Raw genomic sequence first — 56,855 nt, forward strand, 5'->3', positions numbered from 1 at the left:
AAAGAAGCAGGAGCTGTTTCTGGATTTGTTTTTTGTAGGGGCGAACCGGTGTGTTCGCCCTCCACGGTCTCCCTCCAGCCCTCCAGCGATCCTCACACCGCAAGCTTTTTCTTGAGGCGCAGCACCTCATCACGAATCTTGGCCGCCTCCTCAAACTCCAGCGCTTCGGCCAGTCGGTGCATTTCGGTTTCCAGCTTCGCAATATGCTCGCGCAGCTGATACGGCGCCATCTCTTCGGCCACCTGAAAGCGGATTTTTTCCTGCCGTTCTTCCATCTGTTCCGGTGCCAGTTTTTCGCCAACGGCCTTAGTGACGCTCTGCGGCGTAATGCCATGCGCCGCGTTCCACGCCTGTTGCAGCTCGCGCCGTGCGGTCGTTGTTTCGATCACTTTACGCATACTTTCCGTCATTTTATCGGCGTAGAAAATCACGTAGCCATCCACGTTGCGTGCTGCCCGTCCGGCGGTCTGCATCAAACTGCGTTCACTGCGCAAAAAACCTTCCTTGTCGGCATCCAAAATCGCTACCAGTTGCACTTCCGGGATATCCAGCCCTTCGCGCAGGAGGTTAATCCCAATCACCACATCGTAGATACCAAGCCGTAAATCACGGACAATTTCGCTCCGTTCCAGCGTGTCAATTTTAGAATGCAAGTATTTTACTTTGATCCCTAATTCACTCAGGTAAGAGCTGAGATGTTCACTCAGGCGAATCGTCAGCGTTGTTACCAACACCCGGCCACCAAGCGCGGTCACTTTTTTGATTTCAAAGAGCAGATTATCGACCTGCCCCGTGGAAGGTCGCACTTCGATCAGCGGATCAAGCAGACCGGTCGGGCGGATGATCAATTCAGCAATGCCATTTGCACCCGCTAAGGCCATTTCATAGTCGGCAGGAGTGGCGGAGACGTAAACAATCTGCGGGGCGAACTGATTGAATTCATCAAAGTTCAGCGGGCGGTTATCGAGCGCGGCAGGCAGGCGAAAACCATATTCGACCAACGTTTGTTTGCGACTACGGTCGCCGTTATACATCCCGCGCACTTGCGGCAGGGTGACATGCGATTCGTCGATAAACACGAGTGCATCTTCTGGGAGATAGCTCAGAAGTGTCCACGGTGGCTCGCCAGTGGCGCGTCCATCAATGTAGCGCGAATAGTTTTCGATCCCATTGCAGTAGCCAAATTCTTCCATCATTTCGATGTCGAACTTCACCCGCTCGGCAATGCGCTGCGCTTCAATCAGCTTCCCTTCCTGTTGAAAGCGGTACACGCGCGCCTTGAGATCATTTTTGATCTGGGCGAGGGCGCCCTGAATCACGCTTTTATCAGCCACGTAGTGAGAGTTTGGGTAGATGCGAATAGATGGCATGTCGCCGCGCTGGTTCCCCGTTAGCGGATCAATTGCCAGAATGCGGTCGATAGTATCGCCGAAAAACTCGATGCGAATCGCGCTGTCGGCTTCGTAAGAAGGGAAGATTTCCAGAATATCGCCACGCCGCCGAAACGTACCGCGCCGAAAATCAAGATCGTTGCGGTCGTACTGAATTTCAATCAGATTATCGGCCAGATCTTCCATATCAATATCTTGTCCAACTTCCAGTCGGATCACCATTTGCTGGTAAAAGTCGCGTGAGCCAAGACCGTAAATGCAGCTCACCGAAGCGACGATCAGGATATCGCGCCGTTCAAACAGCGAGCGCGTGGCGCTGTGGCGCATGCGGTCGATTCGTTCGTTGATACTGGAATCTTTCTCAATAAACGTATCTGACGAGGGGATATACGCTTCTGGCTGATAGTAGTCATAATAGCTGACAAAATATTCCACCGCGTTGTGCGGCAGAAATTCTTTGAACTCCTGATAAAGCTGCGCAGCAAGGGTTTTATTATGCGCGATGACGAGAGTCGGACATTGCAGCGCTTCGACCACCTTGGCCATGGTGTAAGTTTTCCCCGAACCGGTCACGCCGAGCAACACCTGATGGCGATGTTTCTGGCGTATGCGTGCCACAAGCGTAGCGATCGCCTCCGGCTGCGAACCAGACGGTTCGTACGGAGCTACCACCTGAAAAGGGATTGTGGTTGTATCCATTCATGTATCCTTTTTGTAAAAAATCCCGCTGGGCGAACACGCTGTAGGGGCAGACCTATGTGTCTGCCCACATCAACCAGAACGAACACGCAGGTTCGCCCCTACAAGAAAACCAAAAACATCGCGTAAAAATCAAATCCACCGTAGGGGCAGACCTATGTGTCTGCCCACATCAATCAGAACGAACACGCAGGTTCACCCCCACAAGAAAACCAAAAACATCGCGCGCAAATCAAATCCGCTGTAGGGGCAGACCTATGTGTCTGCCCACATCAATCAGAACGAACACGCAGGTTCACCCCCACATTTATTCGCACACGAACAATGTATCTTCTTTCCATCGCGCAGGATTATTTTCGATATATTCACCGATTTTCACGTATTCGGCTTCGTCGCGGATAATCCGTTCCCAATAATTTCGTTGCCATAATTTACGACGAAACGGTTCCCATCCGCCATATTTTACTTGGCGTATGTATTCATTGGTGGTCATGGTCTTATACCATTGGACAACCGTCGATAGGCTCAACGGTTTCTCGCCTTTTAACGGAACCCGCTGATTTACGACTATAAAATGGATATGATTGGGCATACAGACAAATTGTTCTGCCATAAGGTCAGGAAACTTCTTCTCCATTTCATAAAACCATCGTTCTGTCATACATCCAGCCTCGCTCAGGTGCATGGTGCCCTCTGCAATTTTGCCGAACAGACACGCTCGTTCTTGGACGCAAATGGTTACGAAATAAGCTCCCGTCTGATTGTAATCGTATCCTTGCAAACGGAGAGAAACACGCCGATTGCCCTCCATGCTCACCGCTCCAACGTGAATGTCAGCGGAACAAGCATCCGCACGGCGACGGTATTGCCATCTTTCGTTGCTGCTGCAAACTTCCATTGCATCAATGCGGCCACTACGGCAGCTTCAAAAATGTTTGGCGGATTGGCTTTTATAATTCGAAGATCACGTACACTGCCATCCACGTCAAGGGTAAATGTTGCGAGCACTTCCCCTTCAATCCTATTTTCAAAGGCATAACGCGGATATTCCGGCACCACCCGCGAGAGTAAGCGCGGTTTACCGTCAACATCCTTCAAATCAAACACGGTACTTTCCACAGCTACGGGCGGCGATGCGGGCACATTGATTGGCACTGGCACGGTTGACGGCACAACATCCCCTTGCGGCTCATGCACTGGCAGAGCATTGTGTGCAGAGAGTGTTGGCGCTTGCACAGGCAGAGGTTCCGCGGTGCGTCCCGATTTGGGCGGAGCCGCTTTCTGCCATGTCGGCAACTGGGGTGCAACCGGAAGTTCAGGGACAGTAAAGGCAGGTGGAAGCGGCTCTGCGGGTTGCAAAGGCAGCAGAACCATCGCCACGCCCTTCTCAACCGGAGAGGCTATTTCCGTGCGTTGGTTAAAATGGAGAAACAAGCAAAAGAGCAGTGTGGTGAGCAACAGTGCGAGACAAGCCTTCGCTGCCATATACGGTAACTGGCGTACCGTTCCCTTCACTGTTCAGCCTTGGCGGCGATACTCACCTGCTGTACTCCAGCTAAACGGCATTGATCCATCAGCGCCACCACCTGTTCGACGGTAGCATGTTTATCGGCAATCACGACCGCCGATGCCTGAGGGTGCTCCGCTAATTTGAGAACAATTCGACCACGCATCGTGCGAATATCCACCCGTTCGCGATCCAGAAAAATCTGCCCTTCGGCATCCACTGCCAATAGAATCGTTGTCGGTTCCTGCTGTTCTGCGGTCGCTGCCATTGGACGTGCGATCTCCAACCCCGTCTCACGGGTAAAGCTGGTTGTCACGAGAAAAAAAATCAGCAAGAGGAAAACAAGATCAATCATCGGCGTCATGGTGACTTCCGCATTGGCGCTGCTTTTACGCCGAGCTAATCGTTCCATGTCGAACTCCGCATCTGGAGGAAAGTGACGTCGCGCACTTCCGCCATAATCCGTTGTTTGCAGCGGACTAACAGCGGAATGGCGACCATCCCCGGCACCGCCACAATCAATCCCCACATTGTGGTTGTCAGCGCATACGAAATCCCGTCTGCCATCAGAGCCGGCTGTCCGGTTCCACTCTGAGCAATCGCCTCAAACGTCATCAACATGCCCCAAACCGTACCGAGCAAACCCAGTAGCGGCGCAGCGGCAGTGGCAATTTTTATCACCGCAAAACCTTTTTCCAATTCACGTTCCCATGTGCGCACACAACAGATACTGACAGGAGCACCACCAGATATGGTATTTCTTGCCAAATCAGCTTCGATACGTTGCACAATGCGCCGTTTACCGGCAGATTTTTCGCGACTGAGCAGCCAACCAAAGCAAAATACACGATCAACCAATACATACCAGATGCAAAAGCTCAGCCCAAAAAGTGCCGCTGTCACCCAATGGTCAGTTATCGCATGCAGCAGTGCCGCCACCATCATGGTGCTCTCTGCACAGCAACAGCATTCGCCATACTCATACCAGCTTCCTGAAGCTCATCGATAAGCCGTTCTGAACGGCGCGCCAGCAAGGTATGCACTAACATGACAGGGATCGCCACCCCTAATCCATACATAGTTGTAATCAAGGCTTGCGAAATGCCACCCGCCATCAGGCGCGGGTCGCCAGAGCCATGCAGGGTAATCACTTGAAAGGTTTCAATCATTCCCATCACCGTGCCAAGCAGCCCCAGCAAAGGAGCAACCGCCGCACAAGCCGCAAGGAGAGCAATGTTGCGCTCCAACGCAGGGACTTCGCGCAAGAGCGCTTCGTTCATCACCTGTTCACGGAGTGCGGCATCGTGTTCTGCCACAGCAACAACTTCTAGCGCAACGCGGCCAACAGCCGTTTGCTGCAACAATGACTGTTGCGCGTGTATCGCTGCCGCTCCACCATCACGCCACCACCGTATGACTTGCTCGGCGATCACGCCACTCTGCGGTCGGTGCATATACAGACTGTAGAGCCGCTCAAGAATGAGCACGAAAGCAAAACATGCGACCGCCGCAATCGGATACATCAATATTCCGCCACGCGCCACGTGTGCGATGGGATCTTTGGGCTGCTGCCATTGTGCGGCAAAAGTACCATGCGTAAAATCGAGTAGCGCCACATCGCTTACGCCACGAAAATAGGCGGCTATTTGTTTGTTTTCATGCGCCGGAAGCCACGCAATCTGCTGCAAACGGCCATCGTCATTCCGCTGCACAATGCCGAAATCCTCGCCCTGTCGCGAATACGTGGCTAAGGTTCCGAGTGTCAAAATATCAACCTCCGCCTCCAGCCCTTCCGAGGTAAAGATCGGCAGACGGTGACGGCGCACATGCGACGCAAAATCGATCAACCCACGATAGTCCGCTGTCAATCGCACAAGTGGATGAGCATGATCAGAAAAGGTATGTGTTGCCCGAAATACCGGATACTCGCTGATAATTCGACTAAAATCGCTCTGTGCTACGGCAATACTTTGCTCAGCAAGCTGGAGTTGACGAAATGATTCACTAACGTTGGATTCGTCTGCCAGCATACGACGGTATTCTTCTCCGTGCTGGCGCAAGGCTTTTTCCTCCTGCTCGAATGTAAGCAGAGATTTCTCCAACGCTTGCACCGCGCGGCGCAGGGCGTGCGGGTCAGAGCGGAGGGCTTCCAGCTCCACTTCAAATGCACGCGAACCAACTGACGCTTCCTGCGCGAGTGGTCGCAAATCCTGAGCAAGGAGCGGCGTCAGCAAAACACTCAGCCACAGCAAAACCAACAAGAGGTGCTTCATGGCGGGGTAATCCTTCCTATCGGTAGCGCCGTAAGCGCTGGCAGTTTGCGCCGTTCTATCTGTTCGCCAGCATCACGTATGGCCGCGTTGTACGATGCATCAATCCGCATGTATGCGGTTTTGTCAGCAACGGCGCGAGCGACCACCGCACCATCAGGCGTACTGAAAAAGTGCGCCAGCCCACCAACACGGAGTATCGATCCGCGATACCGTTCACCATCGATAACAACCGACCCTTGCTCACTTTCAGCAAAGCGCGCGCTGTCGGCCACGGCGCGATACGCTTCAAGCGTGCGCGTTATTTTTTCCGGCAGTGGGGTGGCGGCTACCACAAATTCTTGCTGCAACTCGCGAATCCAACCGTAGCGTTCCGCTTCGAGAGCCGTCATCTCTGTTCCAGCCACGTGATGGAGTAATTGTTCCAAAGCGGCATCAACACTCTGTTCCATCGCCTGCAGTTCGGCCAGCGCCGTAGTTTTTCGGGCACGCTTGTGCTCTACGTCAGTCGCGAGCGTTTCGACCACCGCTCGCAATGTCTGCATATATGGTTCTTTGATCTGCATAACAGTCGACAGCTCGCGGTAGCGCTGTTCGAGTTGTGCCTGTTCGTCGCTCGCCACACTGTGGCCAACCAACATCATCGCCAGCGCCGTAGCACCAACCAAAAAACGGTTCATATTTCACCTCGTCGTATTGCGGGTAACGCTAGCAGGGGGATAAAAGCATAGAGGCCACAACACACGATAAGCAACATTTCGCCATAGAGGTATCGCTCTTTGCATTGAGCACGGCGCAACACAAGAAAGCCAAGCGCCAGCACCATTCCGACACCCAAGGCGCGCGGCACGGTTTCGCTGAGACTCACGGCGGGAAGTTGGCCGAAACGGCGGAGCGGGTCGGTGTGCGTCACAAACGGGAACAGTGCCCCATACAACCAACTGGCAGAGCCGCGAATTGCTGGTTCATAGGGATGAAAATAGCTCATCAACTGCGCGTAATGATTATCTGAAACGACAGTAGTTTCGCCATAGCGGTCAGAAACTTTCGCCACCATATTTTGTGGATCGCGTAAATAGTGCAACATATGGCGATTGGGGTCATACGGTACGGACGGCACTTCGCGTAACGTATACTTCTCCTTCATCAAATGGAACATTTTCCCCTGACGGGTAACAATCAATCCGTAATACGGCAAGTGTCGATTCTCTTTTTGCGTCATATAGATAATATCCATCCCAATGGAAATCGGCACGCTCACCACGGTTGGCGTACCGTTGACCTGCACCAGATGGAAAAGGCTTCCATTGGCATCAATCAAAAAATACCCCGCGTCATACGGCTTGCGGACTGTCGGATTTCCCGCAATCAGCCGTGCCGGAAATCGGAAACCGGCATCGTGCAGTGCTGCCGTAAAGAGCGCGCTTTTTGCCCGATTGACCAGATTCGTTCTGGCATCGATAAATTCCAGTTGATCAGTACTCCGGAAAAGCTCGTCGGGCATATCGATACGGGCAAATTCGCCTTGCGATTCAAACAGGGGATAGAGCGGAATGCGTGCTTGTTGACGGGCAAAAAAACCATGGGGAATACCAACAAAATCGCGCTGCGTCAGCGCCAATTCTATTGTCACCGGCTCACCAGCCACCTGCTGGGGATAGATTTCCCATTTTTCCAGATCACGAAAGTTGATAAAAGGGATAAGCTGCGAGTACTCATGCGCGGAGTACTCTTTCCCTGTTGCGTCAAAATAGCGCCGATGCCCGCTGATATCTTCTACGCTGTACACAACATCTTCCAGAATCTGTGAGTAATAGACCATTGGGCGATAGACTTTTTGCCCAAACGTCAAATGAAACAGGTGCGGTAACGTAATACTCAATCCGACGAGGGCGATAAGCACGGTAATATAGCGGATTCCCATCGCTATCATTGTACCCCCTTACGAAAACGGAGAGCCGAATAGAGCACCGCGAAGCTGTAGAGCACAGCCACCGCCAGCGCCAGCAGTACGGCAGAGAGGCTCGGATTATACACGGTAACATAAAAAAAACTCAGCGATGGCAGCAGCAGAATCAGCAGTTTTGCTCGCTGTCGCCAACGTGGCTCCAGCGTTATCGCCGCCACCATGCAGTAAGTAGCGACACTGCCGCCATACCAAAATACCATCACCACCAAGGCTTCCTGATACACCTGCACGGGGTAGTAATAGGCACCGACGGCAAAAACAATCAGCGCATCGAAGCACCACACAAGGGTAATCACCGCGATACCAAATCCAACCAGAGCACCCGTCATGCGGTATTCACTCACGGGCAAATGGCAGGAAAGGCGAAACCGCTTTTTATCAATTTCGGGGAGATATTGAAAAAGTCCGAGTGCCACGGCAAAGAGGTACAACGCCGGTTCGAACCAGTGAAAGTAGAACGTGTGCTTTTCAACCAGGTCATGCCACAACAACACGGGGCGTATCTGAGAGAACTGTTTTGCCAAAGTCAGATAGGTATAGATGGCGACAGCCAGATGCAATACGGCTCCAGCCATGAGAAATCGCTTTGTTTTTATCGACTCTTTCACCCAGACGTGCCTATACATACCCCCTCCAATCGCGTGAGATAATAGCACTCATTGACGTGAAAGCGTCAGTAGAAATGTATTCGCAACAGCAAAAATATGGGCAGCCATCGCCTTCTGTGATACTCTCCTTACTGAAAAATTCACGCATCGCCTTGGTAAACAGGAGTAGAGAATGTCCATCGACCCCACCGTTATTGCCCACATCGCCCGCGAAATGCACCTGCCGCAACATCACGTTGCCAACTGCCTCAACCTCCATCAGGAAGGATGCACCGTCCCGTTCATCACCCGCTACCGCAAAGAACAAACCGGCGAAATGGACGAAGTCGTCGTCCGTGCCGTTATCGACCGCTTTACCTATCTCGAAAACCTTGCCAAGCGGAAGCAGGAAATTCTTGCCTCTATCGAAGAGCAAGGGAAGCTCACACCAGAACTCCAACTGGCAGTGGAGCGTTGCGAAAAAATGGTGGAGCTTGAAGACCTTTACCTTCCGTACAAACAAAAGCGCAAAACACGTGCCTCTGTTGCGCGTGATCGTGGACTGGAGCCGCTGGCACAGACAATACTGGCAGGAGGCAATGTCGACCCCACTCCGTTTGTCAATCCCGATAACGAACTGCTTGACACCGAAGCGGTACTGGCGGGAGCGATGGATATCATCTCCGAAATGGTGGCCGAAGATCCACTGGTACGCAACACCGTGCGGCGCGAACTACAACACAACGGGGTTATCGAATGCCGCAAACGGCGCATTGCTCCCGACGACTCTCCGTACACCATGTACTACGAATACGAAGAAAAACTCGGTGATATGCCACCACACCGCACTTTGGCCATTAACCGCGCCGAACGCGAAGACGCCATCCGCATAAAGCTCCTGTATGACCGTGAGCAAATGGAAACCATGATCGGGCATATTGTGGCGGAAAAATACCCTACACACCACCCCACGTATGTCGAACTGGCGATAGCCGATGGACTCAAGCGGCTCGTTGTCCCTTCTATCGAAACGGAACTGCGCAATATGAAAACCGAAGAAGCTGAAGCGCATGCCGTTGCCGTGTTTGGCGAAAACTTACGTCACCTGCTGCTGACACCGCCGGTGCAAGTCGGCAACATTCTGGGCATCGACCCCGCATTTCGCACCGGTTGCAAAATAGTTGTTGTGAGCGTACAGGGCGATTTGCTCGACACGACCACTATTTACCCTGTTCCACCGCATAACGACGTCGTAAAAGCGAGCGCAGTGATCTGCGAACTGGTGCGCAAACATCAGGTCAAACTGATTGCTATCGGGAATGGAACGGCTTCGGCAGAGACAGAAGAATTTATCAGCGAACTGATCACCAAGGCTCTGCCGGACGTTAAATACATGATCGTCAACGAAGCGGGAGCCAGCGTGTACAGTGTATCGGAAGTCGCGCGCGAAGAATTCCCCGATCACGACGCCACAGTACGCGGTGCGGTTTCTATCGCCCGCCGTGTCCTTGACCCGCTGGCCGAACTGGTGAAAATCGATCCTAAAAGCATCGGCGTTGGGCAATATCAACACGATCTGACACAGAGCTTTCTTTCCACGAAACTTCAAGAAGTCGTGGAAAGCGTCGTCAACTATGTCGGCGTCAACCTTAATACCGCCAGCGCATCGCTCTTACAATTCGTTTCCGGTGTCAATAGTGCCATTGCGCGCAATATCGTCGCGTATCGTCGCCAGATTGGCGGATTTTCAACACGCGAAGAGCTACTTGCTGTCCCTAAAATCGGCAAAGTCACATTTGAACAATGCGCCGGATTCTTGCGCGTCCCCGACGGGAAAAACCTGCTCGACAACACCAGCGTTCACCCCGAATCGTATCGCATCGCCCAGCAACTGCTGGAGCAGGTGCAAAACGATACGGCCAAACTCAAAACATTGGTAAATAAAAGCAAGGGAGGGATCGACAAACTGGCCGCAGAGCTTGGCTGCGGCGTACCAACCCTGCGCGATATGATCGATCAACTTGCCCGCCCAGGACGCGACCCGCGGAGCGATCTGGAAAAACCGATTTTGCGCAGTTCAAAAGTTTCGCTCGAAGATATGCAAGAGGGGATGATTCTAGAAGGGGTGGTGCGCAACGTGGTTGATTTTGGCGCGTTTGTCGATGTCGGGCTGAAAAACGACGGGCTGGTGCATGTCAGTGAGCTGGCGGATCGCTTCGTCAAAAATCCGCACGACGTCATTGCGGTCGGCGCGCGGGTCAAAGTTAAAATCCTTGGAATTGATCGCGAGCGCAAGCGGCTGGCGTTGAGCATTAAACAGGCGTTGTAAGTATTTTCGGTTGTCAGCAAAAAGGGCGATCACACAGGATCGCCCCTACACAAAACATACAATTACCAACCACACAAAACTACCAATCCCCCGTAGGGGCAGACCTACGTGTCTGCCCTTATCAACCACACAAAACCACCAATCCCCTGTAGGGGCAGACCTCTGTGTCTGCCCTTATCAACCACACAAAACTACCAATCCCCCGTAGGGGCAGACCTACGTGTCTGCCCTTGCAGGCTACTCTTCGTCCAACAACTCAATATCTTTCCCTTTCACTGCAATGATCCCTTCCAGCGAAAGCTTCTTGAGAATACGCGAAAACGTTTCTGGTGTCGTCCCCAACAGCACCGCAATATCACCTTTGGGCACCGGCAGCGTCACCACATTGCGCTTGCCCTCTTTTTTGCGAAGCAATTTCAGGTAGTTGATGAATTTTGTACTGACGTCACCCGTCGTCAGGTTTTCCACCAGTCCGACGAAATATTTGAGCCGCATGGAAAGGTTGCCGATGTAGCGCAAAGCAAAATCGGGCTGTGTTTTGACGAGCTCATGTAAACCACGCGCACTGATACCAAGAGCAATAATTGGCTCTAAGGCCTGTGAATTGACGGGATAATTCGTCCCTTTGAGGAGCAAAATTTCGGCGAACATTTCACCAGCATAAACGAAATGAACGATGACTTCTTTCCCTTCGGCAGTGGTGCGAAACAGCTTGATGGTTCCTTTTAATAAAAACCAAACGTACTCGCCTTCGTCACCTTCTAAAAAGAGCAGTTCTTTTTTTCCTTTTTCAACAAGGGTGCAAATAGGGAAAAGGAATTTCGTGATTTCTGGGTCAGCACTACCAAGGTACTTGGTCTGAAATTTCAGTAAAGCCTCTTTTTTTTCCATCTTTTGACCTGCATCAATTTTTTGGTGTACAAGGTGAGTTATAACGGTGTTATCAAAAATTTCCAATAGGAGGCTCTTTATGAGCATGCATTGCTATCAGTGTTCTATGTCAACCCCAGATGGTTGCGGTTCTAAAGGTCAACCAGCCGGCAGCTGCGGTAAAGATGAAAACCTTTCTCGTATACAAGATATCATCATTTTCGGACTGAAAGGGATTGCAGCGTACCGCGTTCAGGCAAACCATTATGGTGCTGATCTTAAAGAAGTTGACGACATTGTCAACGAAGCCCTCTACTTTACCCTCACGAACGTCAACTTTAATTTCCAACAACACATTGATATGTTAATGAAAGTCGGTTCTGCTACCGCTAAAATCATGACCATTCTTGACAAAGCGCACACCGATGCTTTTGGCAGCCCAAGCCCTGTTAACGTAACTCAGAATAAGGTTCAGGGGAAAGCTATTCTTGTCAGCGGACACGATCACCACTCGCTGAAGAAAATTCTTGAGCAATCAGCTGGCAAAGGAGTCAACGTCTACACGCACTCCGAAATGCTCCCATCGCACTCCTATCCAGAATTGGCCAAGTACGACCACCTGAAAGGGAACGTTGGCAAGTCTTGGTTTGATCAAAAAGATCTGTTCGCCAAGTTCCAAGGCGCCATTTTCATGAATACCAACTGTATCGTGCCAACCAAAGGAAAGCCATACGTTGACCGTCTCTTTACCTACGCTCAAGTGGGCGCTGAAGGGACAACCATCATTGAGAACGACGACTTCACGCCACTGATTAACAAAGCACTTGAATTACCAGAAACCAACTGGGATTCAAACGAAACCGTGGCGACGGGTCACCACCACTCGGTTATCCTTTCGCTTGCCCCGCAAATTATTGACGCGGTCAAAACCGGCAAACTTCGCCGTTTCTTTGTTATCGCTGGTTGCGACACTCCGGGTGTAGGTGGCGATTACTACCGTCAACTTGCCAGCATTATCCCGCAAGATTGCGTGATTTTGACCTCTTCATGCGGCAAATTCCGCTTTAACGATCTGGAATTCGGCACCGTTCCCGGCACTGACATCCCACGCTACCTCGACCTTGGCCAGTGTAACGACTCCGTTGGTGGCGTGATCATCGCGTCACAACTTGCTCAAGTTTTTGGCTGTGGCATTAACGATTTGCCACTTTCAATTGTCCTGAGCTGGATGGAACAAAAAGCCGTTGCGATCCTGCTGGCGCTCTTTAACATCGGAGTCAAAGACATCCGACTTGGCTTCCGCGCCCCACAGTTTGTCAACGAAGATATCCTGAACTTCCTCGTCGATACATTTGACTTTAAACTGATTTCGACTCCAGAAAAAGACCTCGCGGATATGCTTGCCGGTCACTAAGAAAACAACATAACGGGCGATCAGACAAGATCGCCCTTGCAAAACCACAAAGAGGCAGACCATGCGTCTGCCTCTTTGCTGTCGTTTCGCTCGAAATGACAACTCCTCCCGTCATCTCGAACGCAGTGAGAGATCTCTCCCCAATTCCAAATTAAAAATTCAACATTCAAAATTACCATTTCCCTGAGCTAACATCCCCACACATCAATACTATCAACCTGTTTATGCCAAATCTTCTGCTCCCAGTCGCTACTCTTTCTATCAAAAATAATCAAGTGCATCTCGCCAGCACCAACCGTCCGTGCGTACTCCGAAACCTGCGCAACACCCTCTTCTACCGTCTTTTCCAAATTCGTGCGCAAAAGCTTTGTTTCCAGCACTACCCGTTGTACCGGCCCAAAAAAACCTTTATCAGTCGTTGGCCATTCCACAAAAAGATCAGTCCGCTTCCGCCCCAAAGCATATTCACGGTTAATCCGCCCGCCACCGTTGATAAGACGCTGCAGAAACGCTTGCAACAGCAACTGCGGCCCGGCTTCTTTGTAATCAAATCTCTCAATCCAAGAATCGCTATTTTCACGGAAAAACTGCTGAAACGCCGTCATCAGTTTCGCAAAGTTGATCGTATTATCGCTGTTCAAGTACCAGGCAAGATCCTGTTCTACAATCGACTGCTGTTTCGCAATCGTAAGCTCGCGCGGAATAACTTCTTGATAAATATCGTTTGATATATGCACAAACGGCTTGCGAACAATCAGCCCTAAATCCTGAACATACTCCAAATCCCTATCATCAAAATGAGCATCGCTAGCATCAACCTGCGAAAGAATCGCCGAAATAACATTATACACCCGCTTTTCACGCAACTTATCCGTCAACTGATCCAGATGCGTCGCCCGCGACTGAATCAACTCCTCGCGCGCTTGCATATAATGTTCAAATTCAATCTGTATCGAACGGTCGCGCAGCTCACGATTCTTCGAAGTCATTTGATACGCCAGTGCATTCACCAACCACGGCTGACCCTTCGTGTCGCTCCAAAGCTTGGGAAAGATCGCTTCGTCAAACACCTGCCCCGTCTCTTTAGTATGTTCCAAATAGAGCTGTTTGCACTCTTCAAACGAAAAACTCCCCATACGTAGCGACTCGGCTTTAATATTAAAAGCACTCCCGCCAGTGATGATTTCCTGATCTTTAGTATGAATACGGTAATCTTTAATATCGCGCACACCGCAGAGAATCATCGCTTGCGGGAACGCTTCTGGACGTTGCGCATAGCCCGCGCGAATTTGACGTAACAGCGAAATCAGCGTATCGCCAACAAGCGCATCAACTTCATCAAGCAGCAAGATGGTGGGTTTGCTGGAAGCAGCACTCCAGTAACTGAGCATCCGAAAAAGCTTATCTTCAGCCGATGTTTCTTTTCCGGCGCTATATAGCCACTCAGTTAGTAAATTCTGCTTTAAATATAAATCAATTTGACTGGCAACAGAGCTGCAAATCACCTCTACGCCACGCTCAACATTGCCCCGTGCCGCTTGTGCCGCCTCGATATTGGCATACGCACAAACGTAATTTTCCTCTTGATTTAAACGATGCATCATCGCCAAAAGTGTAGAAGTTTTGCCAGTCTGGCGTGGGGCATGAAGAAGAAAGTAGCGTTTTTGGTCAATTAAAAGACGAATCTCTTCCCAATCTAACCGAGTAAGCGGGTCAATATGATAGTGATCTTCTCTAATCGTTGGCCCAGCCGTATTGAAGAATTTTTGCATAAACACCCCCTTTCCCTACATCTCATCCCATTCCCCAACATCCATCCCCAACCATTAAACGTGGTACGTCCCCTATTTTTCCAACATAGGAAACTCTATCTTTTCATCTATCCTTTTTTTAGATATGTCAATTATTCGCCACTATCAAATATCTTTTTTATGGATACAGCCTCTTTGCTGAAAGCTACTCCCCCCATCATTTCCTCCACAACTCCCTCCGTCATCTCGAACGCAGTGAGAGATCAAAATTCAACCCAAGAAAAACTATTCCGTGAAAAACACCTGCCATGTAACGTCAATCCACAAGTAGCCCTTCAAGTTCCCTATAAAGTTTAAATTTCGAGTCAGCAGAAAGGAGTTTGGCATTATGATTAAGTGCCGTAGCTATAATAAGCCGATCCTGTGGATCAGTATGATGTTCTGGCAGACCCACAGCAGATTCTGCTATTGCAGGTGTAATAGGGAGTAAAACAACTCCAGAACCTTCGAGCGCTTGTCCAAACCACCAATCAACAGCGCAGCCAAGTTGAATACGCTGACGCTACCTCAAACAAGCTAATCGCACTCACCCCTACTTGAACGTCCGACGAAATAGCATCACGCCAAATTGGCCTGAGCTCAATGCTATTCGACATCCACCACAGCCATACATGCGTATCTAATACTAACACTAAGTTAAGTCCCAATCAGAAGTTGTTGCCGTATTTATTACATCGCCGCAAAACGCAATAGGCGGCACCTTTGCTGGTCGACGCTGAGAATGTATCTCATAGGTTTCATTAACGCTATCAGACAAAACAATAACTTTTACATGACGATTTTTCAGTTTTTCAAAGTGTGGCACGCGGATGAACTCGCTTTTCAACTCAGCTTCAAATTCTATTGCGAACATAACACACCTCCTATGAAACCTTCAAAAAACTATGGTAAACTACCGTGCATATACATCAGCATAATATTACTCCCTTTTTTCCAAAAATTCGAAATTAAAACAACCACCCCGTCAGGCTACGCCTGCCACCCCTCCACTGAGGGGAATTATTTTGAACCCAATTCCCCAACATCCATCCCTTATCGTAAAACGTGGTACGTCCCCTATTTTCCCTTTCACATCAATTCCTTTTTCTCTATCTCTAACATTGCACAGACCCTCTCAAAAATCATTAATGCAAAGTTATAAAAATTTTTCGCATTTTCTGGCGTTGGTTTTCCATTTGGTAACAACCCCATTTCGCCTGGGTATCTTGACTCTATATAAAGCTCATTAAGATCTTCTAGCATATCTTCATTTTCTATCTGTAAAAAATCTGCTACTTGGCTTTTTAATAGCAATAAATCATGCTTTTTGGGTGTCTGTTTATTGTGATACTCTAAGACCGCTTTTAATGATTTTTCTATTACTTGTTGTGAATGAAAGGCAACCATATGTGTCAAAAAGTTATTATCAATAATTTCACTAATTACCAACAAGTCTGCATATGAAGCTTTCATCCACTCTATTGCGATTTCTTTTTTCATAATAATACTTTACCTTTTTTCATTACCTCATATGAAAATGAACTTCCAAGCTCTATAAATTTTTCATTCATTTTTTTTGTATGCACTATAATATCTATCGCAACACTAGCTCTTAAATCTCTCAGTTTTTTCGAAAATTTTCGTGATATCTTACTTTTTTCTTCCCAACTTGTTGGGATAAAGTCATCTTTTGTAACTACATACAAATCTATATCACTATCCTCATTGGGTGTGCCGTAAGCATAGCTTCCAAAAAGGATAATCTTATCAGGATTAAGAGGCTTAAGCCTTTCTATGATAAGTGGTTTTAACTCTTCTATATCTATCATCCCACACCCCTTTCCCTTTATTAGCTCTATTTCTTAGCATTTTGCCTAAAATTAAAGTTAATTATATTAAAAACAAAACTATTCCCAATTCCCTAACCCCCATCACCTAAATAGTGGCACGTCCCCTATTTTCCATCCCCTATTTTCAAGCTACAGCTTTTCAATCTCATCTATACTCAAACCGGTAGCTTCTGCAATCATTCCCATTGAAACGCCAAGCTCTTTAAGTCGTGCAGCTGTTTCTATCTTGCCTTCAATCTTGCCTTCATCATAAGCGGTATCTAGGGAGTTCTTTAAATCGCGATATACCTTTAAACTCTCTTCATACTCCATAACCTCTTTGTCATCCATCTGGGCAATCTCTGCGGCATCGAAAAGTTGGTTAAATACCAGTTCCTGGAGTTTTAGCGGGCGATTCGTTAATTTATGCAGGTTTTTTAGGATATAAAGCCATTTATCAAAATGGGTTTCAAGCTCATCTTCTGTTTTAGTAAACTTCGGCATCTCTAAATAGATATAAGTGAGTTTATCGTAAAATACCTTACCCGTTTTGGTGTCAATCATCTTCACTTCGTGATGAAAAACATTTTTATCGTCTTTACCTTCGTCAAATACAAAATCAAGAATGCCTATAGTGTAAATAGCGTTTAATCTAAAATCCCAATCGCCCCTTTCGGCTTGTTGTTGAATTGGAAAGGTTGAATAGTAAATACTACGATCTTTAAAATAATTCTGTTTAGCCTTTTGCAGCTCAACAATGAATTTTTCACCCTTTTCATTTTCACAATAAATATCGTAAATAGCCTTGCGATCAGCACGACTACGCCCCAGCTGCTCCGTTGAAAGAAATGAAAGTTCTTTAATAACTCCCGTTTCGCGCCCTATAAGTTCGTTTAGAAAATCAAGTAACAGATGTTTATTGAACTCTGAACCAAAGAGTTTTTTAAACCCAAAATCGGTAAAGATGTTAATATATTTTTCTTTAAGTGTAAGCATAATTAGTCCTTTACGATAAATCTTCATTACCTAATTAAAAGAACCACCCCGTCAGGTTACGCCTATCAGCCATCACCTAACATCTAACCACCATCACCTAAATAGTGGTACGTCCGATATTTTCCTCACTACGCAAATCTCACCCGCTCAGCAAGCTGCATGAAATAATTGTTCGACCAGATATCCAGTGCTTTTACGTCACCAACAAAGCGCTCAGCATCCTGCCTAGCAAGTTCAATGCTAACCGATTCAATCCGTCTTCGCACCAATTCAATAAAGCCAACTGCATCAACAACATGCTCTAAATCGCCACTTTGTATCGCCCGCTCATTGAAGTGAGCTAAATGCAGTTCCACACCGCGCCGAATATACCACTCAAAATCAAACCAGTCGCGTCCCTTTACGCGATTCTTCCACTTACGAAACAACAAGGCATGCATTTTGCCTGCATATAAGTCAGGCAAGCTAAAGCACTTCACATAAAATGAAAACGGTTCGATCAAAAGGCGCTCTTCCGTGTTAAATCCCAAAGGAGGATGCGTATCAACCTCGAACTTAATCTTTACTTTCACATCCCGAAAGGCCAGTTCGGCAACCTGGGTATCATTCTTCAAAAAGGCCGACTCTATCCCAGCTGCTGCTAACTTGCGCTTCTGCGTTATGGTCACCCCAATCCCCAAAGCCGCAAACTCCGCTTCAAGGGCAGAAAAATAGGGAGCCAACGAAAAATCATTCTTGGAGCGAAGGAGCGAAAAATCCAGATCTTCCGAGTAGCGAGGCAAACCATGAAAGATTCGCAAGCAAGTCCCGCCATAAAACGCCGCCTGCTCAAAAAAACCACCGCGATACAAGCCCGCCAGAGCAACCTCCTGCATCACTTCCCGCAGAGCCTGATGCCTTTGCTGCTCCGTCTCCAGCACATAATGGCTCAACATTTGCTCCAGCATCACACACCCTCCGACAATAAGCGACCAAGCCACATCAAGCGTTCAGACCGAAAACCCGTCTCAGCGAATTCCAGCACCTTCTTGCTATCCAGCTCAGCCAGGATGGCCTCATCCATACGCATATCCTCAACTAAAAGCACACGCAAACCCTTGGTAGAATAAACCTTTACATTTGGCGTTAAAGCCAGCCAATCACACAGCGCTTTCTCGCGACTGGCCACCATAAATCCCACGCGCTCACCCGCTTTCACATACTCAATACCCAAGGCATAGTAAACGGATGGCACCGACTGATAGGAAAAGCGCCCAAGACAGTTTTCAAAACGCTTGCCACGTCGCGTAGTGACACTCGTCACCTGCACCACACCCTCTGGAATTATCCCATAGTGGGACAACATAAATTCCATCGACACATATGAAGGCCCATGAAGATGGTTTGCGATCAGCGGCAAAGACAAGGCAGCCTTGGATGACACACCGGGAACCGCGTACAACCCGCGCTTAAGAGGAATGAGCTTACCCTCATTCAACCAGCAATGAATTTTAAAATTGGGCGCCTGATAGTCCGACAACACCGACGAAAGTGTTGAATGCCGGATCACCAAACCCTCATAAGGTTGCAGCAACACATCCACAAAAACCTCACGATTTGACAGGATAATTAGATGATATCTAATTATCCTGTCAAATTTCAAGCCTTAATCGTTGGCTATTCACCCATGCTTCATGTTCTTATCATGTGATTTGGTTAACTCAATAAAAGACCTTAGCGTATCATTTTGACTAGGCTTAACTTGCAAGTACAGCCAGCAAGACCATTGCCACAATCCCCAGCAATGTCAGCCCTGCATTGATAATAAATCTCTTATTGTCTCTTCTGCTTTTATCGTTGTTTTCTTCTATCTTTTTATTAATTAGCGGGATAGCAGTTTGGAATGACAGATAGACATCTTTAAGCGCCTGATAATAGGGTGCTGTATCTTGATAGTATTCTTCGCGATCTTTTTCATGATCTTTGATTGACTGGAGCTGATCTGAAGCATTTTGTGCTTTTGTGAGATGATCGATATAGTTCGGTAGCACCTCCAGTGTCTCTTGTATAGGTGCTGTAATCTTCCTGAAAGATTTTGATCTTTTCCAGATAATACACAATCCCTATTTCGACAGCATCAAACCGAGCTCTTTGGGCGTGGTTTATGGCTTTTTCAAGCTCTTCTTCAACCTTTTTGCTACTGCCTGAGTCAAGAGACTCTATCAGATGAAACGCAACATAACGAAGCTGATTGATAGACGGAATGGAAAGTTCGTTGGTATCGTGCTCAGAGTGCTTAAGCTACTTTTCCGCAGCCCTGAATACCTAGATAAGCTTTGTGATTTTGGCCTTGTGCACTTCAGTAAATAGCAAAACAGGAGCCTACACAAATCTGTGAGCAAAGATACCTTGCTCTTTTTTGGCCAACTCCGTTTGTGTAATAAAATTTCCGCGTTGCAAACTAACATTACCATTGCAATAGCGCGCAACCAGATCGACTTTTAGTTGTTCCTGCTTTTCGATGCTTGAAGGGATCTCTTTTTTCTTCTTAAGTATAGAACCAAGCTTCTCAAACATGCATACTCCTTTTGAAGACACAGAATAATTATTTATACATCAAGAACTGCATGCAATTTTTGGGGTCTCACTTCAATTTACGCTACAGTACGGCACTGCCCTACTCTCTCGTAGGACTATTATTGCATCACAAACGGCTGAAGGGAACCAAAAAACTGCCCGATTTTTTTCAGCTTATTATAATTTTCGATGCGCAAACACCATCAAGTGGTTGAACTCCCTTGATGGCTCTGCTGCACCGCTATTGCACATACCAACCGTTATCTCACTCACAACTCCTTAGCCATCTCGAACGCAGTGAGAGAGCTCTGCCTTTTTCATGAGATTTCTCGCTTCGCTCGAAATGACAAAAAGACCACCAAGCACGCGACTGTCATCTCGAACTCTACTAACCCGTCATCTCGAACACCACCCGTCATCTCGAACTCTACTCACCCGTCATCTCGAACGCAGTGAGAGATCTCTGCCTTTTATTCAACATTACCCAACCAACACACCATTTTCATTACAAATATCCAGCGTGCAACGGCCAGCACCCACAGCCTTATCACCCAAAACACGCATCAGCTCAAACCCAAACTGACCATTCGCGCCAATACAAAATAATCTATCCCTATTCCGTGAAAAACACCTGACTCCGGTCATGCTCCTCTAAAAACTCATAACTCACCGTCCGCTGTAAACCTTCAGACAACGGAACCGGAGCAATAAAGCCAGTCTGGGCTAAAGACGTTTCAAACTGAGTAGTAGCACAGAATTTTTTTACCCGAATACTACTCACCGGAAACGACTTTCCCGTAACACTTGCCAACGCATCAAACACATAGCCCGCGCACAAACCAGCCCAATATGGAAGGCGCGTGCCAACCCCACCACCTTTGCCAAGCTTATTGCGCACAATACCAACAAGGGTATTCATATCAAAATCAGGCTTATCAATGTAATTATACACATGCACGCCTGGCACAAAACTCAGGCTATGCTCTAAAAAAGCCGCTACATTTTCGACATACGCCATCGATTTACAATTCGTTCCATCGCCAATCATGATAAATTTTCCACTAGCAATCTGCCGCAGTAAATTAAACACATTGCCACGGTTTTGCTCACCAAAAACCACCGTCGGGCGCACAATAACTAAAGTCCTGTTCTGTGGATCTTCAGCATGCCATTCGCGGAAAATACCTTCTGCCAACCACTTTGTACGACCATAGTCATTAAAATAATTTATAGCACCAGACTCATCCGTGCCAGCAGGGGCAAAGCCATACACCGCCACACTACTGGTAAATACAATATGCTGAATTCCCTTCTGCCGCGCCAACGCACAAATATTGCGGGCACCATCCACATTTACTTCGTCATATAGGCTTTTGGGTCGCACATCAATACGTCAAGCTCTATTCTCTTACGGCTGGATCACAGTATTCGTCTGGCGCAATCTATGCATTTTAACGTGGCCGTCCTGTTGTTGCTTCTACTGTCTTGCTTCCAAAAGGGAAGTATACCAGGCAGCATGTAACCTGCATTCACGGGTAACTGTAACGAGAATTGCTATAAGCTATTTCTTATCAACAGATTAGGGATTTTCGTTGTAAGATCGCCGTAACGATGCCAGTAGCTCAAGTTGCTAATTTTAAATACTTTAACTTCGCCACGTTGCGCACGGGCGGAAATGCGGGATGTTAGTATGTTGACAGGCTCCTAGTCGCGGAGGATGTTATATATTTTACGAACCAAGACCTTAGGTAGTATTCTCGACACGAATCTTAAAATCGCTCCCCGTAAGAAAAGTATGTTAGATAAATACCCCATATTTCGAAGTTCCCAAAGGAATATTAATTCAGCAATGGCGTACTCAAGGCCGCTTCTACGCTCAAGTTGGCCTAGACCAGCTCTCATGTGCACTAACGGCTCTTGGATGTTATATAGTTTTGCATCAATCATTATGCATCTTGCCCAAAGATAATAGTCCTCAAACCACATCATTTTTTTATAGCTGCCTGCCTGCTCAATGATAGATTTTCTATACATCACAGCAGGGTGATTGAGTGGGCAGCGAGATTTGGCAAAAACAACAATATCACTATGTAGCTCAGGAACTTTCCTGACAGAATCAACCGCCAATTCATTGGTGCTAAATTCGCTAACCCATGAGCTGCAAACATCAATATCCATTTTTTCGAATACTTCTAGCTGCTTTTGAAATCTATCTGGCATTGATATGTCATCAGTGTCCATTCTTGCGATAAGGTCAAAACTGCAATTTTTAATTCCAATGTTAAGCGCGTCACCTAAACCAACATTTTCTTGTAGCGGAACGCATTTTAGGACTCCTCCAAGCTTCTCTTTCCAAGTATTAATTGCATCATATAAATCTTGCGTAAGTGGGCCATCTTGAACTAATACAATTTCATTTGGTTTGACGCTCTGCTCATCCCAAATGCTCCGCATTGCGCGGTTAAAGAAATCTGGAGCCTCTTTATGGTAAATAGATAGTAATACAGAAAATTTCATTTCAGAATCTTAATGAGATTTCTTTTAAAACAAGACATGCCATCATCAAAATTGACTAAAGGCTGATATTTAAGCTGTTCCTTAGCTTTTGAGCTCTCAATTTCAAAATCACAATCATGTACTTTTTTAGTAATAGCCAAAGGCTCAAGTATATTTTCACTCACTTCACTTTGTAAAAATTCTTTCAACTCTTCTTTACTATTAGTATTTGAATAACTTTTAGCTCTAAGTTTTTTAAGTACTCCAATCATCAGATCAAATACATTACCAAATGGTGTTTTAAACCATAGTTGAAATACCACATCAACCAACTTCTTTTTATGAAATTCATTTTCATTTGTACTATTTTGTATATCGCAATTTGATGGTAAGTTGAGTTCTCTTAACAATTCACAATGTCTTGAATAAAATTCTTTCCATGTAATTGTGCCCTTTCCACTTATCAAGAATTTTTCAAACTTCACATTACTTAGACATGATTGATATATAGCATTTGCTACATCATCTACATGTACTGCATTGCAAACCGTATTTCCGCTGTCTGATAGTCGTACTTCTTTAGCTTTACATACATGAAGAGCATATTTAGTCCAGTTTCCACCTAATCCATATACAATCGTTGGTTGGAGAATGATTATATCAAAAGCTCTGTTTTTATACTTTTCTATCTCTTGCTCGATTTTTCTTTTTTCTTTTGAATATGGGTCGTTGAGTTTTGAGTAAGGCGAGTTTTCATTAAGTACTCCTTTAGCATCTGGTTCATAGACAGAAACTGTACTTATATGTATCAGTTTTTTAATACCATTTTGCTCACAAGCTTTTAAAATATTTTTTATTCCTGATATATTATTTTTATAGTTATGGTCAAATGCTGTATGAACCAATATATCTATATCTTTTGTAGCATCCAAAATCTGTTCATAATTATCCAATGGGAAACTCTTACTATCTAGCGATTTAATACTCTTAAATTTATCAGCAAATAGTTCTATAAACTTACTTCCAATAAATCCACTTCCACCTGTGACTGATACTCTCATTTATCACTTCCTAAATGCTCTGCCAATCTGCAAGCAAAAGCAGATATTGTCAATCCATTGTTCACATTTCCAGCTGTTGTAAAGATAGAACCATCACATACATAAAGATTATCTATTCCAAATACTTTTAGATTTTTATCTACTACCCCTTCATTTTTATCATGTCCCATTCTACAAGTCCCTACATGATGGATAGCACTTGTAAATATCTCTTCCCAGTTAAAATCGTCCAATGTGTGCGTAAATTTATAATACTCTTTTGGAAAAAGTTCAGTTAGAAGGAGTTCAAACCATATTTTTACACTCTGAATATCTTCATCACTTACTTGCCATTTTACGAGTGATTTCTTATATCCCCATTTATCTTTTTGTTGTGATAAGCCTACATAACTATTTTCATTTGGTATTTGTTCTGTTACGAAAAATAAATCAGCATATTTAAAAGTCACATCAAGTGAAAACTTATAAGCTACTATTTGTCTGATCACATTTATATTTGTAATTACTTTCCATACATCTTTTACACTGACTCCACCATCTTTAAAAGCCAACAAAGAAAGCTTCACTTTCTCAGATTCATTATCGATACCCTTTACAAATGAAGGTCTTAAATAAAAGTTATGATTTGGTAGTTTTAGCTCTTTTTGTTTTTCATCGGTTAGTTCAAGCCCCGTTTTTATCTTCATATTTGAGCTATATTTTGTATCTGAGTATATTGGGTATTTAGATGGATTTAAAAACTCCAATTGACAAAGATTTCCCATAGGATGATCCATAAGATATTTACCGATATTTTCATTTTCAATATGTGAGTTTAAAAGCAATCTTGGAGTTTCAAGTGCGCCACTACACACAATAAACTCATCAGCTTCTACATATGAAAAACTGCCATCACTATTTCCAACTTTTAGCTTAGAAATTTTTCCATTTTCGTTAATAAATTCTAGTGCTGTAGTGTTGTAGTAAAGATGTTGTTTATCACTATGTTCACATATCTTTTTTACCACATCTTTAAAATTTACATGAGGAACTGATTGTTGAAAAAGCTTATTTTTAAGATACTCTCTATTGCAAACTAGATTATCTAGCTGAGTTTTGAGTTCATCACTTAAACTATCTTTTTCAAAATACTCATACTTTTCTACTTTGAGAACTTCACTAGCTTTTTTGTAGTAAGGCTCCAATTCTTCTAAATTTATAGCCCATCCACTTTTTGGTATCCAGTCTCTTTTTTTAAAGTCTATCTTATCAAGAGGTGCAAGTACACCATGCCAAAGATTACTAGTACCACCTATTTGTACAGTAGTAGTACTTCTCACTCCAAAATCAAGCCCTCTATTTTCATAAGAAACATTCTCACTATCTCCACTCCACTCACCAGCTTCTATGATGACGAACTCTTTATTTTCTTCTGTTAGTTTTTGAGTTAGTGTTCCACCACCGATACCGCTACCGATGATACAAATTTTAGTCTTTATTAGTCTAGAAATATTATTAAATATCATATCTTTGTTTCCTTTTTTTTATTGTTTGAATAATTATGCTAATAATTACTACCCAAAATGTAATAAGCAATATATCAATCATATATGATGCGAATGACCTTCTGATAAAAAATGATCCTTGAACAACTAAATAGAGTAAAATTGAATTAGTTAAAATTTTTGATTTTAAAAATTCAATTTCAAATTTTATTATGCTTACAATAAATAACAATATCGGTATTCCTATTATAGAAAAGTACATGCTAGAATTACTACCAAGCCTCAATCCTTCATCTAAAAAACTACCTGCTAGTCCTTGTTGTGATATAAATTCTGCAGCACCTGGTTCTCCAAATATTGATTTACCAAGAGGAATAAATTCAACCAATAACTTAACAGTAGAAAAATCAATTGAATTTGCTAAATATGCTGTGTAATATACTGGTGAAAGGTGCTGATACAAATACCCTAGAGCCATAGTTACATTTTGATATTCAGAAAAAGGAATTTGCCCATATCTTAATGGTTGTAGAACATATACAAGCATAAAGATTGCAAATAATACTAATAAAAATAATTGAAAATAAGTTCTTGAAGCTATAAATTTAATAAATACTATAATGGAAACTAAAACCAATAAAGTTCTTTGTTCAAAAAGGATAAGAACTAGAAATGAAACTATTAATAATAATAAAGCAAACATTTTGGATATACTAATATTAGCCATTACAACGAAAAATAAACTAAATAATAATGCTTGAACAATTCCTGATGAAATAGAAACTCCAACTAGAATTATTAAAGCTAAAAAATTTAAATGCAAAGACTCTTTTTTGAACTTCAGATCATATTTAGATTTCTTTAATGTCAATACAACCAATGTTCCTAATAAAAAATGTCCAATCAATAAACTAATCAACTCATTAAAATTTGTACAATATTTTGAAGAAAAAAATACACAGAATTCCCCAAAAACAAAATAAACAATTAATGGAATTAAGTAAAAAATAGTAGGAACTATAATATACATAAAAATTAGTATTTTTTTTACATCAATATTCATTGGTGTTAAAATACCTCTTAAAAAAATCATAACCTGATTTAGATGAATAGTGTTGTTCAAAAAGGTTTAAAGAATAATCTGAGTATTGTTTTATAAGCTTTTTATCAGGAATAATATTATCTAGCGATTCTATTAATTCACTGATTTTAAAATCTTTATGTAATAAGATTCCATTTTTTCCATTGATGCAAACTCTATTGCAGCCTCCGACATCCGTAGCTAATATAACACAGCCTTCCCTAAGTGCTTCAATCATACTTAAAGGTAATCCCTCACTAGAACTTACTGATAGCAAAATATCTCCTTTTTTAAACATCTCGTATGGTTTATGAAGAATTCCGAGATATTCTGCGCAAGGTATTTTCTCAATATCATGCATCGAAAAGCCATCCATTATAGATCCTGCAAGTTTAATATTGTAAAAATCTTTTGGTAATTGATTTAAAATTTCAATCTGTCGCTTGATTTTAGAAATTGTCCCAACTATATAAATATTAATGTTGTCAAAATCAGATTCAGAATTTACCTTGCCTTTACTTGGCAAATAGTTTTCTATAACAAAAGTGTTTAAGTGAGAAATTCCATAAGTTGAATTAAAATTATCTAGTGCTGATTGAGATAAGTTTAAGATATGTGAAGTATTTAATGTTGTACGAATAAACTTAAAAATAAATTTAGTAATTAATCTTGTGAACCAACAATCATAACGATAATCAATTTGTTCTTTCGGATCACCTATAGAATGATTAAAAAATATTAAATTATTATGTAACTTTTTAATTCTAACTTTATCTAAAACCGTTGCATAAAATAAACTAAATGGATCATGAAAAAGTATCCAATCATTTTTTTGAATATTTTCTTTTTGTAATTTATTGAAAGCTATTCTAGCGTAATAGAAAAATGATAAATATTTCAATAATTTAATATTCTTTAAGAAAGTAAAGACTTTACTTTGACTATTTGTTTTAATTTTTTTTGAATTACTTTTTATAGTTCCTGGTTGGCTAAATGTCATATCCTCAGCAAATATATTTCTATAATTTTTAAGTACTCCGCTTAACCCGTTAGCTACATCATATTTCACTACTGATATATTGTGTATTTTATTTTTCAAATTAGAGAGTCCTTATATAATATTTCAAATTAAAAAACATATGTACAAATTGTGAAAATACAACAACATATGCCAAACCTACACCATCATATAAATAAACCAATGGCAATATTAAAATAATATTTGTGAATAAAGTATATTTCACTACTTTCAAAAATAAGTCTGTTTTTGCTTTAATAATAAACATTTGAGTAAATAAAGCACCCTGTGAGCTAATCATTAAGTAAAAACTCAAAATATATAAAATAGATGAAATATTATAGTTTACATCACCAGAAATTAGCTTTATTATTTGTTCATTTAAAGTAAAAACAAATAATGACAAAACTATAGATATTATAAAATAAGACAATATAGTCTTATGAAAAATAATTCTAAATTTATTTTTATTTTCTTTAAAAACAGAAGACATATATGGGTAAAGTGCTTGCGTAACAGGAACGAAAAGTCCAGATATAGCACCTACAATTTTTTCTGCAAGACTATAGTAGCCAACTATTGTATTATTTGTTAACAATCCTAAGATAACAGTATTGGTAGTAGAGTATAAATTTACAAAAACATTATTGATAAATACATGCCAGCCATCTTTTAATTGTATTACCAATTGTGTTTGAGAAGGTACATAAAACTTCATATTGAATTCTCTAAATGCCCAATAAAGTGAAAATAACCCAGCTGTTATAAATCCTAACGAAGTTAATATTGGCACCAAGAAATAATCACTCTGCTCTTGAACAAAAATAAAAATAGATCCTGTAGCGATAAACTTTGCCAATATATTAAAATATGTCATGTATTTCATAGTCTCTAAACCTTGAAATAGCCAAAGAGGTATCAAAGCTTGACCAACTACCATCCCATATATAAATATAAATACATTTAAATCACTTTGATATTTTGGTATCAAAGAAACTATCCCTATCATAATAAAAAACCCAAAAATAGCTAGTATAAATTTGATAGTCAAAACCGATACGAATATGTCATTAACTTTTTGCTTATTTTCTTTATTTATAGCTATTTGATTTGTTGCAGATAAGTTAAAACCATAATCAGTAAGTACCATAAAGTACATTGTAAATGCTGTCGCAAAAGCTAATAATCCAAAATACTCTAGTCCCAATACTCGCACTAAATAAGGTATTGTTAATAGTGGTAGTATATAATTAGTGCCCTGTAATGCAAAAAGGGAAATAATATTTTTTAATACCCTTTGTTGATCGACCGACAGTGCTTTATGCATTTAATTGTTTTTTCAATATATTTACAATTCTGTCAGCTGCTTTTTCATTTCTATCGTACAAAATGATCTTTTTGGCATCGAAAGGATGCCCGGCTAGGCCATTGTCAAGATTTGATATTACGAGACTGGGAGGAATATGCTCCAAAATAGCCTTGTATTCATCAATTTCGTTATTTAAGCAATAAAATAAAATCGGTTTACCTAATAGGGCTATTTCGAACAGAGCTGTTGAGAACCATCCAACTATTAAATCATAGTGCGCTAAGTCTTCAATAACACTTTTCCCTATAGGATATTCCAATTTTATGAACGGATATTTTTCTTGTAGGTATTGATATTTCTGATATCTCTCTCTTGGGTGTACTCTAATAGCCAGTTCATATACGTCGTTATTCTTAATAAACTCTATGATTTTTTCAATCTTATAAACTTGATTTTTTTCGCCAAGTTGATTCCCTGCCCGCTCAAATGAGCTTGTTACATAACATACCTTAGTACGCTTATCTTCATGTATCGGGATATTGATTCTGCTGATATTATCATATTCCAATGAGCCAGTAGCATGCACAGCCTCATCTGCTACTTTATGATCCATTAAATATTTTTTATTAAGTTCCCCTAGCACTAGATACTTATCAGCAAAACCTACATTTGGTGTAGGTATAAAAAATTCATCTAAATTAAACATAAAAAGTAATGATTGGATTAACGAATTGCTGCAAAGTCGATTAGTACTGTTCTGCGGACATGAAAAGATCAGATGTCGATGATATACAAAAAAGGGGATGCGATATCTTCTTGTTGCTTTGTACATGATTCTAGAAAAAATTGTCTGAACTCCAGATAGCACTAAGCAAACATCATTGAAGTAATTTTTTATTATTTTTCGTGTTTTCAATAAAAATATAATTTTTTCAAGTTTAGATAATTCGAAATATTCTTTTTTCGTAGGTGCTTGTAAATAGAAGACTTCTGTGTTTTCGCTAAGTTGCGAAAGCAACTCATTTGCTTTAGAATCCATGTAAATATTTGTTGGGGATATTATCTTTATGTAATAAATTTTATCATTTTTTTGTAGATTCTCCAATACCGCAAGCAGCTCTACTAATTCTTTGTTATTTTCGAATATTAAACCTATCTTTTTCATAAACGAACCATTCGAATGGCCATGCTCGTGACTTTTTCCAGCATTGTTTGCATTCGACAGACGACTCTACGTGCGCGTTTATTTTGCTTAGTGCGAGTGTACTCGCCATGGCGATGTAACAGGATACACATCCCTCTCTGCCGCCCGTTTGCGTATGAATCTGCTATTTCGCATAATTCGGTATTATACATGAATAGTTCCTTTTATTACTTCTGCTACAATAAAATCTATATCGGTATCTATATCTATTGAGTTGTACTTTGCCATCATATATGCGTAGATATTATCATTTAAAAAAAAGTTTTTTTCGTTGAGAAGCTTTCTTGTATTGCAAATATATACAGCACCGTTAAGTCTATAGTATTTAGGCAAATCTTGGCTCCGTTTATTTTTGCTCTCATCCTTTATAAAGCTCTGCATGCTACCATCTTCTGGAATAGTATTACACCACAATGGATTGTGTTCAACTTCGCACACAGAAATTATGGCATCAGCACTTTTTTCAATTAAAAGCTCTATTGCCTCGTCAATATGAATGGTTGTCCTTAGTGGCGACGTTGGTTGCAGTAGTACTACATAGTCATATTTTTCTTCAACTGCCTCGATGACATGCAACACAACATCTACGCTTGTTGCGGTGTCTGTTGCAAGAGAAGATGGGCGTTTGATAGTTTCTGTTGTCCATTTATGAGCTACTGCTTCTATTTCAGCGTCATCAGTAGAAACAATAACTCTATCAATAAATTTGGACTTCTGAGCAGCTTCAATTGTCCAAGCAATAAGTGGTTTGCCAGCAAGATCAAGTACATTTTTTCTTGGCAATCTTTTACTTCCACCTCGTGCTGGTATAATCGCCAAAAAACTTTTTCCTTTATACATTAAAACACCCCATTAAATTCATCATTGGCGCGCTCGAAATCACTCATCCGCCCAATATCTAACCAGTATTCATGTATAGGAAAAGAAGATGCATATTGCCCTTCTTGAATGAGTTTATCAAAAAGACTTGGCATATCAAAAAAATGTCCATCCGGCACATATTCTAGAACGGCTGGCGACAACATATATATGCCAGCGCTTACAAAAAATTTATGCACTGGTTTTTCAATGATTGATGTAACCCTGTCGTCTTCTATATTCACTACACCATATGGGACTTGGAAATCATATTCGCGTACTGCCATAGTGGCCACAGGGTTTTGCATAATATGAAACTGATGAAGTTTTTCAAAATCAACATTGGTTAATAAGTCTGCATTCATAACAAAAAACGGTTCTGAAAGCATATTGCGCATTAAGCTTAATGCTCCAGCGGTTCCCATACGCTCCGTTTCATGAACGTATTCGATGGTTACGCCAAAATTACTGCCATCACCGAAATAGTTTTCAATCTTGTGTGATAAGTAGTTCACGCTGAGAACTATGCTTGTGTAGCCACTTTTGGAAAAAGACTCAATTATGGTTTGTAGGATAGGCTTATTGCCGACATTTAGCATCGGCTTTGGGGTGTTACGGGTTAAGTCGCCCAATCGCTTCCCGAGTCCACCAGCCATTAAGACTACTTTATTGCTTTTTTGACTTGGTTGTACAAGGTCATCTATCTCTCGTAGAGCGACAACTTTACCCTCTTCGTTGATGATAGGAATTTGATGGAGCTTTTTGCGTAAGGCTATTTGTAGAATAGCTTCATTGGTATCTGTTACCATTGCTACTGTAGGTGTGCGGTAGTAAATTGACTCAACTGAGCTTTCAAGCGACAAACCTTTCAGCAGGCCTCTACGGATATCTCCATCAGTAAGCGTGCCGAGTAATTTCCCAACTTCATCGACCACAAGAGCTATTTGTACCGCACCTTTGTCAATTACCTGTAACGCATAATGCATGCTTGCATTGGGTGTGATTCTAAGATGGTCAATGTTATTTTTCATTGGTTAAACCTATATTGTAAAATGTTTTCTTTAGAAGCGAACTTATCTCCACTTGTTTTACTATTTTGACTATTTCTTCGCTCGCACATCCATCACCATAAGGATTCTGTGTTTGCGTGAGGGTTTTCTGGAAATCATGAGAATATAGTTCTTTAAATGCGTTGGAAATTCCTTCTTTCGTAGGTATGCAATCGATAACGCTTGTTGCAGTTATGCGTCCTTTTTGCCGATCACCTATATTGATAGTCCCAATCTTAAAGCTTGGTGCCTCGATGAGCCCACTTGAACTATTGCCAACAACTGCGTCAACATATTGCAGGGCACTTAAATAACGCAGTTGCCCGAGTGATGTAAAGCTAACTGACTTTTGCAGATTGCAGTTTGTATAATCATCTATCATTTGGTTGATAATTCTTCCATCGGTGTCGCTGTTGGCTTTTGTAAAAATTATGTGCGTGTCACGCAGTTCGCTAATGGCATCTAAGAGGCTTTGAAATTGAGCTTGAGCCGTTTGTTGTTCTAACGTGACTGGATGAAAGGTGACCAGTATGTTTTTTTTATTTAAAGTAAAGTTAATTGATTTTTCGAACTCTTCGCGGCTCAAAAGTCGCAAACGTTTAATGTTTTCTATCCCTAGTCCTCCTACATTAAAGACTCTTGAGGGGTGTTCGCCGAGTTGAATAACTCTATTGCGGTATTCTTCTGCCGCCGTAAAGTGTAAGTGCGCCATTTTTGTAATGCTATGGCGGATTGCTTCATCAAAAGCCCCTTCGGTAGTTTCGCCGCCGTGTAAGTGGGCAATAGGAATGCGTGCGATCATCGCAGCTGAGGCGGCTGCAAATATCTCATATCTATCGCCAAGAACTACAACCATATCAGGCTTGATCTCTGCATAGGCTTCGGCAAAGCCAATTTGGGCTAGGCCAATTGATTTTGATATTCCAATGGGGGTATCAGAAGAAAGGAGCATTTCGATTTTTTTATCGATACGAAATTCTTTTTCGATTTCCTTGTATGTCAGGCCAAACTCTGGCGAAAGATGCATGCCGGTAACTATCAATTGCAACTCAAAATCGTTGTCGGTTGCAATAGCCTTCATTAACCAATACAAAAGCCCATATTCAGCGCGGGTGCCGGTGATTATGCATATTTTACGTTTAGTCATTTTATCTCACCAGTGGAAATTTTCCACCGCTTGTTCTTTCTGTGGTTTTGCTAATTAGCTCCAAACTGCTCTCCTTAAATCAAATCATCTTCGTTATAATTCTTGATTGCCTTGGTTCCCATTACTTCATCCCAACGCATAGGGTTTATGCCATTTCCTGGTCGTTTAATGCATACGTTATCACTGTTTAATATTTCGCCTACTTTTATCGTTTTTGCTGCAACGAGGCTTTTTCTTGCGACAGGCTTATTTTTTGCTTCGCTTGAGGTAGGTTTTTTTTTACCATCACCAAGAGCTTTTTCGATATTGCGTATGGCATCAACCATTGCTTGTAATTCTGCGGGTTCTAAGCTTGCCTTATGGTCTGGCCCTTCCATATTGCGGTCGAGTGTAAAGTGTTTTTCGATTATGGTTGCTCCCATGGCAACGGCAGCGATGGGGATTTCGATTCCTTGAGTATGGTCGGAATAGCCAACTTTCACTCCAAAAGCTTGTTTGATAGTTTGCATAGCGCGTAGGTTCACTTCTTGTATGGGGCAAGGGTATTCGGTTGTGGCGTGAAGTACGGTAATATTCTCTAGTGGCGTACCAGATGCTACCAAAATATCAAGGGCATCTTCTACTTCACCGAGGTCTGCCATGCCAGTTGATAAGATAATGTGTTTTTGCAATTCACCAATGTGACGCAAGTAGGGCAAATTGGTGATTTCTCCACTGGGAATTTTAAAGGTATTCATGCCGAGTTTATTTAATAAATCAATGCTATTGTTATCAAACGGAGTGGATAGGAATTCGATTTGATGATGTTTGCAGTGGTTAATGAGTTCAATATGCATCGCTTCGGTAAGTTCAAGTTTCTTTATCATATCGTATTGTGATTCTTGGGCATCGGTTGTTTGTTTCTGATACTCTGCTTTTTGTGCTTTTTTACTGACAAGCGTATTGGCTTGAAAGGTTTGAAATTTTACAGCATCAGCACCCGCTTTCGCGGCTATTTCAATGAGTTGTTTGGCTAAACCTAGCGAGCCATTATGATTTACGCCGGCTTCGGCGATGATAAAAACGGAATTCATTTTACAACACTCCCCGCTTTGATAAAGTCATTGATGATTATATTTTGTTTTGAGGTGGCATTGCTGCCATAAAAAGTGTTATTTGCAACGGTAACACCGCCGTTTAACACGCTAGCGGTTGATATGTGGCAGTGGTCACCTACAGTAACGTCATGTTCTATAAGCGCTTTGCTGTTGATGATAGTGTTAACCCCTATTTTAGCGTTTGCATTTACAAGAGCATGGTGCATAACAACTGTCCCTTCAGCAATAGTGGCATGTTTTGAGACATATGCGAGTGGAGAAATGATTGTTGGGAGTTCGAGATTAAGCTTTTTTAATAAGTGAAATATTTTTACGCGTATTTCATTGGTACGAATATGCCCTATGGTGATGATCGCTTTGGGGCATACTTTTGCTAATTCTGGCAAATCTTCATCATCGCCTATAACTGGGTAGCCTAAAACTTTATTGCCGATATTTTCTTTTTTATCAACGATACCGTATATATGGTACCGGTTTTGTTGTTCAATAACATCTATCACGCTGTGGCAATGACCGCCACCACCGATGAGGATTATATAATCATTTTTCATATTCGTACCGAGCTTGGAATATTCACAACTCTCTCTTCTAGGTATTTTGAGTTCTTTAGATCGCTACACTGGCAATTTTTATACATTTCCAGTTTATTCATCAATCGCCAAATTGGGCGCGTCATAACGCCGTTTTTATTGGTGTATTCTAAAAATTCATTTCGTTGTTTTTCATCTTTAAGCATAACAGCTTGTAACCAATAATTCGAGCTTGAGCTTTGGGGTTCTTTTATAAACTGTATTTCAGTGTTTGCGAAATAGCTACTGTATATTCGTGCTAATTCTCGTTTAGAGCGCAGAAAGTTTTCAAGGTTTTCTAGCTGTGCCACGAGTAATGCGGCGTTAATATTGGGCAAGCGGTAATTATACCCTGTTTCGTCGTGCACATATTCGTAGGGGTGGGGTATCTTGGCGGTAGTGGTAAGGTGTTTTGCCTTTTTGGCGAGGGCTTCGTCGTCGGTCACTATAGCGCCACCACCTCCGCTGGTAATAATTTTATTGCCGTTAAAGCTGAGTGTGCCTAGTTTGCCAAAGGTTCCTGTGTGGCGCCCTTTATAATAACTTCCAAGAGATTCGGCAGCATCTTCAATTACTGTGATGTACCAGTCATCGCATATTGTTTTGATTTCTTCGATACGGCAAGGGTGCCCAAAGGTGTGCATTGGAACGCATGCTTTGATTATTTTTCCGGTAGTACGGTTGTGGCACTGATTGTTTATGCGCTGGCAGTGTTTTTCTAAAAATTGCTCTAAGGCATGTGGGCTCATGCCTAAGGTGTCGATATCAACATCGACAAACACAGGGCTGGCTTGGCAATAGCTTATTGCGTTACATGTAGCTATGAATGTCAATGGTTGCGTGATTACTTCGTCACCTTGGCTAACATTTGCAAGTTTCAGGGCAATATGCAAGGCGGAGGTGCCATTGACGGTGGCAACAGCGTACTTACTCCCAATATAGTGGGCGATTTGCGATTCAAACTCATCAACGTACTTGCCAACGCTCGAAACGTATGTGGTGTCGATACAGTCGTTAAGGTATTTTTTTTCGTTGCCAATAAATCGTGGCTCGTGGAGGGGGATAAAGTCCTGTGTGTTAAATGTTTGTCGAATAAATTCAATTATTTGATGCATTACATTTTTCCATCGAGGTATTTTCCGGTTTCTTTATGCCCGAAGTTGGGAATAAGTTTAAAAAACTCAGCAAGTATTTCTTCTTTTGTCCAAGCGAGTGTAGCTTGGAATTTTTTGATGACTTTTTCGAAATCATTGAGTTTTTCATTATCATACAGAGCTTGGTTTTTGATTATGCCGATGTTCGCAAATTTATTCATGTCAAGGGTTTCATTGTCGGTAAAGAATTCTTCAAAGTCTTTTTCGCCGGTTGTATCGCTCGCGGTAAACAGGCATGGCCACTGTTTTAAATTTTGAATATTTAATTCTGAATTTTTAATAAAAAATTCTCTCGCTTCATCTTCGTCTTTACACAAGTAAGGTTCATAGCCTAATGCCTCTAGGTATTTGATAGCTATTTCGGCAAAAGTAATCAGGTGCAAGTTCTCACTGAGCTTTGGGAAAAAGATATCGCGATTTTCACCAAAGATGCAACTCATTAGACATAACTCGCCCGATTCTTGAGGTGTGACGAAATATCTTTTTACATCATTGGGGGCAACGATTGGTTGTTGTTTTTGTATCCGTTGATTAAAGCTATGCAGAAGGCTGCCATCGCTAAAGGCAACATTGGCGAATCGTGCCATGGAAACATTGATTTGCTCAGATTGACGCATAGCGAACATTTCCATTATTCGCTTGCTGGCTCCCATCATGTTAACGGGATTGGCGGCTTTATCGGTACTTACGCAAAAGTATTTTTTTGTACCATTGTTGATTGATTGTTGTAGGGTTTTATCGGTATTGAAAATATTCGTTTCTATCATCCGCATCAGTGTGTATGGGTCTTTTTCGCTCCGTACATGTTTGAGGGCAGAAAGGTTGAGTACGTAGTCGTACTGTCCATGATGTTTTATGAAGGCATCATACGCGTTACTGCCAATATCAAGTGCAAAGGTGGCAAAATCACCGTCAATGTACCCAAAGCTACTCCGAATGTCGCGTACCAGTTCCACCATGTTGTTTTCTGAAATATCAACAATATGCAGTTTGCGTGGGTTTCTTTTGAATATTTCTTTGCTGACTGCTTGCCCGATACTTCCTGCACCGCCAATAACGAGGAATGTGGAGTTGGAAACTATTTCAGAAAGCTCGGTGGCGTAGGTACATATATCGCCGGAAAAGAGTTCTTTTGTGCGGCCGATGAGAGAGAGTGTGTTCATGTGTAACCTTATAGTTTTGAATGTTAAACTTTTAATGAAAAACAGCTAAGCTAAGGGCATGGATTCCGCATCAAGTACGGAATGACATGGAATTATGCTTTAAAGGCGGATGCGCTTCCGCAGGCGACGCGGGCTTTGGGGTCTTCGGCGATGATGGCGTCGGAGATTTGGTCAGCTATTTTGTCGGGGTGGCCTTCGGATACGGATGTAAGCGTTGTTAGGCGGGTCATTGGGGCTCCTTTGTTAATTTTGAATAAAAGGCAGGTTAGCCACGAAATGGCTGATTATTTTTTGGCTGTTGGTTCTGTGCAAGACTTTTAAATGCCCGTGCGACAAATGGGAGGTAACTGTTTTGGGTTTCATAGATTTCAAACAGTTCATTCATGAGCGTTATTTCTATGGCAAATATTTTCTCTATTATGGTTTCTTTGAATAGCGGCAAATCGCTTTTTATTACATCCCATACTTCTTCACAATCAACGCCAAAATAATTATGAATCAGGAGGTTGCGAAAATCGACAACTACTCTGCTTGAGTCGTCTAAAATACCATGGTGTATTAACCGTTTGGTAGCTTCGCCAATAATTTCAAACTCTCTTATTACACTGTCCCACGCATTGTAGTCGTATAATAGGCTTTGGGCTTCGCTGAATTTGCCGGAAGTATCTTCGATTTTTAGTATCGCTACGAATATATCCAGCAGGTATAATTCTGCTGCTCTCTTAGACATAAATCATGTCCTGTTGTATGTTTTTTTTAACATATGGGTTCATGGCGCTTAGGAGCCCGATGTCTACTTTTTTTTGTAACTGTTCACTCAGGAATCTTTGCGCTTTTGCTATCAAAAACCCATTTTTTCGTTCCATCTCTATGATCACTATATCTACGTCGCTTTTGTCGGTTTGTTCCCCTTTCGCGTATGAACCGAACAGAGCCAACTTTTTTATACCGAATCTGTTATACAGCTCGGGTTTTAAGGATTCAATTTGCTGAGTTATATTTTCTTGCACGTTATCCCTCCGCTGCCTAAGCGTTCGCGGTTTCGCTACCGAACGTAGTGTTTCCAAGCTTCGCTCGCGGAGTCTTGGTATATTTTCGTGATTTCGCGTATTTTATTGTCAATAAATTTTTCGCATGCCTCTTTGTAAGCATCATTCGAAAGGCTCTTAATGCTGTTTGCATCAGGGCTTTTGGTTTCTAAGCGTTCTTTGATGTTCATTTTCTGTAAATCTCCTTCAGGTTATTGCGGTACAATGGATAGGGTGAAATGTCTGTTTTAACCGATGCGGCTCCATTTTTTTCGCGATATGCTATTGTCTTTCTATTGTGCCAGAGTAGCCAAGGGTCGCGCTCATAGGTGCCTGCTGTCGAATCAATAATAATTCGAGCGCTTGTTTGTAATGCTTGATATTGCTCTGGCGTAGCTATATCTGCGCACCAAACAAATTGTGGCGCTTCAATTTTAAGCAAGATATCCTGAAGCTCGCTGTTCATGCTTTTGTTGGCGGCAGCTTCACGCTTGAGTGACCGAATTGACGTCAAGTAGGTTCTCACAATTAAGCTATCACTTAGTTCTAGAATGCCAGAGTCAATGAGTCCTCGCACTCTTGTATGGACGATATTGGCGTTAAGGTACATTTTTTCATACAGCGGGATGATAACAAAATCAAGATCGGCCATAGAGTGCGTTCCGCTTCCGTTTTTCGAAATGGTGTTGAACGGAAAATGGTTATCGTCTGATATAATCAAATCAGAAATGTAGTCGGAATGCAACGTCACTCCTTTCGCCTGAAGTGCAGTCTGATAATCAAACTTACCATGTCCTACTATAGCAACGGCATGTCCTTTTTTTCATAGCTGCGACCATTGGAATCCCCGATTCGATATACGAAAACACGGCGCTTAAGAAATCGTTATCTTGTGGCGATTGGCGCTTGAGTATTAGGGGGTAAAATCTATTAGCTGAAAATAGCTCTGATATCTGGAATAGGTTGAGTCCTTCTGATGGTGTTTTTCTGCCGAGATAGGGAATGACTTGTTCTGCTATTTCGCCTATTGAGCGTTGTTGATAATGTGGGTATTTGCTGGCGTAATAATTGATGATGCTCCAAGCGGCGACATGGGCACATACTGCAATATCTGTATCTTGCGCCATCCAAGGGATACTGTTGCATTCAAACACATTCCCAAGTAGGTGTGATTTGTAGCACGAAGTAATTATATGCGCATTGTCAACGGTCATTAGCGCTGCTGGATCTATTATAGCTCGTCCGCAGCTATCTACTGATGAATCGCGCACAACACAGAAGCCTATGTATTCATTAAAATTAGTGTCTGCAAATAAGTGCAATCGCATGCAATCGCGTGCGGGCATGCGGTGCTTTTTTGCGTAAAATTCTGAGAATACACTCGAAAAATCATAGTCACGGTAGGGGTGTTCCAGAACAATTGCTTTACATGTTGTTGCAATTCTCTCTGTTAACTGGCTGACGAGATGCGCATGCGCAGCGTGGGGAAACTGGGCATCAAGCAATGGCAACAGCTTCTGCCGATAGTCAGTTTTTGCGACGATTTCTATTGCGGTATGCGTTATCATTTGCTGATTCTGCTTGACGATTGTTTTTTTGCCATTCCCAGCCTCTCACGGTTGTATTTATCACGTAATGGCTGCCACCACCATTCATTCTCTAAATACCATTGTACGGTTTTGCGCAGGCCGCTTTCAAAGGTTTCTTGTGGTTTCCAGCCGAGTTCTTGCTGAATTTTACTGGCATCTATGGCGTAGCGGTGGTCGTGGCCGGGGCGGTCTTGTACGAAAGTCATGAGATTTTCGTAATTCTGAATGTGTAATTTTGAGTTTTGAATGAAAGACAGAGATCTCTCACTGCGTTCGAGATGACAGTTCTCCATATGCTTGGTATGCTTTTTTGATTCCTTCTTCGAGTGGTGTGGTGGCTTGCCAGCCGAGTTTGGCGAGTCGGCTCACGTTCATGAGTTTGCGGGGGGTGCCGTCGGGTTTGGTGGTGTCCCATTCGATGGTGCCGTGGTACCCGATGACTGCGGCTTGGTTGGTAAGGTCGAGTTGGCTTTTGGTAAAGGTTTGGATTATTCCCCATACTTCATGTTCGTCTATTGCAAAGTAAGCATGAATGAGTACGTTGCGAAAGTCTACTATATCGCGATGTGTTTCGTTGAGTATGCCCAGTTTGATAAGGTTTTTTGTGCTTTCGCCGATTATTTCGAATTCTCTGATGGTAGCGTCCCATGTTTTGCAGTCATTTTTAAGCTCTCTGCATCTGCAAAATCGCTGACATAGTGCTGAATTTTTACGATTGCGATGTATATATCAAATAGGAATAGGTCGGCTTTTCTACTCGACATGTATCATCTCTTTTTCTACTTGTTGGCGGATAATGGTTCGCATGGTGTCGAGATAGCCCATATCTACTTTTTTATTTAACAACTTTTCAAGATAATGGATGGCTTTTAAGCGGGAAAAGTAGTCTTTCTTTTGTGTTTGAAGGATGGCGATATCTACATCACTACCTTCCTGTGCTTGGTTACGCGCATAGCTACCGAAGATAGCGATTTTTTCGATGCCGAAGTTCGCTTGAAGTTCTTTTTGAGCGTGTCGTAGTGTTTGTAATAGTTGTTGTTGTGTCATTGGTTACTCGTAATAGCTCATAGTTTTGTAGCCGCCTTCCTTGAGATAGACGTCTTTGGTCATAAGTTTTAGGTCGCTTGCCATCATATCATCAACGAGGTTTTGCAGGTTGAATTCCCGTTTCCAGCCGAGTTTTTGTTCGGCTTTGGTGGGGTACTTTGTTAATTTTGAATGTTAAATTTTGAATGAAAGACAGAGATCTCTCACTGCGTTCGAGATGACGGGTTGTGTGCGTTCTGGATTACAGGCGGTGCGTGTTCGAGATGACGGGTGGTACTTGTCATTTCGAGCGGAGCGAGAAATCTGTGGACTAGGGTGTTTTCTGGGGTAGTCATGGGCGCACTTTCGCGTGCAAGTCTACTTTTCCGATCAGCGTCAATGTGTCGATGTCCATTTTGGAGACGGCAAACCACTTTTTACCCAGATCCTTCAGGCTGGCTCCAAAGTGGTAGACTTCTTTTTCATCCATTATCAAAAACCGATCATGCGAAAGGTCAAGTTGCTTGATGTCGATCGGCGGATATTGTGTGTTGTGTTTTTTCAGATCTTGTTCTAGTTGTTTGGAGATGGTCTTGGTGTAGATTGTAGCTTTTACGCTGTCGGCTCTTTTGGTCAGCAGTATTAGGACACTTTCATCTATGTAGTTGTCTATCAGCCGGATGGTGGTTTTGGCGCTTTTGATAATGTCACATGCAAACAGGTAGGCGTCAAAAATCTGGCCGTCGTAGAAGATGTGTTGTTTGGGTGGCGTAGCCTTGTTTTCTATGGCTCCAAGTAGCTGCTCTAGCTGCTCATCATGTAAAGATAACCTCTGCTCAACCCTTTCAAAACGATAAAAAATATGAGCATTTGATGCGATAAACTTTCGCATACTGACGAAACTGTCAATAATCTTGATGCTGACCTCAACTGCCGTCTGACTTCTCAGAACCGCCGAAAGCATAGAAACCCCCTGCTCAGTAAAGGCGTATGGCAGATATCTCCTGCCTCCATGTTGCGCCTCTGGGCTTGAGGTTCCAATTTGGAACCTCAAGTGATCGTACTCGCCCCGCGTCAACTGAAATCGAAACCTATCCGGGAATCTTTCGGTATTCCGGCTGACTGCTTTATTGAGTTGTTTTGTTTCCACGCCATAAAGGGTCGCTAAATCCTCATCCAGCATTACTTGCACGCCTCGGATGGTGTGGATTTTGTTTTCAATGGGGTTGTCTGTCGGCATGATGGTTTTCATATTCTTTTCATCCGTTCCAGTTCAGGATTAGGGAAAATTCCCTTCGACAGTGTTGTTCAATACTTTGGCTCGCGTTCCCACTTATACGCGCTTTCGCATATGGTGGTGAGTTGGTTATATTTGGGTTTCCAATTGGTTTGTTGTTGGAGTTTGTTGCTGTTGGCGATGAGCTTAGCAGGGTCGCCTGGGCGTGGTCCTGCGGTGTGTACGGGGAAGTGGTTATTGGTGTTCATTGTTTTTTACTCTCCAGCAGGTGTTTGGCGTTTTGGCTGGTGACGATTTTCTTTCCGGTTTTTGCTTCGAGTTCGGTTCTGGCAACTTTGGCGACGTTTCCTCCTTGTTGCGCTACTTTTTTACTCTCTTCAAAACTTTGTGGGTTAACTGCCTCGGAAATGTCTTTTGTGGAAGCTTCTGCCAACATATTGAGAATGAGTTCGGTGTTGGTCATGTTATCGCGCAGGTTTTCTTTCTTAAGGCCTTTAAGGGTTTTGTATTCTTTGGTGCTTCTATCTGACCAAGTTTTGGTGATGATGTCTGTCAATGTGGCAAAGGCTTGCCCTTCTTTAATGCCAAGGCGTTTCCATTCGTCGGTCAGCTCTTTTCGGATTTCGATGCTTTTTAGGCGTTGGTTTATCCAGTTTTCGCTATAGCCAAGTGCGAGGTATTGCTTGAGCGCTCTGTCGATAGTTTGTTCTGGGTCGCTCATTTCGTCTAGCCGTTCGCTGGCAAGTTTTGCGAGCCAGAGTTTGAAGGGTTCCGCTTTGGGCGATGGAATCGATTGAATGAGTCTAAAGAGTTGTTCGGTGTCGGCGACATCGGTCAGGCGCATTTTGCCGTCTTCGGCTTGCATTTTTAACTGTCCGATTTTTTCGGACAGTTGACTGCCTTCAGCTTTAAGCTTCTTTTTGAGATCGCTCCAATATTTTCTTGGGCGCTCAGTGCCGGTCAATATCTCTATTGCATCGATAACCGATACGTACCATTGTTCTTGTACGTCATCCCAAACTGTTCGGACTTTTTTTTCTTCAAATATCTTAATTGTTTCAGTTGCTTTCATCTGTCACTTCCTTCTCGTCGCTTTTGGCATGATTGGGGACGTACCATGTTTTAGGGAAAGGCGAGCAAGGGATAATTCCCCTCAGGGAGGGGTGGCAGGCGCAGCCTGACGGGGGTGGTTTTGAAAGGCAGAGAGATCTCTCACTGCGTTCGAGATGACGGGTAGTGTGCGTTCTGGATTACAGGCGGCGCGCTTGGCCGTGTCGTCTGTCATTTCGAGCGGAGCGAGAAATCTGTGGGCTAGGGTGTTTTCTGGGGCAGTCATGGGCGCACTTTCGCGTGCAAGTCTACTTTTCCGATCACCGCCAATGTGTCGATGTCCATTTTGGAGACGGCAAACCACTTTTTGCCCAGATCCTTCAGGCTGGCTCCAAAGTGGTACACTTCTTTTTCATCCACAATTAAAAACCGATCATGCGAAAGGTCAAGTTGCTTGATGTCTATCGGTGGATATTGTGTGTTGTGTTTTTTCAGATCTTGTTCTAGTTGTTTGGCTTCTAAGTACTGCCGAAAGCATTGATACGCCTTGTTCGGTGAAGGCGTAGGGTAGATACCTTCTGCCTCCATGTTGCGCCTCTGGGCTTGAGGTTCCAATTTGGAACTTCAAGTGATCGTACTCGCCCTGCGTCAACTGAAATCGAAACCTATCCGGGAATCTTTCGGTATTCCGGCTGACTGCTTTATTGAGTTGTTTTGTTTCCACGCCATAGAGGGTCGCTAAATCCTCATCCAGTATTACTTGCACGCCTCGGATGGTGTGGATTTTGCTTTGTAGTATGTGGTGGGCTGTTGTGTCATTGATCTATTTCCGTAAGTGTTTGAACAACGAAATCTAAGTATCGATTATCTTCGATGAAAGCGGTTATTAACTCGCGTTTTAATTCGGGTTTCATGTTTTCGATGAGTTGTATGAGTGCCTGTTCAAAATCGTGTAAGTCGTTGCCTATGATTGCCCACACGATGTCTGCATCTATGCCGAAATACTGATGTGTTATATGGTTTCTGAAATCGACTACTTCTTGGTAGCTTTTATTGAGGAACTTATTTTGCAAGAGATGTTTACTTGCTTCGCCAGCTATTTCAAATTCTCGGATAACGCTATCCCAATCGGTAAAACTGTGCAGTAGGCTTTGAGCATTATCAAATTTTGATGCTACTTTTTTTATTTTAAGAATGGCGATAAATGCATCGAATACGAAGAGTTCGATTTTTCTATCACCTTTACTATGGCTAAACATGGATAAAGTCCTTTTTGATTCGATTTTTAATAAATGTTTTCATGGATGCAAGTGTTCCTATATCGACCTCTTTTTTTAGACTTTCTTGGAGGAATTTTTTTGCCCGTATAAGATTAAATCCGCTTGTGAGTTTCATTTTAAGAACAACTATGTCTACATCACTTTGTTCAGAATCTTTACCTTTTGCGACACTGCCAAAAACGGCAAATTCTTCTATGCCATACCGTTCTTTCAGTATGGGCTTTAGCTCTTTGAGTTTTTCTATAATGATTTTTTGCATATTCTGTCTTGGCCGGTGATTAATGTAACTTTTTGTTGGGTCATGTGGGGGTCCTTTATTGATTTTAAATTTTGAATGAAAGGCAGAGATCTCTCACTGTGTTCGAGATGACGGGTGGTGCGCTTAGTCATTTCGAGCGAAGCGAGAAATCTGTGGGCTAGGGTGCGTTCTGGGGCAGTCATAGGCACACCTTTGCGTGCAAATCTACTTTTCCGATCAGCACCAATGTGTCGATGTCCATTTTGGAGACGGCAAACCACTTTTTTCCCAGATCCTTCAGGCTGGCTCCAAAGTGGTACACGTTTTCATCCACAATTAAAAACCGATCATGCGAAAGGTCAAGTTGCTTGATGTCTATCGGCGGATATTGGGTGTTGTGTTTTTTCAGATCTTGTTCTAGCTGTTTGGAGATGGCCTTGGTGTAGATAGCAGCTTTTACGCTGTCGGCTCTCTTGGCCAGCAGCATTAGGACGCTTTCATCTATGTAGTTGTCTATCAGCCGGATGGAGGTTTTGGCGCTTTTGATAATATCACAGGCAAACAGGTAGGCGTCAAAGATCTGGCCGTCGTAGAAGATGTGTTGCTTGGGTGGCGTAGCCTTGTTTTCTATGGCTCCAAGTAGCTGCTCTAGCTGCTCATCATGTAAAGATAACCTCTGCTCAACCCTTTCAAAACGATAAAAAATATGAGCATTTATTGTGCCAAGCCTTTTGGAGCCATTCTTTAGCTGCTTGTTTGTTCATAAAGCACTTCACCTTTTTCCAGAAGGTCTACGCGATAAAAGTAGTCTTCTCTTTGTTCTACAAATCCGGCTGGTGCTGAAAGAATGTCAAACCCTACTTTGTAGCGATAGATGAGTTCTCGAATCCGTTTTCTGGCCTCGCGCTGGAATGTGCTGATTTCTTGATCATTTAACCCTTTTTTTATTAAAAAAGATCTATGTCGCTGTGTTCTGTGGGCGTACCATAGGCGTAGCTACCAAAGAGGATTATTTTATCTGGTTTCAATGGTTTGAGTCGTTCAACTATTTCAAGTTTTATTTTTTCAATATTGATCATGTTCTTCCTCTTTTTCATCCCTGCTTCTCATCAGGCGCCCGTTATCCACTGACGTGGTCAAGTAAAAGTGGACACGAAGTTAAGACACATTTGCCTTTAACATCATTTCATCAAAATTGTGTGTGCTAACATCCCCACACATCAATGCCACTTTCGTGCCGGTGCTGTACAGCCATGTGGCGAGCATGTTTTGCTTCAGATACAAGTCTACTTGGCTTGCCACTGAACTGCAAATCGTTTCAACACCGCGCTCTGCGTTTCCCCTAGCTGCCTGTGCGGCTTCGATGTTGGCATAGGAGCAAGCGTATTTTCCCTCTTGGCTTAACTCGTGCATTATCGCCAGCAATGTTGACGTTTTCCCTGTTTGGCGTGGGGCATGCAGTAAGAAATATTTTTGCTCGTCAATAAGCAGGCGAATCTCATCCCAATTCAGACGGCTCAGTGGATTGATGTGGTAGTGTAAATCGACTTTTGTCGACCCGCGGTATTAAAAAATTTCTGCATATGCACGCCTCTTTGTTTGTTGTTTGGAGTGTGGCGCGGTATCTCGATCAGAAAAGCGTATCCTGTTTGTCTTCCGCTTGCTCCAACTGGCGGCAAAGTTCTTCGTATTCCATGCGTTTGCGTTCAACGAGTTGCCTAGTCAGGCGGAGTTTTTCTTTGGCACCTTCCGGAGTAAGTAAGTAGCGGTATTTGAGTTTGTCTTGGCTTTTGTGGAAGTTATTCGCTTTTACAAGTCCTTTTTCTATCAAGGCATTCAAAATATAGTTGACGCGCCCAAGGCTGCAGCAGAGTTCCTGCGCGAGTGTGCGCTGGTTGAGTGTAGGTGATGCGGTTTCTATGGTGTGAAGGAGTTTTTGGATAACTTCTGGTTCGAGCTGCTGCTCTATTGTGCTGGGCATGTGTTCCTCGCAGGGAAAGGGATTTTATAGGGCACGCTTCCGCCCTTTTGGGAAGGTTTTTTGATTTGTTCACAGAATGAACTGTTCGGTTGTAATGGAATGGTTGCGCGAGGTCAACAGGGAAATTCTTATTGTTCAGATGCATGGAAATTTTTGGTGGCACATCTGTGTTAGAAGTGCCACAATACTGTAGTTATGTTCAGTATTGGGGGCTATAGGGATGTATTTTATTGTATTTGGGGTAGCGCTCATTTTCTGCTTGGTTTTTATTGCATTTGCGCAAAAGCAAATGCTTTTTATTGACAGCCACGACTCAGCAAAGCCGCAGCGCTTTCACGAAACACCGACGCCGCGAATCGGCGGGGCGGCAATTTTTTTAGCGACTTTGGCCTTAGCTCTGGTGCCGCAGGGGGAAATGTGGATTTTGGCGGCAGCTCCTGCGTTTGCTATTGGGCTGTTTGAGGATTTATCGGGTCGTGTTCCACCAAAAGTGCGTTTGTTGTTTATGGTGGGCGCATCGCTGCTTGCGATTTGGCTTATGGATGCGGTGGTAAACTATCTGGGCTTTGGCATTGACCTCCCTTACGTGCTGGCGATTCTTTTTACGGTATTCGCTGTGGTGGGGGTAATCAACGCGATAAATATTATTGATGGCTTTAATGGGCTTGCCAGTGGTGTCAGTCTGCTGGCGTTTTGCGCGCTGGGGTTTGTTGCGTGGCAGGTGGGTGATGGTGACCTCGTGCAGATTAACAGCATTCTTGCTGCGGCAGTGCTGGGTTTTATGGTGCTGAATTTTCCGTTTGGGAAAATTTTCCTTGGCGATGGCGGGGCATATTTTCTGGGATTTTGCCTTGCCATTGGTGCAATTATGTTAGTTGTGCGCAATCCTGAGGTGTCGCCTTGGTTCCCATTTGCGCTCTTGATCCACCCAGTGTGGGAGGTGGTATTTTCTATGTATCGCCGCCGGATGGTGAAGGGAAAAGCATCAATGGATCCGGACGCTTTGCACTTGCATACGATCATTCACCGCCGCATTACGCGCAGCAACCCTGTTACGACGGTATATATGTGGATTTTTGTCGCTCCGTTTATGTTTATGGCGGTTTTTTTGTATGCGCATACGGTGTGGCTAGCGCTACTGGTGGTGGGTTTCTGCACGTGTTACATGGCGCTTTATCACCGGATTATCCGCTTTCAGAATCCTCCAGCAGCAACACCGTTGCGCAAACGCAGGAAAAGGCTGCGTCATTGAGGTTTCTTTTGAGAATTTAAGCGCCATTTGCGAAATATTGTACTCAGCAAGAGTCCCACGAATATACCAACAACATCCGCAACAATATCGTATCCACTGGCATGGCGTCCTGCGATCCCGCTTTGAGCAAGTTCGATAGCTGCACCGTAAAACAAAAGCAGGAAAAATACTTTTTTCCAGGACCAGTTCCAACTGAGCGTAGTGGTACAGGCGAGGAAGGCAAACGCAAGGATGTGCTTCAGCTTATCATTTGCCTGATCAATGCTGGGAATTGTAGCATGAGGCGTTAGAGCGAGGTACGTGATCGCTATAACGCCTACGGTCACCACGATTTTTCCGTAAAACTGTGGGTTCATGCTTGTTGATATTGGGGTGTCTTTGCATTGCGGATAAATTCGCGCAGGAACACGATGAAAATCGAAAGAATCCCACCCGTTACCATGGCTACTACCACCATTAAAGCTCGTTTCGGCTTTACTTTATCTTTGGGATGGGAAACGACCGGTTGGGTAATTTGGCGGAGCTGATAGTGCTCACTCGCCTGCGAGAGCACCTTTTTCTGAATCAGAGCGGAAACGAGCTGGGAGAGCTGGTTTTTTAGGGTTATCTCTGGTGTACGTGCTATTTCCTGATTGTAAAAGTTTATTTTCTGGTCAATATCAGCCATTTCGACGGTGCGCAGATGCTCAGTAGATGCTTCCAGAAAGAGTGATACGAGTTGGTGCGCAAGGGTTGCGTCAGGGTGCTCGGCACTCAGCGTAATAGCGCTGGTTTGCTTGGAGGTTTCTACTTTCAGGATTTTTTGCATTTCTTGAACAGTATCGAAAATGAGTTCACTCTGTTCCGTCGCAGAAAGCTCGGTAAAGTTTACTTCTTTCCCTCCGCCGAAGTTGACTGCGTCATAAAAGAACCGAACCCCCAACGCAAAGCGCAGATTGGGGTCGGTTTGATCGCTCTGAAATCGCTCATACAGTTTATGTTCACGGACGAGGTGCTCCACAAACGTCTTGTCGCTTAAAATAATTGACAACTGATCGCCAACGTTGATTTGCCCGCCGCCAAGGTCTATTCCAGCCAAACCTGCCAGTGCGCCAAGTCCGCTCGCCATCGAAGGCTTCGCTTCGCCCTGCGGGATCAGCACGGTGCTCGTGCGGTACACATTGGGCAATGTCATGGCGTAAAAAATCGTGACAATCGTAATCACGCTGCTCAGAATGACAATAAACCACTTATTTTTCCAAATCGTATCCCAGAGTTCACGCAGATCTATCTCGTCTTCTGCCAGCGGCGATAAGGGAGCTGACGCGTTAGGAATCTGGCTCATTACAGTGCTCCCAATGTCTTCAGCGATGCCGCCGTGACCGCAAGTTGATAGATAATCTGCGTCACATCTTTCCAGATAGAGATGCCACTTGTCGTCCGAATTTCTGGTAGAACAACTATGCTCGTCCCTTTTTCAATGCCGGATTTGCGCGATGTCAGCCACCAGCCGCCCGCAGCAAGGCTATCGCCATTGCTGGCAGAGCCGTCAGGGCGAATCACAATAACATTTTTGGTGTCTGCGGTGGGACCAAACCCGCCAGCAAGGGCGAGGTAACCGTCAAGATCAATATCAGGTCGCCAAACAATAGTGGTGGGGTTCAGCACCTCGCCCATAATGGAAACCGTGTCAGTAAACGAGGGAATATGCAGCGTGTCTTTATCTTTCAATGCAATATTGTAGGGTGAGTTTTTCAACGATTCTAGATCCTGAGGGATGTCCATCGCAACGCGACCAATTGGCGTAAACTCTTGCGCCTGACGGTCAATTTGATCAACGTACTGCAGAATGCGTTGTTTATCTTCGGCACGCTCACCCACTTGCGCGGCTTCAAGACTTTGCACCGTTAACTGTTGCTTAATGCGCGCCATTGATTCGCGCATTTGCCGGATCTGCTGTTCACGAACCTCCTCACGAGCAAAAACCGCACCACGCACGAAAGCCTTCTCGGTAAAGCCACCAGCACGCGTCAATATTGATGCCAAGGTTTCGCCATCCTCTATCGTATATTCGCCAGGATATTTGACCTGCCCCGAAAGCGTAACCGTTTTACGATCAAACCAGTTGGGAATGCGGAAGATGTGGACCTCATCATAGGCACTTAAAACAGTATGAGAAGTCTCCGCATACGTAATATTATCGACGATTTTTTGGCGACCTTGCGCCGTGATCACATGGCGCACCAGTTCAATCTTTAACGGATCCGCTTTTTCGGTGATGCCGCCCGCGACTTGGATAAGGTCATGCAATGAACTTTCCGACGTAATCGGGTATGTTCCGGGGTCGCGCACTTCACCGAACACAGAAGCGGTTGCAATAGGCACACGATCGAAGAAATTATAAAACGTCACTTCATCATACGGCTGCAAGATAAAGTCAGGCTCATTCTCCATGTCGACCACTCGCACCGATGGTTCGGTGCCATTTTCCCCGTAAGAAAGTACTTGCACTCGCTGACGGTCGACCGACAGTTTCGTTTCGAATATCTGTTCCGTATCTCGCAGGGAAATTTGTTGCAGCCGAGAAGTCATTTTCGCATCAGTCAAGCTCGCGTCGTCAGCATCCTGCTTTGTGAACGCCTTTTCGGTAATGCTGGCGTGCTTGATTCCCGCAGCGTTCAGAGCATCTGCCAGACCCATTCCCGATACAAACCGTACTTTTCCCGGGCGACTCACTACTTTACCGCGGACAAACACATACGGCTCTTCGTGAATGGCAGTTTGGTTAAATACGTACACCTCGTCACGATGTTTCAGCGCAATATCGTGCGCGGCATCACCTTGCAATGCTAAAGCAAGGTTGACCCGCAAAAGCGATTCGCGATGCATATCGTCAAGCCGCTTTACAATCAAGTAATCCATGTACGTTGACGGAAGAAAAGTTCCCTCATGTCCGGAGCGCTGGATTTCCTGACGGAACAGTGCGCCTAACGTCGATCCCTGTGGAATTTCGCGCAGGCCAGGGCGCACCACGTTTCCGGCCAGCGTTACCCCAAGAATATTCCCCGTATCGACGGGGTAGACATACAACTGGTCGCCGTCAAGCAGGCGAGTTGATGTATCCTTTGGCCAGTCGATAGTCCTAACAGCCAAACGTTCCGCCTGTTGATCGACACGACGAAGCTCAATGCCACGCTGCGAGGCACCAGCCAGGAAACCACCCGCCAACGCAATAAGCTCGTCTAACTCTTCGCCAGATTTTAGCTCAAACACTGCCCGATGCTTTACCATCCCCGCCACGCTTACCAAGCGGTGCGCCGACGGCACAAATACCACATCGCCACTTTGCAGTAAAAACTCCGATCCGCTCGCTCCTTTGCGAATCAGATCATATAAGTCAACCGTATGTACTACCTTGCCACCGCGCCGTATGCTGATCGCACGCAGGGAGCCATACTCGCTGACCCCTTGGGCGGACAAAATCGCTTCCTTCACCGTGGAAAGCGAAAGAAGATTGTAGGCACCCGGTGCCGTTACTTCGCCTGTCACCGTCACCTGAATCGAAGAAAAACGTTCCATGGTCAACGCAACACCGGAGTTCGGATACGCTTTTTCTACAATATCAGCGAGCAACACCTTCACATCAGCAAACGACATTCCGCCAACTTGCACGGGGCCGACACGTGGAATCATTAAATTCCCACTCGCTTCCACCTGCAAAGAGAAGTTTTGCGAATTCACCCCGTAGAGATACACCCCTAAAACATCTTTCGGGGAGACGATATACGAGTCGGGAACCGGCAATGCGCTCGGGTCAAATTCTGAAGAACTTTCAAAAAACTGGATTCCATAGCGCGGAAGCGTCTTTTGCAATTCCTGATGCACCTGCCGCTCATACAGCTTGGCTAAAAAATCGTCCGCCGGAACATACGTGAGTGGCGTTTGGCGCAGCGAAGGATACGTCGCTAATTTTTTCACTTTTTCTGCAGAATCAAGCTCCTGTTGGAGCATGAGAGCGTCCAAAGTCGCCTGAGAGGACAAAAGCGTTTCTGGCGCGCCTGCTCCTTGACGGTCTCTTTGCGAAGATTCTGCTTTTATTGCGGTGGCTGGAGTTTGCGCACTGCTCGCAGTGTTAGCCCCCTGATTTGCTAACATCCGCTGCACTTCCGGAGCATTCAGCAAAGCTGGGTTTTGTGAAATCATTTCGAGCGCCCGCTGCTGATCAGCCGCGCTCAGTGCCCATGCCGAAGAAGTGCTCACAAAAACGAAAACGCAAAGAGAAAAGAACATAACCAAAAAACGCATGTGATAACCTCTTTAGGGAATTTTAATAATTGTAAGCCCATGTCAGGGCAAGACCGGCATAGCCGTACATTTTATCGAACTGACCGTAGGAGAACTCATTATACAAAAAGTTCACTTCGCCAAGAAGGTTGTTCGTGTACGCTTTCCCTTCCAACGTAATCGCCAAATTATCATTCAACAAATAATGCACTTGCCCTGTAAACATATTGTTTATCGTAAAACCGTTGCCAATCCGGTCGTCAATATCGCGATCTACTGCGATAAAACGGTAATAGCCCGCCACAATCCAGTCATCCCATATACGCCAATCTAGCCCTAGGCCGAGCGCATAATGTGTTTGATCATAGCCAAGTTTATCAATATATCCTTTGAGAAACGAAAGATCGGATTGGAATTCAGATTCGACTGTGGTTTGACCGTATTCGACATACCCTGAACCAACTATGTTACGTGTTAGCGCGATCCCACCAAGCAAGCGTGCAAAGTAAGTAGTGTCTTTAACGCCAGAAAGAGTGAGAGAAGAGGAGAGAAAGCCGGGCTGCGCAAGCTGAGGATCGGTAATCGAAAAACTTGGCGTAGTAATCTTTCCCTCGTTCGGAAACCATGTGTACTGACCCAAAGCGATAGAGTTGGTTCCGGTATCGGACAATCTTACCTTCAAATTATCCCCACGGTTAAAGCGTTGGCCGCCTTCTAAAGCAAGCGTAAACGGCTTGCTGTCCAGCAAGCGATACTTTAACGCCATCGTACTTTTAAACACATTGAGCGTGTCACGCGAGTAATCAATTTCCGGAAAATCAATCTCTCTCCGTGAAATTGCAACGCATCCGTAAAGCCGAAATTTAACGTTAAGCCGTACGACTGGTAATCCCCCAACGAACCTAGCTGCGATGAATTATTGCGCTGCGCATCGGTAAGTTGCGTGTCACGAATATCAAATACATCAATATTATCATCAACACGGTGAAAAGAACCCGTCAGCTCCATCCGCCCCTTACTGAGGGTGTAGGGAAGGGGTTTATTCCAATGCAATCCCGGCTCAGCGGCCAGCGCACCACCCGCTGTCAATAAAACACAACAACAAGAAACTCGCAAATACCCTCTTATCTTCACTTTCCCCCCATAATAAAGGCGATTATATTGCCAATAGCGCTATACCATGTGCGACAAGGCCAATGGTCTTTTAGCGGAAGTCGCTCAGCGTGTAAAGCGACAAGGCACCTTTATGAATCATTTTTTTCAATTAAATTGCATTTAAGGTGTTGCAATCAGGTGAAGACTCTTTTATGTTGATCACACTTTGTAGGGTCATTTTTTCGAAGTGATTGAATATTTCCAATTGGAGGAGAGTTTTATGAAGAAACGTACACTATTGTCTCTGTCGGTCGCTGCTCTTGCAGCAAGCTCGTTGGTTGTTGGTTGTGGTGGGGGAAGTGGAGGGAGTAACCCTGATACTACAGTTTCAGGAGCCTCTTAATGTTGTTGGTCAGTCAAGCATCATCAAAGGTGCAGATATTTATGTAAATAATGTCGCTGTTGATAGCACTGACGCTACAGGCAAACGCACTCTCGCCTCTGTTGTAATGAACTCTGAAATCGCAGTTGAGGGTGGCATTATCGGCGCAACGGGTCTCAATTTTACAGGTAAGTTCGTTACCACATATGAGACTATTGAAACTTTTGTCACTCCGATATCAACTGCTTATTACTACACGCAAGACCCTGCTCTTGCGTCAGCAAAAAATACTGACACAGTAAACACTAGCGATAACGCTATACTGAACATCAAGAAACAGTCCTTGCAAATTGCAAAAGCAGCTGAAGCTCTAGCTGGCGCCGCAACTACTAACCAAACTGCAGCGTATTCAGCCTTATTCCGGGCAATGGCCAATAAAGCCAAAGGGAAATTTGATTCGACCGATAGTAATGGTTTGGATACTACAGACATGCTGAGCAGTGACATTATCAAAACAGCGCTTAGCGTAAATGATACTCAAGCTGCGCAACTGACCAAAGTAGCTTCAGTTGTATCGACTGTATTTGGAGGCATCGACAGCGCAGACCTCAATGGAGCCAAGTACGCTGCAGCATCCGCCTATGCCGCAACAATCGCAAACCAGGCAAGCTCGCTTAAAGACACCAGCGATGACGCGCTAAATACTATCGCAACTAGCGCAGCAGCTCTGGTCAATAACATTACCGCACAGATAATAGCAAGCACAGGGACAGATACGTCAGAAAGAGTTAATCTTGACCTTACCAACTACAACATTAGCTTAGACACAACCGAAGCGCCTTCCAGCGGAATAATCTTTACCCCACAAGCAACTGTAACCAAAGTTGCACTCAATTCGCCAACAGCGGCCATAGCAGTTGACTCAGATGGCGAACTAGAAACTGGCCTGATGACCTACGGATTAGATCCACAAGCAAAGCTATATATTGCGCTTGACAGCTTTGAATCGGGCCAAACAACTATGTCACTTGCTCTTGAACTTACTAAAGGCGATAGCGAGTTAAAGATCATTGCGAACGATGTTGCCAAAATCACTGCCAATAGCAGCAATAAAGTAACTGCAGCTAGTGTCAACACCGGCGCATCCATCGACTACAGCATCAACTATAAAGGTATTGTTTTCACTCCTAACACTCTAACCTATGACGGCACTTGGATGAATTCCCTTATCACGTTGGATACGATTGATTCACATTCTGACGCTCTTCGCGTTAACATTGGACAAATCATAGAAAATGCTGACACTGCTGTTGGGACAGTGAGTGTTGACAGCCTTGAAAACGGAATTTATGATGTCAAAATTTTAGTAGATGGTGTTGAACTTGGCCGCGGCGCTAAAGTTTGGAATAATACGACCATAACGATCGGAAATAAGAGCCTTACGGGGTCAAAGGTAACCGGAACTGTTAATCTACACTGATATCCGGCAGTATCGACCATAACGCCAAAACGAAAAGGTGAAAGAAGGAAACTTCTTTCACCTTTTTTTAATGGGATTTATTTTTTTTATCTTCGGGAAGTATAATAGGGGAAGTATAATAGGACACCCAAGTTGATGATTGACCCATTTTCTCTATTGAAGCAATGATGACTGCTTCAACAAGGAGGCTCGCGGATGGAAGATATAAAAGACGCTACGACTTCTTCTGCAGAAGCTGACGAAGGTCTGCGTGAAAATCGCGCACAGATTCCCCGTTTATTTACATTTGCTATGACTTTTTCGGCAATATCTATGGTTAGCCTAGTAGGAAAAATAATGGATATATTTTAATCAAAAGCAAATAGGACACCCAAGTTGATGATTGACCCATTTTCTCTTTTCAGGTAAGTTTCAAATCATCCTGAGTCAATAAGGAGTTCAGCATGACCATCGCTCGCAATCAACAGGTTTTCCTCGACTCAACTCCATATTATCACTGTATCAGTCGCTGTGTGCGTCGTGCATTTTTGTGCGGCGAGGATGTGGTGACTGGTCAAAATTTCGACCATCGCAAGCAATGGATCATTGACCGCATGCTAATGCTTTCTGGTATATTTGCTATCGACGTGTGTGCATATGCTCTTATGAGCAATCACTACGGGAGAAATTAACAGGACACCCAGGGGAAGTATAATAGGACACCCAAGTTGATGATCAATGAGATAATAGGACACCCAAATCGAGTACCCAAATAGTATAATAGGACACCCAAGTTGATGATTCCCAAGTTGATGATTGACCCATTTTCTCTTTTCAGGTAAGTTTCAAATCATCCTGAGTCACTAAGGAGTTCAGCATGACCATCGCTCGCAATCAACAGGTTTTCCTCGACTCAACTCCATATTATCACTGTATCAGTCGTTGTGTGCGTCGTGCATTTTTGTGCGGCGAGGATGTGGTGACTGGTCAAAATTTCGACCATCGCAAGCAATGGATCATTGACCGCATGCTAATGCTTTCTGGTATATTTGCTATCGACGTGTGTGCATATGCTCTTATGAGCAATCACTACCATTTGGTACTGCGAGTTGATGTTGAACAAATAAACCGTTGGAGTGATGAAGAGATTTTAGAGCAATGGTGTAAGCTTTTCTCTGGCAATACTATAGTGCAAAAGCATCGTGCAGGTGACGCACTCGATAGCTACCAGCAACAGAAGTTGCAAATAATGATCACGGAATACCGACGTCGGCTGTGCGATATTTCGTGGTACATGCGTTCTTTGAATGAAAGCATCGCGCGGCAAGCGAATTTGGAGGATAATTGCACTGGGCGTTTCTGGGAGGGGCGCTTTAAGTCGCAGGCACTCTTAGATATGCAAGCGGTGTTAACATGTATGGCATATGTTGATTTAAATCCGATTCGCGCGGGGATTGCAGTTTCGCCGGAGCGATCTGATTTTACTTCTATTCAGGCGCGGATTCGCCTGTGGGCATTGCAAGAGGGGGAAACGGCGCTTGGTCGAGTTGAAGTTCCCAACTCCTTTCGTCCAGCGATGTTGCTCCCTTTTGATGATAACAATAACGACAATATGGCGCTACCGTTTACGTCGCACGGCTACTTTGAGTTAGTGGACTGGATTGGGCGCTGTGCTCGGCCAGATAAACGGGGCGCGATTGCAGAAAGTGCGCCGGATATCCTTTTGCGACTTGGAATTGAGCCGGAATTTTTCCTGAAGCAGATGCGGAGTCGTCACGGTTTCCATGCGATGATGGGTACGGTGAGCCATCTGCGGGAGGCGGCACAGCGTTGCGGTAAGCGTTGTGTGCGCGGTATCGGCGTTGCTAAAAGGCTTTTTGGTAAAGAATCAGCGTAACATTTACGCTGTGAAGATATTTCGATCCTGTGTCGTTGATCCTAAAACAACAAGACCACGTATAATCTCTAGCGCTACCTGCAGTAGTTATTCATTGTGATATTTTTTCACTTCATGTTTCCCTGATTTTTGCTACAATTGAAGTTAAGATGTCTGCATCAACAGGGAGGCTCCCGATGGA

The 56,855-nt window shown here is 43.8% G+C and carries 60 protein-coding genes and 8 pseudogenes (1 of these 68 cut by a window edge); 8 read left to right on the forward strand and 60 right to left on the reverse strand.

Translation table 11 applies throughout. From position 1 onward, the window contains the following. Positions 1 to 92: 92 nt before the first annotated feature. From uvrB to P304_RS0107450, 9 genes are all read right to left on the reverse strand, one after another. Positions 93 to 2,090: an excinuclease ABC subunit UvrB gene (gene uvrB, locus P304_RS0107410; protein ID WP_027390022.1), complete on the reverse strand. Its 1,998-nt coding sequence runs from the start codon at positions 2,088 to 2,090 to the stop codon at positions 93 to 95. Positions 2,091 to 2,397: 307 nt separating this feature from the next. Next, the gene (locus tag P304_RS0107415) at positions 2,398 to 2,901 is read right to left on the reverse strand and encodes a transposase (RefSeq protein WP_027390023.1); all 504 of its coding nucleotides are present in this window, start codon (positions 2,899 to 2,901) and stop codon (positions 2,398 to 2,400) included. Positions 2,902 to 2,903: 2 nt separating this feature from the next. After that, positions 2,904 to 3,605, reverse strand: a complete 702-nt coding sequence (locus tag P304_RS16190; protein WP_027390024.1) for an energy transducer TonB — start codon at positions 3,603 to 3,605, stop codon at positions 2,904 to 2,906. After that, positions 3,602 to 4,009, reverse strand: a complete 408-nt coding sequence (locus P304_RS0107425) for an ExbD/TolR family protein (RefSeq protein ID WP_027390025.1) — start codon at positions 4,007 to 4,009, stop codon at positions 3,602 to 3,604. The genes P304_RS16190 and P304_RS0107425 overlap by 4 nt, the downstream gene beginning before the upstream one ends. After that, on the reverse strand, positions 3,997 to 4,542 hold the full coding sequence (locus P304_RS0107430) for a MotA/TolQ/ExbB proton channel family protein (protein WP_084417615.1): 546 nt from the start codon (positions 4,540 to 4,542) through the stop codon (positions 3,997 to 3,999). Before P304_RS0107430 ends, P304_RS0107425 begins: the two co-directional genes overlap by 13 nt. Then, entirely contained in the window at positions 4,539 to 5,870 is a 1,332-nt protein-coding gene (locus P304_RS16195) for a MotA/TolQ/ExbB proton channel family protein (protein WP_027390027.1), read from the reverse strand. Before P304_RS16195 ends, P304_RS0107430 begins: the two co-directional genes overlap by 4 nt. Further along, a complete protein-coding gene (locus tag P304_RS0107440; protein ID WP_027390028.1) occupies positions 5,867 to 6,547 on the reverse strand; it encodes a DUF3450 family protein in 681 nt (226 codons plus the stop codon). The genes P304_RS16195 and P304_RS0107440 overlap by 4 nt, the downstream gene beginning before the upstream one ends. Then, positions 6,544 to 7,800 (reverse strand): DUF4857 domain-containing protein, encoded by a 1,257-nt coding sequence (locus P304_RS0107445; RefSeq protein ID WP_027390029.1) that lies wholly within the window; start codon positions 7,798 to 7,800, stop codon positions 6,544 to 6,546. The genes P304_RS0107440 and P304_RS0107445 overlap by 4 nt, the downstream gene beginning before the upstream one ends. Beyond that, entirely contained in the window at positions 7,797 to 8,462 is a 666-nt protein-coding gene (locus tag P304_RS0107450; protein ID WP_027390030.1) for a hypothetical protein, read from the reverse strand. The genes P304_RS0107445 and P304_RS0107450 overlap by 4 nt, the downstream gene beginning before the upstream one ends. A 154-nt stretch (positions 8,463 to 8,616) precedes the next feature. Between P304_RS0107450 and P304_RS0107455 the strand changes: the two genes are divergently transcribed. Continuing rightward, positions 8,617 to 10,752, forward strand: coding sequence for a Tex family protein (locus P304_RS0107455; RefSeq protein WP_051321516.1), 2,136 nt, complete (start codon positions 8,617 to 8,619; stop codon positions 10,750 to 10,752). Between the two features lie 237 nt (positions 10,753 to 10,989). Here the strand turns inward: P304_RS0107455 and P304_RS0107460 are convergent, their stop codons facing one another. Then, a complete protein-coding gene (locus tag P304_RS0107460) occupies positions 10,990 to 11,643 on the reverse strand; it encodes a Crp/Fnr family transcriptional regulator (protein ID WP_027390032.1) in 654 nt (217 codons plus the stop codon). Positions 11,644 to 11,722: 79 nt separating this feature from the next. Between P304_RS0107460 and hcp the strand changes: the two genes are divergently transcribed. After that, a complete protein-coding gene (gene hcp / locus P304_RS0107465; protein WP_034764691.1) occupies positions 11,723 to 13,036 on the forward strand; it encodes a hydroxylamine reductase in 1,314 nt (437 codons plus the stop codon). Positions 13,037 to 13,224: 188 nt separating this feature from the next. On the opposite strand, the gene P304_RS0107470 is transcribed toward hcp, so the two are convergent. From P304_RS0107470 to P304_RS0107690, 45 genes and pseudogenes are all read right to left on the reverse strand, one after another. Continuing rightward, positions 13,225 to 14,808 carry an AAA-like domain-containing protein gene (locus P304_RS0107470; protein ID WP_027390034.1) on the reverse strand — a complete coding sequence of 528 codons (1,584 nt, stop codon included), beginning with the start codon at positions 14,806 to 14,808 and terminating at the stop codon, positions 13,225 to 13,227. A gap of 295 nt (positions 14,809 to 15,103) precedes the next feature. Beyond that, positions 15,104 to 15,241, reverse strand: a complete 138-nt coding sequence (locus P304_RS17585) for a PIN domain-containing protein (RefSeq protein WP_343123118.1) — start codon at positions 15,239 to 15,241, stop codon at positions 15,104 to 15,106. Positions 15,242 to 15,478: 237 nt separating this feature from the next. After that, positions 15,479 to 15,700, reverse strand: coding sequence for a hypothetical protein (locus tag P304_RS14610; RefSeq protein WP_034764693.1), 222 nt, complete (start codon positions 15,698 to 15,700; stop codon positions 15,479 to 15,481). A gap of 215 nt (positions 15,701 to 15,915) precedes the next feature. After that, on the reverse strand, positions 15,916 to 16,326 hold the full coding sequence (locus P304_RS14615) for a HEPN domain-containing protein (RefSeq protein ID WP_034764695.1): 411 nt from the start codon (positions 16,324 to 16,326) through the stop codon (positions 15,916 to 15,918). Next, complete coding sequence (locus P304_RS0107485) at positions 16,323 to 16,655, reverse strand: nucleotidyltransferase domain-containing protein (RefSeq protein ID WP_027390035.1); 333 nt, start codon at positions 16,653 to 16,655, stop codon at positions 16,323 to 16,325. The genes P304_RS14615 and P304_RS0107485 overlap by 4 nt, the downstream gene beginning before the upstream one ends. 150 nt (positions 16,656 to 16,805) lie before the next feature. Beyond that, complete coding sequence (locus tag P304_RS0107490) at positions 16,806 to 17,651, reverse strand: Rpn family recombination-promoting nuclease/putative transposase (protein WP_027390036.1); 846 nt, start codon at positions 17,649 to 17,651, stop codon at positions 16,806 to 16,808. A 128-nt stretch (positions 17,652 to 17,779) separates the two neighbouring features. Further along, positions 17,780 to 18,598 (reverse strand): nucleotidyl transferase AbiEii/AbiGii toxin family protein, encoded by an 819-nt coding sequence (locus P304_RS0107495; protein ID WP_027390037.1) that lies wholly within the window; start codon positions 18,596 to 18,598, stop codon positions 17,780 to 17,782. Then, the gene (locus P304_RS14620) at positions 18,598 to 19,233 is read right to left on the reverse strand and encodes a type IV toxin-antitoxin system AbiEi family antitoxin domain-containing protein (RefSeq protein ID WP_051321517.1); all 636 of its coding nucleotides are present in this window, start codon (positions 19,231 to 19,233) and stop codon (positions 18,598 to 18,600) included. Before P304_RS14620 ends, P304_RS0107495 begins: the two co-directional genes overlap by 1 nt. A gap of 154 nt (positions 19,234 to 19,387) precedes the next feature. Continuing rightward, complete coding sequence (locus tag P304_RS0107505; RefSeq protein WP_027390038.1) at positions 19,388 to 19,681, reverse strand: hypothetical protein; 294 nt, start codon at positions 19,679 to 19,681, stop codon at positions 19,388 to 19,390. A gap of 331 nt (positions 19,682 to 20,012) precedes the next feature. Continuing rightward, a complete protein-coding gene (locus tag P304_RS0107510; RefSeq protein WP_027390039.1) occupies positions 20,013 to 20,207 on the reverse strand; it encodes a hypothetical protein in 195 nt (64 codons plus the stop codon). A 613-nt stretch (positions 20,208 to 20,820) separates the two neighbouring features. Next, positions 20,821 to 21,600: pseudogene (locus P304_RS0107515) on the reverse strand (NAD-dependent epimerase/dehydratase family protein); the annotation flags it as partial. A gap of 311 nt (positions 21,601 to 21,911) precedes the next feature. Further along, positions 21,912 to 22,724, reverse strand: a complete 813-nt coding sequence (locus P304_RS0107520; protein WP_027390041.1) for a glycosyltransferase — start codon at positions 22,722 to 22,724, stop codon at positions 21,912 to 21,914. Next, a complete protein-coding gene (locus P304_RS0107525; protein WP_027390042.1) occupies positions 22,721 to 23,764 on the reverse strand; it encodes an NAD-dependent epimerase/dehydratase family protein in 1,044 nt (347 codons plus the stop codon). Before P304_RS0107525 ends, P304_RS0107520 begins: the two co-directional genes overlap by 4 nt. Then, a complete protein-coding gene (locus tag P304_RS0107530; protein WP_027390043.1) occupies positions 23,761 to 25,269 on the reverse strand; it encodes a GMC oxidoreductase in 1,509 nt (502 codons plus the stop codon). Before P304_RS0107530 ends, P304_RS0107525 begins: the two co-directional genes overlap by 4 nt. Then, entirely contained in the window at positions 25,259 to 26,311 is a 1,053-nt protein-coding gene (locus tag P304_RS0107535; protein WP_027390044.1) for a hypothetical protein, read from the reverse strand. Before P304_RS0107535 ends, P304_RS0107530 begins: the two co-directional genes overlap by 11 nt. After that, positions 26,301 to 27,428 (reverse strand): glycosyltransferase family 4 protein, encoded by a 1,128-nt coding sequence (locus P304_RS0107540; protein ID WP_027390045.1) that lies wholly within the window; start codon positions 27,426 to 27,428, stop codon positions 26,301 to 26,303. Before P304_RS0107540 ends, P304_RS0107535 begins: the two co-directional genes overlap by 11 nt. A gap of 1 nt (position 27,429) precedes the next feature. After that, positions 27,430 to 28,674, reverse strand: coding sequence for a flippase (locus P304_RS0107545; RefSeq protein WP_027390046.1), 1,245 nt, complete (start codon positions 28,672 to 28,674; stop codon positions 27,430 to 27,432). Next, a complete protein-coding gene (locus tag P304_RS0107550; protein ID WP_027390047.1) occupies positions 28,667 to 29,821 on the reverse strand; it encodes a hypothetical protein in 1,155 nt (384 codons plus the stop codon). Before P304_RS0107550 ends, P304_RS0107545 begins: the two co-directional genes overlap by 8 nt. A 183-nt stretch (positions 29,822 to 30,004) precedes the next feature. Next, entirely contained in the window at positions 30,005 to 30,700 is a 696-nt protein-coding gene (locus tag P304_RS0107560; RefSeq protein ID WP_027390049.1) for an acylneuraminate cytidylyltransferase family protein, read from the reverse strand. After that, entirely contained in the window at positions 30,700 to 31,749 is a 1,050-nt protein-coding gene (locus P304_RS0107565) for a nucleotidyltransferase family protein (protein ID WP_027390050.1), read from the reverse strand. Before P304_RS0107565 ends, P304_RS0107560 begins: the two co-directional genes overlap by 1 nt. Next, a complete protein-coding gene (gene neuC, locus P304_RS0107570) occupies positions 31,739 to 32,914 on the reverse strand; it encodes a UDP-N-acetylglucosamine 2-epimerase (protein WP_027390051.1) in 1,176 nt (391 codons plus the stop codon). The genes P304_RS0107565 and neuC overlap by 11 nt, the downstream gene beginning before the upstream one ends. A 74-nt stretch (positions 32,915 to 32,988) precedes the next feature. Next, a complete protein-coding gene (gene neuB / locus P304_RS0107575) occupies positions 32,989 to 33,987 on the reverse strand; it encodes an N-acetylneuraminate synthase (protein WP_027390052.1) in 999 nt (332 codons plus the stop codon). After that, on the reverse strand, positions 33,984 to 34,562 hold the full coding sequence (locus P304_RS0107580; RefSeq protein ID WP_027390053.1) for an acetyltransferase: 579 nt from the start codon (positions 34,560 to 34,562) through the stop codon (positions 33,984 to 33,986). The genes neuB and P304_RS0107580 overlap by 4 nt, the downstream gene beginning before the upstream one ends. Further along, positions 34,559 to 35,695, reverse strand: coding sequence for a LegC family aminotransferase (locus P304_RS0107585; RefSeq protein WP_027390054.1), 1,137 nt, complete (start codon positions 35,693 to 35,695; stop codon positions 34,559 to 34,561). Before P304_RS0107585 ends, P304_RS0107580 begins: the two co-directional genes overlap by 4 nt. Further along, positions 35,695 to 36,897 carry a UDP-N-acetylglucosamine 4,6-dehydratase gene (locus P304_RS0107590; protein ID WP_027390055.1) on the reverse strand — a complete coding sequence of 401 codons (1,203 nt, stop codon included), beginning with the start codon at positions 36,895 to 36,897 and terminating at the stop codon, positions 35,695 to 35,697. The genes P304_RS0107585 and P304_RS0107590 overlap by 1 nt, the downstream gene beginning before the upstream one ends. Before the next feature lie 119 nt (positions 36,898 to 37,016). Then, positions 37,017 to 37,127 (reverse strand): annotated as a pseudogene (locus tag P304_RS16635) (S-adenosylmethionine synthetase N-terminal domain-containing protein); the annotation flags it as partial. Positions 37,128 to 37,162: 35 nt separating this feature from the next. Further along, on the reverse strand, positions 37,163 to 37,627 hold the full coding sequence (locus P304_RS14625) for a HepT-like ribonuclease domain-containing protein (RefSeq protein WP_051321518.1): 465 nt from the start codon (positions 37,625 to 37,627) through the stop codon (positions 37,163 to 37,165). Beyond that, positions 37,620 to 37,907: a nucleotidyltransferase family protein gene (locus P304_RS0107605; RefSeq protein ID WP_034764701.1), complete on the reverse strand. Its 288-nt coding sequence runs from the start codon at positions 37,905 to 37,907 to the stop codon at positions 37,620 to 37,622. The genes P304_RS14625 and P304_RS0107605 overlap by 8 nt, the downstream gene beginning before the upstream one ends. Before the next feature lie 35 nt (positions 37,908 to 37,942). Then, on the reverse strand, positions 37,943 to 38,116 hold the full coding sequence (locus P304_RS17035; protein WP_160165030.1) for a hypothetical protein: 174 nt from the start codon (positions 38,114 to 38,116) through the stop codon (positions 37,943 to 37,945). Continuing rightward, positions 38,113 to 38,577 carry a hypothetical protein gene (locus P304_RS0107615; protein WP_152514505.1) on the reverse strand — a complete coding sequence of 155 codons (465 nt, stop codon included), beginning with the start codon at positions 38,575 to 38,577 and terminating at the stop codon, positions 38,113 to 38,115. The genes P304_RS17035 and P304_RS0107615 overlap by 4 nt, the downstream gene beginning before the upstream one ends. A 133-nt stretch (positions 38,578 to 38,710) precedes the next feature. Next, positions 38,711 to 39,493, reverse strand: a complete 783-nt coding sequence (locus tag P304_RS0107620) for a hypothetical protein (protein ID WP_027390058.1) — start codon at positions 39,491 to 39,493, stop codon at positions 38,711 to 38,713. Continuing rightward, positions 39,490 to 39,741: pseudogene (locus tag P304_RS0107625) on the reverse strand (GDP-mannose 4,6-dehydratase); the annotation flags it as partial. The pseudogene P304_RS0107625 and the gene P304_RS0107620, both read right to left, overlap by 4 nt. Positions 39,742 to 39,778: 37 nt before the next feature. Beyond that, positions 39,779 to 39,961: pseudogene (locus tag P304_RS17595) on the reverse strand (GDP-L-fucose synthase); the annotation flags it as partial. A gap of 93 nt (positions 39,962 to 40,054) precedes the next feature. Beyond that, positions 40,055 to 40,240, reverse strand: a pseudogene (locus P304_RS17670) (ribonuclease HepT family protein); the annotation flags it as partial. Positions 40,241 to 40,267: 27 nt separating this feature from the next. Further along, positions 40,268 to 40,561, reverse strand: coding sequence for a nucleotidyltransferase family protein (locus P304_RS0107635; protein ID WP_027390061.1), 294 nt, complete (start codon positions 40,559 to 40,561; stop codon positions 40,268 to 40,270). A 3-nt stretch (positions 40,562 to 40,564) separates the two neighbouring features. Further along, positions 40,565 to 40,714, reverse strand: a pseudogene (locus P304_RS17600) (GDP-mannose 4,6-dehydratase); the annotation flags it as partial. 178 nt (positions 40,715 to 40,892) lie between these two features. Continuing rightward, positions 40,893 to 41,792: an ORF6N domain-containing protein gene (locus tag P304_RS0107640; protein ID WP_027390062.1), complete on the reverse strand. Its 900-nt coding sequence runs from the start codon at positions 41,790 to 41,792 to the stop codon at positions 40,893 to 40,895. 229 nt (positions 41,793 to 42,021) lie between these two features. Further along, positions 42,022 to 42,849 (reverse strand): BRO-N domain-containing protein, encoded by an 828-nt coding sequence (locus tag P304_RS0107650; RefSeq protein ID WP_027390063.1) that lies wholly within the window; start codon positions 42,847 to 42,849, stop codon positions 42,022 to 42,024. 260 nt (positions 42,850 to 43,109) lie between these two features. Continuing rightward, positions 43,110 to 43,650 (reverse strand): annotated as a pseudogene (locus P304_RS17605) (ORF6N domain-containing protein). Further along, entirely contained in the window at positions 43,643 to 44,086 is a 444-nt protein-coding gene (locus P304_RS0107660) for a HepT-like ribonuclease domain-containing protein (protein ID WP_027390065.1), read from the reverse strand. The pseudogene P304_RS17605 and the gene P304_RS0107660 overlap by 8 nt, the downstream one beginning before the upstream one ends. After that, positions 44,079 to 44,456, reverse strand: coding sequence for a nucleotidyltransferase family protein (locus P304_RS0107665; protein WP_425479993.1), 378 nt, complete (start codon positions 44,454 to 44,456; stop codon positions 44,079 to 44,081). Before P304_RS0107665 ends, P304_RS0107660 begins: the two co-directional genes overlap by 8 nt. 88 nt (positions 44,457 to 44,544) lie before the next feature. After that, positions 44,545 to 44,832, reverse strand: coding sequence for a hypothetical protein (locus P304_RS0107675; protein WP_084417617.1), 288 nt, complete (start codon positions 44,830 to 44,832; stop codon positions 44,545 to 44,547). 460 nt (positions 44,833 to 45,292) lie between these two features. After that, complete coding sequence (locus P304_RS16655; protein ID WP_201766933.1) at positions 45,293 to 45,442, reverse strand: nucleotidyltransferase domain-containing protein; 150 nt, start codon at positions 45,440 to 45,442, stop codon at positions 45,293 to 45,295. A 61-nt stretch (positions 45,443 to 45,503) separates the two neighbouring features. After that, positions 45,504 to 45,758, reverse strand: a complete 255-nt coding sequence (locus P304_RS17040) for a hypothetical protein (RefSeq protein WP_160165031.1) — start codon at positions 45,756 to 45,758, stop codon at positions 45,504 to 45,506. A 217-nt stretch (positions 45,759 to 45,975) separates the two neighbouring features. Then, positions 45,976 to 46,326, reverse strand: coding sequence for a MarR family EPS-associated transcriptional regulator (locus P304_RS0107690; RefSeq protein ID WP_084417618.1), 351 nt, complete (start codon positions 46,324 to 46,326; stop codon positions 45,976 to 45,978). Between the two features lie 220 nt (positions 46,327 to 46,546). Between P304_RS0107690 and P304_RS14635 the strand changes: the two genes are divergently transcribed. After that, positions 46,547 to 47,578: a glycosyltransferase family 4 protein gene (locus P304_RS14635; RefSeq protein ID WP_034764707.1), complete on the forward strand. Its 1,032-nt coding sequence runs from the start codon at positions 46,547 to 46,549 to the stop codon at positions 47,576 to 47,578. On the opposite strand, the gene P304_RS14640 is transcribed toward P304_RS14635, so the two are convergent. The 5 genes from P304_RS14640 to P304_RS0107720 are packed head-to-tail and all read right to left on the reverse strand — an operon-like array spanning position 47,572 to position 52,957. Beyond that, a complete protein-coding gene (locus tag P304_RS14640) occupies positions 47,572 to 47,934 on the reverse strand; it encodes a VanZ family protein (protein WP_034764709.1) in 363 nt (120 codons plus the stop codon). The genes P304_RS14635 and P304_RS14640 overlap by 7 nt on opposite strands. After that, on the reverse strand, positions 47,931 to 48,902 hold the full coding sequence (locus P304_RS0107705) for a Wzz/FepE/Etk N-terminal domain-containing protein (RefSeq protein ID WP_027390071.1): 972 nt from the start codon (positions 48,900 to 48,902) through the stop codon (positions 47,931 to 47,933). The genes P304_RS14640 and P304_RS0107705 overlap by 4 nt, the downstream gene beginning before the upstream one ends. After that, the gene (locus tag P304_RS0107710; RefSeq protein WP_027390072.1) at positions 48,902 to 51,862 is read right to left on the reverse strand and encodes an SLBB domain-containing protein; all 2,961 of its coding nucleotides are present in this window, start codon (positions 51,860 to 51,862) and stop codon (positions 48,902 to 48,904) included. The genes P304_RS0107705 and P304_RS0107710 overlap by 1 nt, the downstream gene beginning before the upstream one ends. 22 nt (positions 51,863 to 51,884) lie before the next feature. After that, positions 51,885 to 52,622 (reverse strand): hypothetical protein, encoded by a 738-nt coding sequence (locus tag P304_RS0107715; protein WP_160165032.1) that lies wholly within the window; start codon positions 52,620 to 52,622, stop codon positions 51,885 to 51,887. Next, positions 52,598 to 52,957, reverse strand: coding sequence for a hypothetical protein (locus P304_RS0107720; RefSeq protein ID WP_152514506.1), 360 nt, complete (start codon positions 52,955 to 52,957; stop codon positions 52,598 to 52,600). Before P304_RS0107720 ends, P304_RS0107715 begins: the two co-directional genes overlap by 25 nt. A 299-nt stretch (positions 52,958 to 53,256) precedes the next feature. Between P304_RS0107720 and P304_RS0107725 the strand changes: the two genes are divergently transcribed. The 5 genes and pseudogenes from P304_RS0107725 to P304_RS17050 all read left to right on the forward strand — a co-directional run. Next, complete coding sequence (locus P304_RS0107725; protein WP_152514507.1) at positions 53,257 to 54,798, forward strand: hypothetical protein; 1,542 nt, start codon at positions 53,257 to 53,259, stop codon at positions 54,796 to 54,798. 195 nt (positions 54,799 to 54,993) lie between these two features. Next, the gene (locus P304_RS17045; protein ID WP_160165033.1) at positions 54,994 to 55,149 is read left to right on the forward strand and encodes a hypothetical protein; all 156 of its coding nucleotides are present in this window, start codon (positions 54,994 to 54,996) and stop codon (positions 55,147 to 55,149) included. 92 nt (positions 55,150 to 55,241) lie between these two features. Further along, positions 55,242 to 55,457: pseudogene (locus P304_RS0107735) on the forward strand (alpha-amylase family glycosyl hydrolase); the annotation flags it as partial. 197 nt (positions 55,458 to 55,654) lie between these two features. Continuing rightward, entirely contained in the window at positions 55,655 to 56,674 is a 1,020-nt protein-coding gene (locus tag P304_RS0107740) for a transposase (RefSeq protein WP_027390077.1), read from the forward strand. A 176-nt stretch (positions 56,675 to 56,850) separates the two neighbouring features. Next, positions 56,851 to 56,855 carry the beginning of a hypothetical protein gene (locus P304_RS17050; RefSeq protein ID WP_160165034.1) on the forward strand. Its footprint extends 151 nt past the window's final position, so the window shows 5 of its 156 coding nt (coding positions 1-5); the start codon lies at positions 56,851 to 56,853; its stop codon lies beyond the right edge, outside the window.

Source organism: Chrysiogenes arsenatis DSM 11915, from assembly GCF_000469585.1.
In the GTDB taxonomy this organism is placed as follows: domain Bacteria; phylum Chrysiogenota; class Chrysiogenetes; order Chrysiogenales; family Chrysiogenaceae; genus Chrysiogenes; species Chrysiogenes arsenatis.

Excerpts from the sequence above, each read along its gene's own strand:
- P304_RS0107455 (WP_051321516.1), top strand. The coding sequence starts at position 8,617 with ATGTCCATCGACCCCACCGTTATTGCCCACATCGCCCGCGAAATGCAC.
- P304_RS0107565 (WP_027390050.1), bottom strand. The coding sequence starts at position 31,749 with ATGAAAAATAACATTGACCATCTTAGAATCACACCCAATGCAAGCATG.
- P304_RS0107620 (WP_027390058.1), bottom strand. The coding sequence starts at position 39,493 with ATGATAACGCATACCGCAATAGAAATCGTCGCAAAAACTGACTATCGG.
- P304_RS0107650 (WP_027390063.1), bottom strand. The coding sequence starts at position 42,849 with ATGAAAGCAACTGAAACAATTAAGATATTTGAAGAAAAAAAAGTCCGA.
- P304_RS0107425 (WP_027390025.1), bottom strand. The coding sequence starts at position 4,009 with ATGGAACGATTAGCTCGGCGTAAAAGCAGCGCCAATGCGGAAGTCACC.
- P304_RS0107450 (WP_027390030.1), bottom strand. The coding sequence starts at position 8,462 with ATGTATAGGCACGTCTGGGTGAAAGAGTCGATAAAAACAAAGCGATTT.
- P304_RS0107445 (WP_027390029.1), bottom strand. The coding sequence starts at position 7,800 with ATGATAGCGATGGGAATCCGCTATATTACCGTGCTTATCGCCCTCGTC.
- P304_RS0107535 (WP_027390044.1), bottom strand. The coding sequence starts at position 26,311 with ATGAATATTGATGTAAAAAAAATACTAATTTTTATGTATATTATAGTT.
- neuC (WP_027390051.1), bottom strand. The coding sequence starts at position 32,914 with ATGACTAAACGTAAAATATGCATAATCACCGGCACCCGCGCTGAATAT.
- P304_RS0107525 (WP_027390042.1), bottom strand. The coding sequence starts at position 23,764 with ATGAGAGTATCAGTCACAGGTGGAAGTGGATTTATTGGAAGTAAGTTT.
- P304_RS0107495 (WP_027390037.1), bottom strand. The coding sequence starts at position 18,598 with ATGCTGGAGCAAATGTTGAGCCATTATGTGCTGGAGACGGAGCAGCAA.
- P304_RS0107635 (WP_027390061.1), bottom strand. The coding sequence starts at position 40,561 with ATGACACAACAACAACTATTACAAACACTACGACACGCTCAAAAAGAA.
- P304_RS14615 (WP_034764695.1), bottom strand. The coding sequence starts at position 16,326 with ATGAAAAAAGAAATCGCAATAGAGTGGATGAAAGCTTCATATGCAGAC.
- P304_RS16655 (WP_201766933.1), bottom strand. The coding sequence starts at position 45,442 with ATGAAAAAGAGGAAGAACATGATCAATATTGAAAAAATAAAACTTGAA.
- P304_RS0107510 (WP_027390039.1), bottom strand. The coding sequence starts at position 20,207 with ATGTTTGAGAAGCTTGGTTCTATACTTAAGAAGAAAAAAGAGATCCCT.
- P304_RS17045 (WP_160165033.1), top strand. The coding sequence starts at position 54,994 with ATGGAAGATATAAAAGACGCTACGACTTCTTCTGCAGAAGCTGACGAA.
- P304_RS0107415 (WP_027390023.1), bottom strand. The coding sequence starts at position 2,901 with ATGGAGGGCAATCGGCGTGTTTCTCTCCGTTTGCAAGGATACGATTAC.
- hcp (WP_034764691.1), top strand. The coding sequence starts at position 11,723 with ATGAGCATGCATTGCTATCAGTGTTCTATGTCAACCCCAGATGGTTGC.
- P304_RS0107490 (WP_027390036.1), bottom strand. The coding sequence starts at position 17,651 with ATGCTTACACTTAAAGAAAAATATATTAACATCTTTACCGATTTTGGG.
- P304_RS14635 (WP_034764707.1), top strand. The coding sequence starts at position 46,547 with ATGTATTTTATTGTATTTGGGGTAGCGCTCATTTTCTGCTTGGTTTTT.
- P304_RS0107710 (WP_027390072.1), bottom strand. The coding sequence starts at position 51,862 with ATGCGTTTTTTGGTTATGTTCTTTTCTCTTTGCGTTTTCGTTTTTGTG.
- P304_RS0107460 (WP_027390032.1), bottom strand. The coding sequence starts at position 11,643 with ATGGAAAAAAAAGAGGCTTTACTGAAATTTCAGACCAAGTACCTTGGT.
- P304_RS0107675 (WP_084417617.1), bottom strand. The coding sequence starts at position 44,832 with ATGCTGCTGGCCAAGAGAGCCGACAGCGTAAAAGCTGCTATCTACACC.
- P304_RS16195 (WP_027390027.1), bottom strand. The coding sequence starts at position 5,870 with ATGAAGCACCTCTTGTTGGTTTTGCTGTGGCTGAGTGTTTTGCTGACG.
- P304_RS0107705 (WP_027390071.1), bottom strand. The coding sequence starts at position 48,902 with ATGAGCCAGATTCCTAACGCGTCAGCTCCCTTATCGCCGCTGGCAGAA.
- uvrB (WP_027390022.1), bottom strand. The coding sequence starts at position 2,090 with ATGGATACAACCACAATCCCTTTTCAGGTGGTAGCTCCGTACGAACCG.
- P304_RS14625 (WP_051321518.1), bottom strand. The coding sequence starts at position 37,627 with ATGTCTAAGAGAGCAGCAGAATTATACCTGCTGGATATATTCGTAGCG.
- P304_RS0107585 (WP_027390054.1), bottom strand. The coding sequence starts at position 35,695 with ATGCATCAAATAATTGAATTTATTCGACAAACATTTAACACACAGGAC.
- P304_RS0107470 (WP_027390034.1), bottom strand. The coding sequence starts at position 14,808 with ATGCAAAAATTCTTCAATACGGCTGGGCCAACGATTAGAGAAGATCAC.
- P304_RS0107615 (WP_152514505.1), bottom strand. The coding sequence starts at position 38,577 with ATGGCCGATCTTGATTTTGTTATCATCCCGCTGTATGAAAAAATGTAC.
- P304_RS0107690 (WP_084417618.1), bottom strand. The coding sequence starts at position 46,326 with ATGCCCAGCACAATAGAGCAGCAGCTCGAACCAGAAGTTATCCAAAAA.
- P304_RS0107545 (WP_027390046.1), bottom strand. The coding sequence starts at position 28,674 with ATGCATAAAGCACTGTCGGTCGATCAACAAAGGGTATTAAAAAATATT.
- P304_RS0107590 (WP_027390055.1), bottom strand. The coding sequence starts at position 36,897 with ATGAACACACTCTCTCTCATCGGCCGCACAAAAGAACTCTTTTCCGGC.
- P304_RS17040 (WP_160165031.1), bottom strand. The coding sequence starts at position 45,758 with ATGCACGAGTTAAGCCAAGAGGGAAAATACGCTTGCTCCTATGCCAAC.
- P304_RS0107740 (WP_027390077.1), top strand. The coding sequence starts at position 55,655 with ATGACCATCGCTCGCAATCAACAGGTTTTCCTCGACTCAACTCCATAT.
- P304_RS0107660 (WP_027390065.1), bottom strand. The coding sequence starts at position 44,086 with ATGTTTAGCCATAGTAAAGGTGATAGAAAAATCGAACTCTTCGTATTC.
- P304_RS0107640 (WP_027390062.1), bottom strand. The coding sequence starts at position 41,792 with ATGAAAACCATCATGCCGACAGACAACCCCATTGAAAACAAAATCCAC.
- P304_RS14640 (WP_034764709.1), bottom strand. The coding sequence starts at position 47,934 with ATGAACCCACAGTTTTACGGAAAAATCGTGGTGACCGTAGGCGTTATA.
- P304_RS14610 (WP_034764693.1), bottom strand. The coding sequence starts at position 15,700 with ATGTTCGCAATAGAATTTGAAGCTGAGTTGAAAAGCGAGTTCATCCGC.
- P304_RS0107430 (WP_084417615.1), bottom strand. The coding sequence starts at position 4,542 with ATGATGGTGGCGGCACTGCTGCATGCGATAACTGACCATTGGGTGACA.
- P304_RS0107550 (WP_027390047.1), bottom strand. The coding sequence starts at position 29,821 with ATGAAAAAGATAGGTTTAATATTCGAAAATAACAAAGAATTAGTAGAG.
- P304_RS0107580 (WP_027390053.1), bottom strand. The coding sequence starts at position 34,562 with ATGAAAAATGATTATATAATCCTCATCGGTGGTGGCGGTCATTGCCAC.
- P304_RS0107485 (WP_027390035.1), bottom strand. The coding sequence starts at position 16,655 with ATGATAGATATAGAAGAGTTAAAACCACTTATCATAGAAAGGCTTAAG.
- P304_RS17035 (WP_160165030.1), bottom strand. The coding sequence starts at position 38,116 with ATGAACATCAAAGAACGCTTAGAAACCAAAAGCCCTGATGCAAACAGC.
- neuB (WP_027390052.1), bottom strand. The coding sequence starts at position 33,987 with ATGAATTCCGTTTTTATCATCGCCGAAGCCGGCGTAAATCATAATGGC.
- P304_RS0107530 (WP_027390043.1), bottom strand. The coding sequence starts at position 25,269 with ATGATATTTAATAATATTTCTAGACTAATAAAGACTAAAATTTGTATC.
- P304_RS0107440 (WP_027390028.1), bottom strand. The coding sequence starts at position 6,547 with ATGAACCGTTTTTTGGTTGGTGCTACGGCGCTGGCGATGATGTTGGTT.
- P304_RS0107520 (WP_027390041.1), bottom strand. The coding sequence starts at position 22,724 with ATGAAATTTTCTGTATTACTATCTATTTACCATAAAGAGGCTCCAGAT.
- P304_RS0107560 (WP_027390049.1), bottom strand. The coding sequence starts at position 30,700 with ATGTATAAAGGAAAAAGTTTTTTGGCGATTATACCAGCACGAGGTGGA.